General features: G+C 46.6%; 53 protein-coding genes and 1 riboswitch (2 of these 54 running past the window's edge). Of the genes, 25 read left to right on the top strand and 28 right to left on the bottom strand.

Features of this window, described 5'->3' with window-relative positions:
* Both A3IE_RS0102350 and A3IE_RS0102345 read left to right on the top strand, forming a co-directional pair.
* Positions 1 to 409: the 3' end of a 4-oxalomesaconate tautomerase gene (locus A3IE_RS0102350; RefSeq protein ID WP_020393975.1), read on the top strand. Its footprint begins 650 nt before the window's first position; only the last 409 of its 1059 coding nucleotides appear in the window; the start codon falls outside the window, past its left edge; it ends in the stop codon at positions 407 to 409.
* Between the two features lie 29 nt (positions 410 to 438).
* Positions 439 to 1311: an amidohydrolase family protein gene (locus A3IE_RS0102345; RefSeq protein ID WP_020393974.1), complete on the top strand. Its 873-nt coding sequence runs from the start codon at positions 439 to 441 to the stop codon at positions 1309 to 1311.
* 185 nt (positions 1312 to 1496) lie between these two features.
* On the opposite strand, the gene soxR is transcribed toward A3IE_RS0102345, so the two are convergent.
* Positions 1497 to 1955 carry a redox-sensitive transcriptional activator SoxR gene (gene soxR, locus A3IE_RS0102340; RefSeq protein ID WP_020393973.1) on the bottom strand — a complete coding sequence of 153 codons (459 nt, stop codon included), beginning with the start codon at positions 1953 to 1955 and terminating at the stop codon, positions 1497 to 1499.
* Between the two features lie 93 nt (positions 1956 to 2048).
* Here soxR and A3IE_RS0102335 point away from each other — a divergent pair, with 93 nt between their 5' ends.
* Complete coding sequence (locus A3IE_RS0102335; protein ID WP_033406209.1) at positions 2049 to 2480, top strand: VOC family protein; 432 nt, start codon at positions 2049 to 2051, stop codon at positions 2478 to 2480.
* Positions 2481 to 2570: 90 nt separating this feature from the next.
* Here A3IE_RS0102335 and A3IE_RS0102330 read toward each other — a convergent pair whose 3' ends face one another.
* The 6 genes from A3IE_RS0102330 to bcoG form a co-directional block, all read right to left on the bottom strand.
* Positions 2571 to 3245 carry a gamma-glutamylcyclotransferase family protein gene (locus A3IE_RS0102330; protein ID WP_020393971.1) on the bottom strand — a complete coding sequence of 225 codons (675 nt, stop codon included), beginning with the start codon at positions 3243 to 3245 and terminating at the stop codon, positions 2571 to 2573.
* Between the two features lie 99 nt (positions 3246 to 3344).
* Entirely contained in the window at positions 3345 to 4133 is a 789-nt protein-coding gene (locus tag A3IE_RS0102325; RefSeq protein ID WP_020393970.1) for a carnitinyl-CoA dehydratase, read from the bottom strand.
* Entirely contained in the window at positions 4126 to 6222 is a 2097-nt protein-coding gene (locus A3IE_RS0102320; protein ID WP_020393969.1) for an acetate--CoA ligase family protein, read from the bottom strand. Before A3IE_RS0102320 ends, A3IE_RS0102325 begins: the two co-directional genes overlap by 8 nt.
* Complete coding sequence (locus tag A3IE_RS0102315) at positions 6223 to 7383, bottom strand: acyl-CoA dehydrogenase family protein (protein WP_020393968.1); 1161 nt, start codon at positions 7381 to 7383, stop codon at positions 6223 to 6225.
* A gap of 2 nt (positions 7384 to 7385) precedes the next feature.
* Positions 7386 to 8858, bottom strand: coding sequence for a carnitine 3-dehydrogenase (locus A3IE_RS0102310; RefSeq protein WP_020393967.1), 1473 nt, complete (start codon positions 8856 to 8858; stop codon positions 7386 to 7388).
* A gap of 10 nt (positions 8859 to 8868) precedes the next feature.
* The gene (bcoG, locus tag A3IE_RS0102305) at positions 8869 to 9771 is read right to left on the bottom strand and encodes a 3-dehydrocarnitine:acetyl-CoA trimethylamine transferase BcoG (protein WP_020393966.1); all 903 of its coding nucleotides are present in this window, start codon (positions 9769 to 9771) and stop codon (positions 8869 to 8871) included.
* 90 nt (positions 9772 to 9861) lie between these two features.
* Here bcoG and A3IE_RS0102300 point away from each other — a divergent pair, with 90 nt between their 5' ends.
* Positions 9862 to 10851 carry a GlxA family transcriptional regulator gene (locus tag A3IE_RS0102300; RefSeq protein ID WP_033406277.1) on the top strand — a complete coding sequence of 330 codons (990 nt, stop codon included), beginning with the start codon at positions 9862 to 9864 and terminating at the stop codon, positions 10849 to 10851.
* Here the strand turns inward: A3IE_RS0102300 and A3IE_RS0102295 are convergent.
* Positions 10848 to 12728, bottom strand: a complete 1881-nt coding sequence (locus A3IE_RS0102295; protein ID WP_026154735.1) for a chorismate-binding protein — start codon at positions 12726 to 12728, stop codon at positions 10848 to 10850. The two genes, A3IE_RS0102300 and A3IE_RS0102295, sit on opposite strands and share 4 nt — an antisense overlap.
* Before the next feature lie 82 nt (positions 12729 to 12810).
* Between A3IE_RS0102295 and A3IE_RS0102290 the strand changes: the two genes are divergently transcribed.
* Positions 12811 to 13860, top strand: a complete 1050-nt coding sequence (locus A3IE_RS0102290; RefSeq protein WP_020393963.1) for a PLP-dependent cysteine synthase family protein — start codon at positions 12811 to 12813, stop codon at positions 13858 to 13860.
* Here A3IE_RS0102290 and A3IE_RS0102285 read toward each other — a convergent pair.
* Complete coding sequence (locus A3IE_RS0102285; RefSeq protein WP_020393962.1) at positions 13852 to 14637, bottom strand: L,D-transpeptidase family protein; 786 nt, start codon at positions 14635 to 14637, stop codon at positions 13852 to 13854. The two genes, A3IE_RS0102290 and A3IE_RS0102285, sit on opposite strands and share 9 nt — an antisense overlap.
* 195 nt (positions 14638 to 14832) lie before the next feature.
* On the opposite strand from A3IE_RS0102285, the gene A3IE_RS0102280 reads away from it, so the two are divergent.
* The 10 genes from A3IE_RS0102280 to A3IE_RS21815 all read left to right on the top strand — a co-directional run bounded on the left by A3IE_RS0102280 (position 14833) and on the right by A3IE_RS21815 (position 26932).
* Complete coding sequence (locus tag A3IE_RS0102280) at positions 14833 to 16428, top strand: ABC transporter substrate-binding protein (protein WP_020393961.1); 1596 nt, start codon at positions 14833 to 14835, stop codon at positions 16426 to 16428.
* A gap of 56 nt (positions 16429 to 16484) precedes the next feature.
* On the top strand, positions 16485 to 17498 hold the full coding sequence (locus tag A3IE_RS0102275) for an ABC transporter permease (RefSeq protein ID WP_020393960.1): 1014 nt from the start codon (positions 16485 to 16487) through the stop codon (positions 17496 to 17498).
* Positions 17495 to 18370, top strand: a complete 876-nt coding sequence (locus A3IE_RS0102270) for an ABC transporter permease subunit (protein ID WP_020393959.1) — start codon at positions 17495 to 17497, stop codon at positions 18368 to 18370. Before A3IE_RS0102275 ends, A3IE_RS0102270 begins: the two co-directional genes overlap by 4 nt.
* Positions 18367 to 19344: an ABC transporter ATP-binding protein gene (locus A3IE_RS0102265; RefSeq protein ID WP_020393958.1), complete on the top strand. Its 978-nt coding sequence runs from the start codon at positions 18367 to 18369 to the stop codon at positions 19342 to 19344. Before A3IE_RS0102270 ends, A3IE_RS0102265 begins: the two co-directional genes overlap by 4 nt.
* Positions 19341 to 20321, top strand: coding sequence for a dipeptide ABC transporter ATP-binding protein (locus A3IE_RS0102260; RefSeq protein ID WP_020393957.1), 981 nt, complete (start codon positions 19341 to 19343; stop codon positions 20319 to 20321). The genes A3IE_RS0102265 and A3IE_RS0102260 overlap by 4 nt, the downstream gene beginning before the upstream one ends.
* Positions 20322 to 20507: 186 nt before the next feature.
* Positions 20508 to 20885 carry a response regulator gene (locus A3IE_RS0102255; RefSeq protein WP_020393956.1) on the top strand — a complete coding sequence of 126 codons (378 nt, stop codon included), beginning with the start codon at positions 20508 to 20510 and terminating at the stop codon, positions 20883 to 20885.
* Between the two features lie 45 nt (positions 20886 to 20930).
* Positions 20931 to 21356: a hypothetical protein gene (locus A3IE_RS0102250; protein WP_020393955.1), complete on the top strand. Its 426-nt coding sequence runs from the start codon at positions 20931 to 20933 to the stop codon at positions 21354 to 21356.
* Between the two features lie 35 nt (positions 21357 to 21391).
* Positions 21392 to 23245 carry a methyl-accepting chemotaxis protein gene (locus tag A3IE_RS0102245; protein ID WP_020393954.1) on the top strand — a complete coding sequence of 618 codons (1854 nt, stop codon included), beginning with the start codon at positions 21392 to 21394 and terminating at the stop codon, positions 23243 to 23245.
* Positions 23246 to 23252: 7 nt separating this feature from the next.
* Complete coding sequence (locus tag A3IE_RS0102240) at positions 23253 to 26057, top strand: hybrid sensor histidine kinase/response regulator (protein ID WP_020393953.1); 2805 nt, start codon at positions 23253 to 23255, stop codon at positions 26055 to 26057.
* Between the two features lie 20 nt (positions 26058 to 26077).
* A complete protein-coding gene (locus A3IE_RS21815; protein ID WP_020393952.1) occupies positions 26078 to 26932 on the top strand; it encodes a response regulator in 855 nt (284 codons plus the stop codon).
* On the opposite strand, the gene gloA is transcribed toward A3IE_RS21815, so the two are convergent.
* Positions 26929 to 27324, bottom strand: a complete 396-nt coding sequence (gloA, locus tag A3IE_RS0102230) for a lactoylglutathione lyase (protein ID WP_020393951.1) — start codon at positions 27322 to 27324, stop codon at positions 26929 to 26931. The genes A3IE_RS21815 and gloA overlap by 4 nt on opposite strands.
* A 49-nt stretch (positions 27325 to 27373) precedes the next feature.
* Entirely contained in the window at positions 27374 to 28525 is a 1152-nt protein-coding gene (locus A3IE_RS0102225; RefSeq protein WP_020393950.1) for an App1 family protein phosphatidate phosphatase, read from the bottom strand.
* Between the two features lie 127 nt (positions 28526 to 28652).
* On the opposite strand from A3IE_RS0102225, the gene A3IE_RS0102220 reads away from it, so the two are divergent.
* The 5 genes from A3IE_RS0102220 (at position 28653) to pgsA (ending at position 33544) form a co-directional block, all read left to right on the top strand.
* Positions 28653 to 29405 carry a hypothetical protein gene (locus A3IE_RS0102220; protein WP_020393949.1) on the top strand — a complete coding sequence of 251 codons (753 nt, stop codon included), beginning with the start codon at positions 28653 to 28655 and terminating at the stop codon, positions 29403 to 29405.
* A 341-nt stretch (positions 29406 to 29746) separates the two neighbouring features.
* Positions 29747 to 30580, top strand: coding sequence for a hypothetical protein (locus A3IE_RS0102215; protein WP_020393948.1), 834 nt, complete (start codon positions 29747 to 29749; stop codon positions 30578 to 30580).
* Between the two features lie 161 nt (positions 30581 to 30741).
* On the top strand, positions 30742 to 31116 hold the full coding sequence (locus A3IE_RS0102210) for an MGMT family protein (protein WP_020393947.1): 375 nt from the start codon (positions 30742 to 30744) through the stop codon (positions 31114 to 31116).
* 31 nt (positions 31117 to 31147) lie between these two features.
* On the top strand, positions 31148 to 32983 hold the full coding sequence (gene uvrC / locus A3IE_RS0102205; protein ID WP_020393946.1) for an excinuclease ABC subunit UvrC: 1836 nt from the start codon (positions 31148 to 31150) through the stop codon (positions 32981 to 32983).
* Between the two features lie 3 nt (positions 32984 to 32986).
* The gene (gene pgsA / locus A3IE_RS0102200; protein ID WP_026154732.1) at positions 32987 to 33544 is read left to right on the top strand and encodes a CDP-diacylglycerol--glycerol-3-phosphate 3-phosphatidyltransferase; all 558 of its coding nucleotides are present in this window, start codon (positions 32987 to 32989) and stop codon (positions 33542 to 33544) included.
* Between the two features lie 47 nt (positions 33545 to 33591).
* Here pgsA and gcvP read toward each other — a convergent pair whose 3' ends face one another.
* The 8 genes from gcvP to glyA form a co-directional block, all read right to left on the bottom strand.
* Positions 33592 to 36456, bottom strand: a complete 2865-nt coding sequence (gcvP, locus tag A3IE_RS0102195) for an aminomethyl-transferring glycine dehydrogenase (protein WP_020393944.1) — start codon at positions 36454 to 36456, stop codon at positions 33592 to 33594.
* A 13-nt stretch (positions 36457 to 36469) separates the two neighbouring features.
* Entirely contained in the window at positions 36470 to 36859 is a 390-nt protein-coding gene (gene gcvH / locus A3IE_RS0102190; protein ID WP_020393943.1) for a glycine cleavage system protein GcvH, read from the bottom strand.
* Between the two features lie 18 nt (positions 36860 to 36877).
* Positions 36878 to 37966 carry a glycine cleavage system aminomethyltransferase GcvT gene (gene gcvT, locus A3IE_RS0102185; RefSeq protein ID WP_020393942.1) on the bottom strand — a complete coding sequence of 363 codons (1089 nt, stop codon included), beginning with the start codon at positions 37964 to 37966 and terminating at the stop codon, positions 36878 to 36880.
* A 141-nt stretch (positions 37967 to 38107) separates the two neighbouring features.
* Positions 38108 to 38195, bottom strand: a riboswitch (glycine riboswitch).
* Between the two features lie 50 nt (positions 38196 to 38245).
* On the bottom strand, positions 38246 to 38794 hold the full coding sequence (locus A3IE_RS19680) for a M23 family metallopeptidase (RefSeq protein WP_020393941.1): 549 nt from the start codon (positions 38792 to 38794) through the stop codon (positions 38246 to 38248).
* A gap of 78 nt (positions 38795 to 38872) precedes the next feature.
* Positions 38873 to 39532: a riboflavin synthase gene (locus A3IE_RS0102175; protein ID WP_020393940.1), complete on the bottom strand. Its 660-nt coding sequence runs from the start codon at positions 39530 to 39532 to the stop codon at positions 38873 to 38875.
* 5 nt (positions 39533 to 39537) lie between these two features.
* Complete coding sequence (ribD, locus tag A3IE_RS0102170; RefSeq protein WP_020393939.1) at positions 39538 to 40659, bottom strand: bifunctional diaminohydroxyphosphoribosylaminopyrimidine deaminase/5-amino-6-(5-phosphoribosylamino)uracil reductase RibD; 1122 nt, start codon at positions 40657 to 40659, stop codon at positions 39538 to 39540.
* On the bottom strand, positions 40649 to 41152 hold the full coding sequence (gene nrdR, locus A3IE_RS0102165; RefSeq protein WP_020393938.1) for a transcriptional regulator NrdR: 504 nt from the start codon (positions 41150 to 41152) through the stop codon (positions 40649 to 40651). The genes ribD and nrdR overlap by 11 nt, the downstream gene beginning before the upstream one ends.
* Positions 41153 to 41155: 3 nt before the next feature.
* Complete coding sequence (glyA, locus tag A3IE_RS0102160) at positions 41156 to 42409, bottom strand: serine hydroxymethyltransferase (RefSeq protein ID WP_020393937.1); 1254 nt, start codon at positions 42407 to 42409, stop codon at positions 41156 to 41158.
* A 624-nt stretch (positions 42410 to 43033) separates the two neighbouring features.
* Here glyA and A3IE_RS0102150 point away from each other — a divergent pair.
* The 3 genes from A3IE_RS0102150 to A3IE_RS0102140 all read left to right on the top strand — a co-directional run bounded on the left by A3IE_RS0102150 (position 43034) and on the right by A3IE_RS0102140 (position 45733).
* A complete protein-coding gene (locus A3IE_RS0102150) occupies positions 43034 to 43339 on the top strand; it encodes a hypothetical protein (RefSeq protein ID WP_157832822.1) in 306 nt (101 codons plus the stop codon).
* Between the two features lie 200 nt (positions 43340 to 43539).
* Positions 43540 to 44235, top strand: coding sequence for a response regulator transcription factor (locus A3IE_RS0102145; RefSeq protein WP_020393934.1), 696 nt, complete (start codon positions 43540 to 43542; stop codon positions 44233 to 44235).
* Positions 44236 to 44263: 28 nt separating this feature from the next.
* Complete coding sequence (locus A3IE_RS0102140; protein ID WP_020393933.1) at positions 44264 to 45733, top strand: ATP-binding protein; 1470 nt, start codon at positions 44264 to 44266, stop codon at positions 45731 to 45733.
* A gap of 83 nt (positions 45734 to 45816) precedes the next feature.
* Here the strand turns inward: A3IE_RS0102140 and A3IE_RS21810 are convergent, their stop codons facing one another.
* From A3IE_RS21810 to qhpG, 7 genes are read right to left on the bottom strand one after another with little or no spacing between them, the layout of a single operon-like run.
* On the bottom strand, positions 45817 to 46398 hold the full coding sequence (locus A3IE_RS21810; protein ID WP_157832821.1) for a S8/S53 family peptidase: 582 nt from the start codon (positions 46396 to 46398) through the stop codon (positions 45817 to 45819).
* On the bottom strand, positions 46395 to 48071 hold the full coding sequence (locus A3IE_RS19670) for an ABC transporter ATP-binding protein (protein ID WP_157832820.1): 1677 nt from the start codon (positions 48069 to 48071) through the stop codon (positions 46395 to 46397). Before A3IE_RS19670 ends, A3IE_RS21810 begins: the two co-directional genes overlap by 4 nt.
* A 9-nt stretch (positions 48072 to 48080) precedes the next feature.
* Positions 48081 to 49181 carry a quinohemoprotein amine dehydrogenase subunit beta gene (gene peaD, locus A3IE_RS0102125; RefSeq protein ID WP_020393930.1) on the bottom strand — a complete coding sequence of 367 codons (1101 nt, stop codon included), beginning with the start codon at positions 49179 to 49181 and terminating at the stop codon, positions 48081 to 48083.
* Positions 49182 to 49183: 2 nt separating this feature from the next.
* A complete protein-coding gene (qhpC, locus tag A3IE_RS0102120) occupies positions 49184 to 49516 on the bottom strand; it encodes a quinohemoprotein amine dehydrogenase subunit gamma (protein WP_020393929.1) in 333 nt (110 codons plus the stop codon).
* Positions 49513 to 50946 carry a quinohemoprotein amine dehydrogenase maturation protein gene (gene peaB / locus A3IE_RS0102115; RefSeq protein WP_020393928.1) on the bottom strand — a complete coding sequence of 478 codons (1434 nt, stop codon included), beginning with the start codon at positions 50944 to 50946 and terminating at the stop codon, positions 49513 to 49515. Before peaB ends, qhpC begins: the two co-directional genes overlap by 4 nt.
* 9 nt (positions 50947 to 50955) lie before the next feature.
* The gene (gene peaA / locus A3IE_RS0102110; protein WP_020393927.1) at positions 50956 to 52506 is read right to left on the bottom strand and encodes a quinohemoprotein amine dehydrogenase subunit alpha; all 1551 of its coding nucleotides are present in this window, start codon (positions 52504 to 52506) and stop codon (positions 50956 to 50958) included.
* A 24-nt stretch (positions 52507 to 52530) separates the two neighbouring features.
* The gene (gene qhpG / locus A3IE_RS0102105) at positions 52531 to 53886 is read right to left on the bottom strand and encodes a flavin-dependent monooxygenase QhpG (protein WP_020393926.1); all 1356 of its coding nucleotides are present in this window, start codon (positions 53884 to 53886) and stop codon (positions 52531 to 52533) included.
* A gap of 101 nt (positions 53887 to 53987) precedes the next feature.
* On the opposite strand from qhpG, the gene qhpR reads away from it, so the two are divergent.
* Positions 53988 to 55037, top strand: a complete 1050-nt coding sequence (qhpR, locus tag A3IE_RS0102100) for an AraC-like transcriptional regulator QhpR (RefSeq protein WP_020393925.1) — start codon at positions 53988 to 53990, stop codon at positions 55035 to 55037.
* Here the strand turns inward: qhpR and A3IE_RS0102095 are convergent.
* Together A3IE_RS0102095 and A3IE_RS0102090 are read right to left on the bottom strand one after the other, a co-directional pair.
* On the bottom strand, positions 55034 to 55891 hold the full coding sequence (locus A3IE_RS0102095; protein WP_169333046.1) for a MurR/RpiR family transcriptional regulator: 858 nt from the start codon (positions 55889 to 55891) through the stop codon (positions 55034 to 55036). The genes qhpR and A3IE_RS0102095 overlap by 4 nt on opposite strands.
* 334 nt (positions 55892 to 56225) lie before the next feature.
* Positions 56226 to 56720 (bottom strand): DUF4405 domain-containing protein, encoded by a 495-nt coding sequence (locus A3IE_RS0102090; protein ID WP_020393923.1) that lies wholly within the window; start codon positions 56718 to 56720, stop codon positions 56226 to 56228.
* A gap of 261 nt (positions 56721 to 56981) precedes the next feature.
* On the opposite strand from A3IE_RS0102090, the gene A3IE_RS0102085 reads away from it, so the two are divergent.
* Positions 56982 to 57671: the 5' portion of a 3-deoxy-7-phosphoheptulonate synthase gene (locus A3IE_RS0102085; RefSeq protein WP_020393922.1), read on the top strand. 381 nt of this gene lie beyond the right edge of the window; only the first 690 of its 1071 coding nucleotides appear in the window; the start codon lies at positions 56982 to 56984; its stop codon lies off the right edge, out of view.

The following is a 57671-nucleotide window of genomic DNA, read 5'->3' as shown; positions in this document are numbered from 1 at the left end:
AACGCAGGATCAAGTGTTTCGCAGCAAGCTTGAGGCGATACGTCTACAAGCCGGTCGGTTAATGAATTTGGGGGATGTGACTAAGAAGGTGGTGCCTAAAATGACCTTGATTGCTCCACCACAGCAGGGCGGCAATATCAGCACCCGCACCTTCATTCCGCATACTTGTCATGATGCCATTGGTGTACTAGGCGCTGTGTCAGTCGCCACGGCTTGCTTAGTACCTCATTCAGTCGCACAAGACGTCGCCATCATTCCCAGCGGCAACCCTAAACACTTATCCGTGGAGCATCCCTCCGGCGAATTTTCGGTCGCCCTAGAACAAGATGCTCACGATCATGTGATTAAAGCAGGCTTATTGCGTACCGCGCGGCTACTCAGTCGCGGCGAAGTATACGTGATCGTCTAATCAAATAAATACTTGGAGGAGAAAGAAGCATGAGCAAACCGAGTTGTCTGCCACCCGACAATAATACCCGCGCTCCCTTGTATAAAGCACCACCCAAGGCGTGTGATGCGCATTGTCATGTATTTGGGCCACATGAAGTCTTTCCCTACTCAGACAAAGCGTCGTATTGGCCGCCAGATGCGGATAAACAGGCACTCAAACGTTTGCATGACAAACTAGGGATTGCACGTGCAGTGCTCGTACAAGCGAGCTGTCACGGCACGGACAATCGCGCCATGCTGGATGCGATCAAGTCCAGCAATGGTGCTTATCGTGGCGTGTGTATCGCCAATGACAGTTTCACTGAAAACGATTTCCAAGACTTGCATGATGGCGGTGTACGTGGCGTGCGTTTCAATTTCGTCAAGCATCTAGGGGGCGCACCCAATCTGGACAGCATGAAAACGGTGTTGCAACGTGTCAAACCCTTAGGCTGGCATTTAGTGATTCATGTGAATGCAGAAGATGTAATTACTTATGCGGAGTTTTTCGATGCCATCGATATGGATATCGTGGTCGATCACATGGGACGTGTACCAACCACTGAAGGTGTCGGGCAACAAGCTTATAAAATCCTATTAGAACGCATGCAGCGCGATAATTGGTGGATGAAAGTCTGTGGCTCTGAGCGTATTTCCATGGGGCCACCGTTTTATGATGCTGTGCCATTTGCACAAGGGTTTATTGAAGTGGCACCGGATCGTATTTTGTGGGGAACCGACTATCCCCATCCCAATATCAAAAAGCACATGCCGAATGATGCCGATTTATTAGATTTAGTACCGTTAATTGCGCGTGATCCTGCGATTCAGCAGAAAATTTTGGTGGATAATCCAGCGCGTTTGTATGGCTTCCCCACTTAGTTCATGCTAATCAAAACAGCAGCCTCTTAGAGACTGGAAAGCGAGATACTTTATTCGTCCTCGCCATAGGCTGCTGTACTTTTATGAATAGCTTAGCTCTGACTCACAAAAGTGAATAATGCGCTAACTCCTTGAAATTCATTACAGCAAAGCAGTAGCAGCCTTAATAATAAGAGCAAAGCGCCTCAGGTTGTCAAAGTAATGGCGGGCTTGTCTAAAATGACTGCTCCCACGCCGTCCTTGCCCAATACATCCTCTGGATTGTAAAGCGGGCATTTCGTCATACTCAAACAGCCACAGCCAATACAACCGGTTAAGTAATCACGCAAATTCTGCAAATAAGCAATGCGGGCATCCAACATAACTTGCCAATTCTGTGATAGAACTTGCCAATCTTCAATAGTCGGCGTGCGTTTATCAGGCAATGACAAAAAGGCTTGTTTAATCTCTTCCAAGCTAATGCCCACTTTTTGAGCAGCCTTAATCACCGCAATACGTCGGAGTACATCAGGTTTGTAGCGACGTTGCTTGCCCGCATTGCGCCAACTGTTAATCAAGCCTTTTTCCTCATAAAAGTGCAAAGTACTGATCTTGATGCCACAGCGCTTAGCGACTCGCCCAACACTCCAACTTGCTTCTGCCATGATGCTCTCCCTTTTTTAGCGTTTGCAAAAAAGCCTTTACCTCAACCTAGCTTGAGGTTTTATCTTGAGTAAGATCTCAAAAGCAAGGAAATAATGATGTATTTAGAGCATGTAAATTTAGTAGTCAGCAATAGCGATGTGGATGCAATGTTGAAATTCTACCGTGCAGTATTTCCACATTGGCGCATTCGTGCTGAAGGCCAAGGCGAGTGGTATGGCAAGCCACGCAAGTGGCTACACTTTGGCGATGATTATCACTACCTAGCGCTGAGTGATCATGGTGAGGGAGAAAATCGTAAACTAGAAGGCCATAGCCTAGGCTTGGCGCACTTTGCTTATGTAACACAAAACCTAGATGCACTGATTCATCGCCTCCAACAAGCAGGTTATGCTATTGCTAAAAATGGCGCAGATGAACCTTATCGTAAAAATGTGTATTTCATCGACCCAGCAGGATTTGAGGTAGAGTTTGTGGAGTATTTGAGTGATTTACCTGCTGAGCGGAATTTAAGTCTTGCGCCTTAAATAAAGCTCCGCTTTGGTGCTCTATGCGGTCTTTCCAGTATTTCAAAGCGGAAATCAAGCGTCGCTCAACTCACCATTTCTAACCATTTATTAGGCTTTAATCAACCCTGTGAGCAAAGACATATTCCATGTCCATTTCACCAAGCGTCGACAGCTGGCCTCATATTGAATCAATAAGGGATGCAAGATTGGCGGCCAGTCAGCTAAGTTACGCACAAAATTGCCTGTGCGGTTTAAGGGTTTAAATACCCGCAAAACCGGAAGGGCTTCCATTGCCTGAATATAGTCGATGGGCACCATGTCCATTTTACGGTAGGCTTGAGTGATGTAATCCAAGTATTCTTGGGTTGGTTTTAGGTTCTCAACTACTTGCGTAGCGCGGTAATAATAGAAATAGTAGCCCTGTTGCCTAGTCATAACTTTATGATGTGCCCGCAACCATGGCACACCTTCGTAATAATCCATACGGCGTGCATCGCTTTGCCGAATTAAATACAGCTTGCCATAGACCCTTTCACCCAATGCTGGCTCAGCCGAAGCAAACCCATGGTCTTGATAAAAACCACTTTGGGTAAAACGTAAGGCGCAATCCTGTAAGGCAAAATCAAGCGTTTCAAACACCGCAATCCGCCGCTGCTTGAGAACCTCCGGACTCAGATTCGCACCAAACGCAAAATAATAAATACGCTCTGTATGCCGAGGCCATAACAAGCGCAATAGGTTCACCCACTCAAAACCTAGCTTCCAGAAAAAAATACGTAACAAACCCAGTCCTTTTTAAAACTGCCCCTAAGCCCATCAACGGGTATTCTCAAGGTTTTAAACAGCCCCAGCCTGAGTCGACTATGCCACTAGCGATAAGATTTATCTGCCCTTCCAAACTGGATTACGCTTCTCCGCGAAGGCTTTAAAACCTTCCAAATTATCCTCGCTATCATAGAGCGCATCAACCGTCGCGAACTTTCGTTTGGTGATGTAATTCATCGCATTTTGGAAGCTCATTGCTTCTGCTTCACGCGCTACTTCTTTAATCGCAGCAAAGACTAAAGGTGGCCCCGAAGCCAATAAACGCGCGATTTCCCAAACACGGTTCATTAAAGCAGCTTCATCGGCTAAAATTTCATTCACTAAGCCCCAGCGCTGCGCCTCTTGCACATCCATCCAGCGACCTGTGAACAATAAATCCATCGCGACATGATAAGGAATGCGCTTAGGGAGCTTCACAGTCGCTGCATCCGCCAAAGTACCTGCACGAATTTCAGGCAAAGCAAAGCTACTATGCGCCGTGGCGTAAATTAAATCGGCAGACAAAGCCAACTCAAAGCCACCGCCCACCGCCATACCATTCACGGCTGCAATCACGGGCTTATTCAAATCACGTAACTCTTGCAAACCCGCAAAACCACCAACCCCATAATCACCATCCACCGCATCCCCATTCGCGGCAGCCTTCAAATCCCAACCTGCTGAGAAGAATTTCTCGCCTGCAGTACGCACAATCGCGACACGCAAGTCTGGATCATCCCGAAAAGCTTTGAAGGTTTGCCCCATCAAACGGCTGGTCGCTAAATCAATCGTATTGGCTTTTGGGCGATCTAAAGTGACCTCTAAAATCGCGCCTTCACGCCGCGTTTTCACCACAGATTCAGTCATGGTTCTGCTCCTCGCTTAAAGCCATACTCAATAAAGCATCCACGGCATACGCGCCTTGCCCCGACGCACAAACCATTAAAGGATTGATATCCAATTCGTGAATGGCAGCGGCATTGTTTAAAACAAAGGCTTGAATGGACATAATCGCCGCTAGCGCTGCGTCTAGATCAGCAGGCGGTTTACCGCGATAAGCTTGCAATAAAGGCGCAGCTTTTAAGCTGAATAATGCTTGCTTAATCTCGCTTTCAGAACTCGGCAATAATAAGGTTTGGCTATCGCGAAATAATTCCACCCAAATCCCACCCAAGCCGAGTGTCATGACTAAGCCGAGGCGTGGATCGCGATGAAAGCCTACTAATAATTCAGCCACACCTGCCTTAATCATTTGCTCCAGATATAAACCTGAACCTAAATCCTTTATATCAGCAAAGGCTTGGCTCAAGGCTGCCGCATTCTGCAAATTTAAGCACACTGCTTGTTGCTCAGTTTTATGCGCAATCCCTAAGGCTTTCAACACCAGCGGATAATTTAATTGCTCAGCCACCGCGAGTGCTTCCTCTAAACTTTGCACGGTTTGCCCACGCGGTATAGACACGCCAGCTTGTGCCAAGAAAGCTTTCGCGGTGGCTTCATCTAAGGTTTGCGCTGACAAGAAGGTTTGCGCTGACAAGGTCGAAACCGCTGGATGTATTAAAGGCTGAGCTTCCGCTTGCTGCCAATAAGCCCCGATCTCCGCAGCAATCTCTGCTGCTATTATGGCTTCATCAAAACCACTTAAAGCGGCAATCCCTTGAAAAGCTAAGCGCTCGACGTACACCTCTGGCAGATTCTCCGGCAGGCTAGCCACCAGTGCGGCTTTTTGTCCCGTGGTTTGTACCGCAGCTTCGAGGGCACGCAATGCGATTAACCAGTCATCGTGCTGACAACGCTCAGGATGAGGAAAATCCAAAATCAATAGGCTCAAACCAAAGCCGATTTTTAATAAATGGGTAAAAGCTGCAGTCATCGCTGGCTCATCGCCCCAGACATAGGTTTGATAATCCAGCGGATTATTCACCGTCACTGTCGGCCCCAATACGGCTTCAATCGGTGCTTTTTGCTCAGGGGTTAGCGTTGGGAAATAAACTTTACGATTTACAGCAGCATCGGCTATTAAACTCGCTTCACCACCGGAACAACTGAGTGAAGAAAGACTATAAGTGCTCAAACTAGCATGTACATGCAACAGCTTAAGAGTTTCTAAAAAAGCTGCAATTGAGTCGACTTGCCCAAAACCTAAGCGCTTTAAAAAGGCAGTTGATGCAGCTTGAGAACCTGCTAAAGAAGCGGTATGGGTTAAGGCCGCTTGCTGGGCTTGGCTCGTTTTGCCGACTTTGAGAACCACCACGGGTTTATGTAGAAAACGTGCTTTGCGCGCTAAAGCTTCAAATCCGGCAATCGAATCAAAACCTTCAATGTGTAAACCCAAAGCCGTGACACGCGGATCATCTAATACCGCCAAAGCGAGATCAGATAAGCCGATTTGCATCTGATTACCCGCTGTCAAAACATAAGCGACGGGTAAGCCGCGTTGCTGCATGGTGAGATTAATCGCCAAATTCGAGGATTGTGCTAATAATGCCACGCCGGTTTGCTGTGCTGCTAAGCGCTTTCCACCGTGTTGATCCGGCCACAGTGCTACACCGTCGATATAATTAATCAAACCATAGCAATTAGGGCCAAGCACCGGAATCGTAGCAACAGCTTGTAACTCAGCTTCTAAGCGTTCACCTTCCGCATCCGCTTCGCGGAAACCAGAGGCATAACAAATCGCCCCACCCGCATCTTTGGCCGCAAGCGCTGCAATAATCTGCGCCGTAAGTTGGCGATTCACACCCACAAAACAAGCATCAGGGGCAGTTGGTAAATCAGCGATACTGCGATAAACGCTTAAACCCGCCATTTCGGTACGGGTGGGATGAATCGGCCATAATTGACCCTCATAGCCCATGCGCTGGCATTGCAGTAAGACATTCAACGCCGAATTACCACCAACCACAGCTATCGAGCGTGGACGTAATAGGCGCTTTAAATCAAAGGGGCGCTGCATTTAGCACCCCAGAGGGCGCAGCAGATGGCGCGAAATAATATGGCGTTGAATCTCGGAAGTACCATCCCAAATACGCTCCACCCGTGCATCCCGCCAAAAACGTTCTAGGGGCAAATCGCTCATCAAACCCATACCACCAAAGATTTGCAAAGCTTGATCCGTCACCCGCGCGAGCATTTCGGTCGCATATAATTTTGCGCTAGCAATTTCCCGATCCGCATCCAAGCCTTGATCCATTTTCCAAGCCGCCGCAAGGGTTAAATAATCGGCGGCATCAATCTCGGTAATCATATCGGCAAGCTTAAAAGACACGCCTTGGAAACGACCAATCGCTTGCCCAAATTGCTTGCGTTCGGCTGCATAAGGTAGCGCTAATTCAAAGACGCGCCGTGCGCGCCCGACACAAAAGGCTGCAACGGTTAAGCGTGTGCCATAGAGCCATTTATTGGCCATATCGAAACCTTGGTGTACTTCGCCTAAGATTTGTGCAGCAGGAACGCGGCAATTATCGAAATTCAAAATGCAATTGTGATAACCGCGATGACTGACAGATTGATAACCTTTGCGGATTTCAAAGCCTGCGGTATCACGATCAACCAGAAAGCAAGTAATGAGCTTTTTCTTGCCCTGCGCGGTTTGCTCTTCGCCGGTCGCGACAAACACAATCACAAAATCAGCAATATCGGCATGGCTAATGAAATGCTTCGAGCCATTGATGATCCAATCGCCGCCATCCTGTTTGGCATAGCATTTCATACCACGCACATCCGAACCCGCATCTGGTTCAGTCATGGCTAAAGCATCAAAGCGTTCGCCACGCACCGCCGGTAATAAATAACGTTCGCGCTGCTCGCCTTCACAAGCTAATAAAATTCCTGAAGGTCGACCAAAGAACACTGACAAAGCCATTGAAGGACGGCCTAATTCACGCTCCAAGAGCGTAAAATCTAAATGATTTAAACCACCGCCGCCCACTGCTTCGGGCATATTCGCGGCATAAAAACCCAAGTCGCGGCATTTATCGCGGATTTCTAAACCTAATTCCAAAGGCACTTGCCCCGTGCGTTCGATTTCAGCTTCGTGGGGATACATTTCGTTTTCCACGAAGCTGCGCACCGTATCGACAATCAGTTGTTGCTCAGTGCTTAATCCAAACTCCATTGCTAGCCTCCAATGGCGCGTCCGGCTCCGTCTGGCTTGGCTAAATGCGCTTGTGCTTGCGCGATTTCAGCCAGCTTCTGCGCTACTGCTTCACTTGGCAAACTGGCGCTACGTGTCTTTAAACTTACATGAATTAACATATGCTCCGCCGTGGCTAATAAGCGCCCATCCGCGTGCTGGATGCGATTAAAGAGATGCAGCTTTTTCCCACTACCCTGCAACACTTGCGTGGTGACCACAATCGGCTCTAAAGCGCGTACTTCGTCCAAATGTCGAATATGCGTTTCCACCGTAAAGTAAGAGCCACCCGCTTCCACATAAGCCGCATCCACCCCAATCAAACGCATAAACGCATCGGTCGCATCGCTCGACACTTGCAGATAACGACTTTCATTCATGTGATTATTGTAATCGGTCCAATCTGTCGGCACGCTGCGCTCTACGGTTTTGATGGGCTGGCTGTAATCGACCTGCGTTTGCGCTGGAGTTGCTGCCGCATCGTATTGCGCCTTTTCATAAGCCGCTAAAGCTTTGCCCGCGCCCCAATCATGGGCTTTCAATGCTTGTAGGATCGCGATTAGATTATTATCGCGAATCCGCTCCAGTTCACGAATGCTGTGGTGACCGGATTGCGCATCCGATTGACCTGCAATCAAATCGACTAATTGATCGTTGAATTCAGGCACATCGGTCAACTTCGTCCAAGGCCAAGTCAAACAAGGGCCAAATTGCTCCATGAAATGGCGCATCCCTGCTTCGCCACCCGCAATGCGATAAGTTTCAAATAAACCCATCTGCGCCCAACGCAAACCAAAGCCATAACGAATCGCATCGTCCACATCTTCGGTACTAGCAATACCATCGCTAACTAGCCATAAAGACTCACGCCAAACCGCTTCCAATAAACGATCCGCAATGAAAGCTTCGATTTCCTTTTTGATATGCAAAGGATGCATACCCATGCTGCGATAAAACGCTTGTGCACGCTCAATGGTGGCAGCAGTCGTTTGCTGACCACCGACCAATTCCACCAAAGGCAAGAGGTAAACTGGATTAAACGGATGGGCAACTAACAATCGTTCAGGGTGCTGTAAGCCAGCTTGCAAATCAGTCGGTAAAATCCCGGAGGTGGAGGAGGCAATAATCGTAGCTTGAGGAGCAGCCGCCTCAATCTCACGGTAAATCTTTTGCTTTAAATCCAGCCGCTCTGGTACAGCTTCGACAATCCAATCCGCGTTTTTAACCGCGCTAGCAATATCACTAGCGAAGGTAAACTTTCCTTCGGCGCGGCGTGGTGCCATGGTCAATTTGCTATAGGCGTGGCGGCTATTATTGAGTACCGCATCGACTTTTTGCGGAGCAGTCGGATCAGGATCATAAATACGCACGCTAATGCCATTTTCAATCAAACGTGCCACCCAACCCGCACCAATCACACCACCGCCAATCACTGCTGCTTGTTTAATTTGCTGCATCATTAACTCCTTACCAGCGCTTCTGCAATTGCATTTTTTGACGAACTTCATTCGGCATCATAATCTTGCAGCCCATGCCTTCCGCAATGGTCACCGCACGCTTGACTAAATCGCCATTGCTCGCCAATACGCCTTTATCCAGCCAAATATTATCTTCTAAACCAACGCGAATATTGCCACCCGCTAGAATCGCCATCGCCGCATACGGCAATTGATTTCGTCCAATCGAAAACGCCGAGAAAGTCCACTCTTTCGGCACCGCATTCACCATCGCCATAAAGGTAGAAAAATCATCCGGCGCACCCCACGGAATGCCCATGCACAATTGAATCATGCCCGGATCTTCAATCAAGCCCTGCTCTTTTAGCCATTTAGCGAGCAGAATATGGCCGGTATCAAAAGCCTCAATTTCAGGACGCACCCCTAGTTCTTTGATTTGGCGCGCCATTTCTTTCAACGTGGCTGGTGTATTGGTCATTACATAATCGCCTTCGCCGAAATTCATGGTGCCGCAATCCAGCGTACAAATTTCAGGTAAGAGTTCACGTACATGCGCTAAACGTTCGGTTGCTCCAGCCATATCCGTGCCTAGGGTAGCGGGTGGCAAGGGTTGCTCTACACTACCTAAGGTTAAATCCCCGCCCATGCCCGCCGTCAGGTTTAGCACCATATCCACGCCGGACTCACGAATATAATCCACTACTTCACGGTATAAAGCAGGATCGCGCGCAGGGCCGCCGGTTTGCGGATTACGTACATGAATATGCACCACCGCAGCACCGGCTTGGGCAGCTTCAATGCAACTATCGGCAATTTGACGCGGGGTTACGGGAACTTTATTGGAACGGCTGGTGGTATCGCCTGCACCCGTCACGGCACAAGTGATAAAGACATGGCGATTTGGCTTAAGCATGATGAACTCCTCAATCTCACTCTGTGCATCATGGCATGAGGTTTTGCGCTATGATTGACTTTATTCGCAATTTATTTTGCTAAAAACGCAATGAACCTATTCACGCGCTCCACTGAACCCTTAAAAATTGCCTTGATCATTGGTTCAGAATCGTCGCTCATGTCGTTGGCCTGTGTCTTGGATGTGATGCGGGGTGCGAATCGTTTGGCACAAACTAAACTCTTCGACTGGCAGATTTATACGCCCAATAATCAAGCAGCCGTGCTCACCTGTGGGATTAGCATTCAACCCGATGCGATCTTGAATACGCAAATCCAAGGCGATCTCTTACTAATCCTTGCGGGCTTTAATAATGAGCAACATTACGACAAAACCTTGCTACGCCAATTGCATAAACTCATTCCGCGCTTTCGCTTCATTGGCGGAATTGAAGCAGGAAGCTGGGTATTAGCGCGTATGGGATTACTAACGAATAAAAAGGCCACCACCCATTGGGAAGACTTGGAGGACTTCGCACTGCGTTATCCGAATGTGCAAGTGATGCCTGATCGTTACGTGTTGGATGGCAATATTTTCACTACCGGTGGCGCTTCACCCAGTTTCGATTTCATGCTGCATTTGATTAGCAGCCGCTACGGTCAGCAACTCGCTCTGGAAGTCGCCAGTATTTTTATCTACGACACGGTACACACTGGCACTGATGCTCAGCCTTTGGTGTCTTTAGGTTTGCTAAGTCAGCAAGAGCCGCGTATTGCCGCTGCGATTCGTCTAATGAGTGAGCGTTTGGACGATCCGCTTAGCATAAAGCAATTAGCGGCACAGCTTCAGCTCTCGATCCGCCTCTTAGAATACCTATTTCGTGAACATCTGCACTGCTCACCCACGCAGTATTATCTGCATTTACGGCTACAAAGTGCGCGCCGCTTAGTGACTGATACCCATTTGTCCATGCAAGAAATTGCCCTACGTACCGGTTTTAGCTCACTGGCGACTTTATCCCGCGCCTTTCGTGAAGCGTATCAGTTGAGCCCAGCCCCTTATCGCCGTCGATTTAAACAAAATGCCGCAAAAAGCTTTTAAGGTATAAAGCTTGCTACTAAACCGCCATAAAGTGCATTACAAAGCTTAATTTGCTCAGCTTGTCGCACATCAGCCGGATATAAAATGCGCTCTTGAGCAGCAAGCGCTTTCATTAAGACTGAACGCTGCACACCGGCTAATAAGCCACAGCGCAAGGGTGGTGTATACCACTGACCGTTTAGCCTAACGAATACATTACTGCGCGCCCCTTCCGTGAGCTCGCCACGTTCATTGATAAATAAATAATCAAATAAATGTGCCGCCTTTGCCTCCGCCAGTGCTTGATTATACAAGGCACGTGCAGTGGTTTTATGCTGCAAAAAAGGATTGTTGGAAGCGACCGGTATCTTATACAACGCAAGGTTGACGGGTTGCTGCACAGGCTCTAACGCCATGGTACTTGCTTGCAATTGACCTGCTGCATTGAGGGTCAAACGCAGACGAATGGGATTGATTGTAGAGTCTGTTGAACTAATAGCTTTAGCCATACAAGCTTGCACCGCCGCTTGACTTGGAATCGGCCACCCAAAGGCTTGAGCACTGTTTTGTAAGCGTGCTAAATGCTGCTCGAATAAGCTAACCTCTCCACCCTCAACACGCATGGTTTCGATCAACTCAAAGGCTTGGGTATGACGCGTCAAGAAACTTGCTTTGAGCAAAGACTCTTCCCATTCGGATGGTGCATCTGAACCATAAGTAATGCCTGCACCCACCGAGAGCTGCAAAGGCCAATGGGCTATATTCACGGCATCCACTTGCGGTTTATCCTTGGTTTGTAGGGTGCGAATCGGCACATTCAGTACCACGTGCATTTGCTCATTCGCCAATGGCTCAATAAAGCCAATCGCACCACAATAAGCGCCACGCGCATAAGGCTCTAATTCATCAATAATTTGCACAGTACGACGTTTGGGTGCACCGGTGATCGAGCCACAGGGAAATAAAGCATTCAATAAGGTCAATAAACTTGGTTGCTTGCGTAAGGCGGCTTTCACCGTACTTGTCATTTGCAGCACATGACCGTAGCGCTTCACTTCAAATAAAGTTGGCACACTAACTTGCTCTACTTCTGGTAAACGCGATAAATCATTGCGCATTAAATCAACAATCATCACATTTTCAGCGCGATTCTTGGTGTCTTGACTTAAGAGCTCGGCACGACGTTGGGTTTCGGCCGCATCATCAGCCACTGCCGCCGTACCTTTCATAGGTCTACAAAGCATTTCATTCGCGGTCATTTCGACAAATAATTCGGGCGAAAAGGACAAAATACTGGTGTGTGGCAACGTGAGGAATGCACCATAAGCAATATTGAGATCGCTGACTAGCTGCGCATACAGTGCTGCTAAACCTGCATCCTTATAGGTGCTGGCTAATAATTCGCTGTGGAGCGGAAAAGTGTAATTCACTTGATAAGTATCGCCGGCGGCAATTAGCGCACGAATCGCGTCAATATGCTCAATAAACGCTGCTTGTGCTAAAGCAGGCTGTACTGGCGTCAGATGTGTTGTCACCCCCTGACCTTGAGTGTGTAACCACGCTAAGGCTTGCTGGCGATTTAATAGTTGCGGCTCAGAAAAGCCCAGCGCTTGTAGCCAAGGTGACGAGTCTGTTTTTTGCGTTAATACCACACCCTCCGCCACACTGAAAGCTGCTGTCGCCTCATAGGATAAGGCTAGCACCACCTGCCCTTTGCCTGCTTTTACCCAAGCATCGATTTCATTTAAGGTGTTGTGTAAACGCTCACGCGCATCGGATTCGCCGTGACCATATACTAACCATCGCTTTTGAGCCTGAGTGTATAAACGGCTCTGCGCTTGTGCGTGGCTACCATCGAATAAAAGAGCGGTACAGTACTGTAAGGAACGCATAGACATTTTAGATTATTATTGAGCAGGCCGAATCTTAGCAGAGCTGGCCAATTAGCATAAAACAACTGCATTTAGCAGGGACAACGCCATGAGCAATAATCGACACTGGACTCACGAAGCGATTCGAAAAATTGAAGCCGATATTCAACGTTCGGCGGATACGCATTTGATCAAGCTAGCAATTAATAGCTTGCAAGGCATTGATATTTATTTGAAAGATGAAAGCACGCATCCTACCGGTTCATTAAAACACCGCTTGGCACGCTCGCTCTTTTTATTTGCATTGTGTAATGGTTGGGTTAAACAAGATACGCCCATTATTGAATCTTCTTCAGGTAGCACTGCCGTTTCTGAAGCGTATTTTGCACGTTTATTAGGCTTGCCTTTTATTGCCGTGATGCCGAAAACCACGGCACGCAAAAAGATTGAGCAGATCGAATTTTTCGGGGGTAAAGCGCATTTAGTCGAGCGCAGCGATCAAATTTATGCCGAATCGCATCGTTTGGCGCAGGCGCTAAACGGGCATTATATGGATCAGTTCACCTATGCGGAGCGCGCCACGGATTGGCGTGGGAATAATAATATTGCCGATAGTATTTTCAGCCAAATGGCGCTGGAAGATCACCCGATTCCGGAGTGGATTGTGATGAGCGCGGGCACAGGTGGCACTTCTTCGACCATTGGGCGCTTTATTCGTTATCAAAAATACCCGACCCGTTTATGCGTGGTTGATCCTGAGAACTCGGTGTTTTTCGATTATTACCATTGCCTTGATAAAAACCTCAAACATGACTGCGGTAGTAAAATTGAAGGGATTGGCCGCCCGCGTGTTGAGCCAAGTTTTGTTCCCAGTGTCATTGATGAAATGCGCCACATTCCTGATGCTGCGAGCATTGCGACCATGTATTGGTTGGAACAACGCTTGGGACGTAAAGTTGGACCTTCGACCGGAACCAATTTGTATGGCGTGCTGCAATTAGCGCGTGAAATGCGTGAGAGCGGCAAACAAGGTTCTATCGTGACCTTGCTCTGCGACAGTGGTGAGCGCTATTTAGAAACTTATTATAATCCTGCTTGGATACAACAACAGTTTGGTGATTACAGTCGTTATGCGCAGGAATTAGCTACTTTAGTTTAAATGACGGGTGCTCACTTGCGGCAAGCCTTGAAGAGGGGCAGCTACTGGCGGATATTGTGTGAGCTCCACATTTAAGGATTGATAAAGACTTTCTGTCCACACGGGCAAGTTAGCACTTAAGCTCGCTGGCTTGATCCGAAAATCAGTGGGTGCAATCACCACCTTAACCTGTTCTGTTCCTACCCAAGCGGCTAGGGCAAATAGTTCCTCAGCCGCCTCGTCACCCATCGCTAAACAGCCAATTGATACATTTTTGCCATGAATCATAATGTCGGAACCTAATTGCGTGCGACCGTCCCTGACGGCCATTTGCTGGTCGAAGGTATTCGGGTAGTTCAGGCGTAATGACACATGGTACAAGCTATTAGGATTAAGAAGCTCAATCTGATAAATCCCTTCTGGTACTTGCTTGTCTCCCTCACGTAGCTTCGGCCCTAATACCCCACTAGCTGCTTGAATCGTATAGGAGCGAATAAAATGCCAGCTTCCTTGTGCATCGCTTGCATATAGTTCTAGGCGTTTCGTATCTTTAAAAGCCAATAAACTAAGTGCTAAAGGCGGAAAATCTAGCTTAGCTTGTTGGAAATACGGTCTTAGACGTTCGGCTGCTACATCGCCAAACTGATTTAACCGATCCGCAACGTTGTAGTGAGGACGCTGATCGAGTAGCTTTGTTTTAATCACCTTAAGTCCCGCTTGAATAGTCATTGGAAAGAACCAATAGCTCAGCCCAGCCACTAGAGCCAGCACTAATAAACCCATAAATACTTTTTTCATCGAAGTCACCAGCGCTTTTATGGCTATCTTAGCTTAGCAAGCTAGTGGGTTGAAAATTTTGAACTTAAGTTTTGACTTAGGACTATAAAGGTTTGCTAGCTAGGCTTGACGAACCAAACCCCAAAGGAGCATATTCTGGCTATAAACGAGGATAAGATTTGCTGGTCAGATCAAATTTATAACGAGGAGTTAGCTATGCAAAAGCGATTAATCGCAATATCAGTGTTAAGTGCTGTTTGTTTCTTACCCCAAGCCTATGCAGCCCCGAAAACTTTTGTGTACTGTTCGGAAGGCGCTCCTTCTGGTTTTAACCCCCAATTTTATACGGATGGCACGACCTTCGATGCAGCCGGTCAAGCGATGTATGACCGCCTCGTTCAATTCAATCCGGGTGAAACCAGCATTTCCCCAGCCTTAGCGGAGTCATGGGAAGTCAGTCCCGATGGTTTAACTTATACCTTCAAATTACGCAAAGGCGTCAAATTCCACACTACGAAAGACTTCACCCCTACGCGTGATTTTAATGCCGATGATGTGCTGTTCTCTTTTAATCGTCAGTGGAAAGCCGACCATCCTTATCACAAAGTCTCTAATGGCAATTATGAGTACTTCACGGGCATGTCCATGCCTGATGTCTTGAAGTCGATTGATAAAGTGGATGACTATACCGTCAAATTCACCTTAAATCGCCCCGAAGCGCCCATGTTGGCTAACTTGGCGATGGACTTTGCCTCGATTCTATCGTCGGAATATGCGGATGCCATGATGAAGGCAAAAACGCCGGAAAAAATTGATACCGATCCGGTGGGCACTGGTCCCTTCCAATTAGTGGCTTATCAAAAAGATGCAATGATCCGCTACAAAGCGCATGAAACTTATTGGGAAGGCAAACCCAAAATCGATAACTTGGTATTTGCCATTACCAAGGATAATGCGGTGCGCTGGCAAAAGTTACAGGCAGGCGAATGCCATTTAATGCCTTTCCCCAATACCGCTGATCTCAAGGCCATGCAGGAAAACAAAGATGTTACGCTGTTAAGCCAAGAGGGTTTGAACATCGGGTATTTTGCTTATAACACTACCAAAAAACCCTTCGATGATGTACGCGTGCGCAAAGCACTGAATATGGCAATCAATAAGCCAGCAATCTTGGATGCGGTGTATCAAGGTGCAGGTAAAGTTGCGAAAAACCCTATTCCACCGACCATGTGGAGCTATAACGATAAAGTTGTGGATGATTCTTATGATGTGGAAGGCGCAAAAAAATTATTGGCCGAAGCAGGTGTGAAAGACCTTAAAACTAATATTTGGGCCATGCCGGTACAGCGTCCTTACAACCCAAATGCTAAGCGTATGGCGGAAATGATTCAGGCTGACTGGAAAGCTGTCGGCGTAGATGCACAAATCGTTAGTTATGAATGGGCAGAATATTTAGAACGCTCCAAAAAAGGTGAACACGACACCTTATTGATGGGTTGGACAGGTGACAACGGTGATCCAGACAATTTCTTGGCCGTATTACTGGGTTGCGATGCGGTAAAAGATGGCTCAAACCGTGCATTCTGGTGCAATCAAGAATTCAACGATTTAGTACAAAAAGCCAAATCCTTAAGTGATCAAGGCGAACGTGCTAAGTTGTATGAGCAAGCGCAAGAAGTGTTTAAGAAAGAAGCGCCTTGGGCGACTATTGCGCACTCGGTCGTCTATGAGGTCGCACGTAAAAATGTGACTGGCTACAAACAATCACCCTTTGGTTTACACCAATTCAAAGCCGTCGATTTAGCTGAATAATCACTTGAACGAGAGCTGCACACTAGCAGCTCTCGTTTCACACAAGGAGTCCCAGCTTGTTCAAGTTTATTCTTAGCAAAATCACGCTACTCATTCCGACTTTTTTAGGAATTACCCTAGCGGCTTTTTTATTTGTGCGCCTCTTACCCGGCGATCCTGTCACGATCTTATCGGGTGAACGTGGCATCTCAGATGAGCGTCGCGCTGAGATGATCGCGCAATTTGGTTTAGACAAACCCGTCCTTGTGCAGTATTTGAACTATCTCAAAAACCTTGTACAAGGCGATTTTGGTCAATCGATTTCGACGCATCGACCTGTTGTTGAAGAATTTTTTGAGCGTTTACCAGCGACGATGGAACTCGCTTTTTTTGCGATTTTGATTGCGGTACTCGTCGGTGTTCCTGCAGGCATTATTGCTGCGGTGAAACGTGGGCGTTGGCCTGATCATGTCTTAATGGGTAGCGCACTAACGGGCTATTCGATGCCGATTTTCTGGTGGGGCTTACTGCTTATTATGCTGTTCTCCACTACCTTGGGTTGGACACCTGTCTCAGGGCGCTTAGATATTATTAATTACTATTTTGAGCCAGTGACTGGATTCATGACCGTGGATGCGTGGCTTTCTGGGCAAGAAGGCGCGGTCACATCAGCTTTACATCATCTGATCCTGCCAAGTGTGGTGCTTTCAACCATTCCCATGGCGGTGATCGCTCGCCAGACCCGCTCGGCGATGCTAGAAGTGTTGGGTGAGGATTATATTCGTACTGCCTATGCAAAAGGTCTACCCACTTGGCGGGTGATTGGGATTCATGCGTTGCGCAATGCCATGATTATCGTAGTCACAGTCATTGGATTAGAGGTGGGCACTTTACTTGCCGGTGCGGTATTAACTGAAAGCATTTTCTCTTGGCCGGGAGTGGGCAAATGGATGATTGATGCGATTTCACATCGCGACTACCCAGCCGTGCAAGGTGGCTTATTATTTATTTCTATGCTGGTGATGTTGGTCAATTTGATCGTGGATCTAATGTATGGCTGGATTAATCCGCGCGTGAGGGACGGCAAATGAAACTGTTCGCGGATGATGCTTGGCGTACCACTTGGAATTATTTCAAAGAAAGCAAAGGCGGTTTATGGGGTTTAGGCTTTTTAGGCTTAGTGTTGGTGTGCGTTATTTTCGCAGACCTCATTGCCCCCTTCGATCCTAGCTTGCAAAACCGTGATGCTCTATTACTACCACCGATTTGGACAGAAGCTGGTCATTGGCCTTATATCTTAGGTACGGATGCGGTGGGGCGTGATGTGTTATCGCGACTCATTTATGGCGCACGTTATTCGATGTTTATTGGCTTTGTCGTTGTCTCGTTGGCTGTCATGGCGGGCACACTCTTAGGCTTATTAGCAGGCTATTATCAAGGCTGGGTTGACACCATTATTATGCGCTTGATGGATGTGATTTTAGCCTTCCCTAGTTTACTGCTCGCCTTAGGTTTAGTCGCAGTTCTAGGCCCTGGTTTGGTCAATGCCATGTATGCCATCGCTTTGGTCATGTTACCGCATTTTGTACGTTTAACCCGCGCTAATGTTTTAAGCGAAAAGAATCGCGATTATGTCGTGGCTAGCCGCATTGTTGGCGCGAGTAATTGGCGCTTGATGTTCAATACCATTCTGCCAAACTGTATGGCACCGCTGATCGTTCAGGCCACTTTATCCTTCTCCAATGCGATTTTGGATGCAGCCGCCTTAGGCTTCCTCGGTATGGGCGCACAACCACCGATTCCCGAATGGGGTGCGATGCTGGCGGAAGCTCGTGAGTTTATTAGCCGCGCTTGGTGGGTTGTCACTTTTCCGGGGCTTGCCATTCTATTGACTGTGCTTTCGATTAATTTAGTGGGTGATGCGTTGCGCGATGCCCTTGACCCAAGGATGCGCCGCTCATGAGTCTATTAAGCGTTCGCAATTTATCAGTGGCCTTTCCGACACAAAATGGTTGGTTCCAAGCCGTTGAAGGCATTCATTTAGCAGTGAATGCGGGCGATATCTTAGCTATTGTCGGTGAGTCGGGTTCTGGCAAATCGGTAGCGATGATGGCGGTGATGAATCTCTTGCCACCCACCGCGCGCATTACTTGCGATGAACTAAAAATTGATGGACAGGACTTACTGGCTATGCCTGCCAAACAGCGTCGCAAACTCAATGGCGGCACCATAGCGATGATTTTCCAAGAGCCTATGTCTAGCCTCAACCCTTGTTTTACGGTGGGTTATCAAATTGATGAGGCTATTCGAATTCACTTAGGCGGATCGAAAAAAGAAAGGCTGGAGCGCGCTTTACACCTACTAGAAATCGTGGGTATTCCCGATCCACAACGTCGTTATAAAGCGTATCCGCATCAAATGTCGGGCGGCATGAGCCAACGTGCGATGATAGCGATGGCCTTAGCCGCCAATCCTAAATTACTCATTGCTGATGAGCCAACCACGGCACTCGATGTCACGGTACAAGCGCAGATTTTGGAATTGCTGCTGAAGCTACAACAAACGCAAGGAATGGGCTTAATTCTGATTACCCATGACATGGGAGTAGTGGCAGAAACGGCACAGCAAGTCGTGGTGCAATACGCGGGACAGCAAGTCGAAAAGCAGCCCGTCTTTGGTTTATTTAATCACCCACATCATCCTTATACTGCCGCTCTCTTAGATGCCTTACCGGAACGTGCACCGGCTGGTGATTTCTTGCCAACCATTCAAGGCATAGTACCGGGGCAAAAAGATCGCCCTACAGGCTGTTTATTTTCACCCCGTTGTACTCATGCCCAAGTCTTATGCCATGAACAGCAACCGGCTTTAGTGCGCCAGCCTGAGCAATGGCTCCGTTGTCATTATCCGTTAAATCCAGTCGAGGTAGCGCAATGAGCGAAGTATTGCGTGCAGTCAATTTGCGGCAAGAATACGTGGCACGCCAAGGCCTGTTCCAAAAACCGCTCAGCGTGCGTGCTTTAAATGGGGTCAGTTTTAGCTTAAATGCAGGGGAAACTTTAGCCGTAGTCGGTGAATCCGGCTGCGGTAAATCGACGTTGGCGCGCTCCTTAACCCTGATTGAAACACCATCAGCCGGTGAATTATGGTTAGCAGGTCAGCCTGTCGATACCGCACATAAGCCTGATGCAGCATTACGCCAGCGCGTGCAAATGGTATTTCAAAATCCCTATGGTTCACTCAATCCGCGCAAAACAATCCAACAAATGCTGGAAGAGCCATTGCTGCTTAATACGAAACTGTCGCGTGACGAGCGTCGTGCGGCGGTTGCAGATATGATGTCACGGGTCGGTTTACGCCCTGAATTTGTCGAGCGTTATCCGCATATGTTTTCCGGTGGACAGCGTCAACGCATTGCCATTGCCCGCGCATTAATGCTCAAACCAAAAGTGGTGGTATTAGATGAGCCTGTGTCCGCCCTCGATTTATCTGTCCGTGCACAAATCCTTAATCTGCTTACCGAACTACAACACGATTTGGGTTTAGCTTATGTCTTTATTTCACATGATCTATCGGTAGTGCAGCGTATTGCTGATTATGTAATGGTGATGTATTTCGGGCGTGCCGTAGAATATGCGGATGCGCAAACTATTTTCAGCACACCACAACACCCTTATACCAAAGCTTTATTCTCTGCGACACCCGTGGCAGAAGTAGGCGAGAAACGTGAACGTATTCACTTACAAGGCGAGCCACCTTCCCCCTTGCGCCCGCCGCAAGGTTGCCCCTTTGGCCCACGTTGTGCCTACGTGCAGGAGGCTTGTCGTCAGGAAATACCCCTGTTGCGTGAATTGAATAAAGCGCAGGTGGCTTGCATACAAGCAGAAGCCATAAATAAAAACCAAACTATTTAAAAAATTACCCCTAGCTAAAGTCTGCTAATAGGCTTGCTTTTGCGACAAATTTAGCTATGCTCGATAAAGTGTCAATACTAATACTTTGATCTTCCACCCTTTCAAAGTAAGTCAGTAAAAATACCCAATAGCTTTATAGATGTGTTTTGCGTTCACATCTAAACCCCAATCAAGAGATGGAACTTAATGTCTCAATACGCTAAAACAGCCCTTGTCGTGGACGACTCTCAAACAGAACGCTTAAATCTCGCTACGATTTTGCAAAACGCAGGGTGTATGGTGTTACAGGCTGCCTCAGGCAATGATGCTTATGAAGCAGCCCAAGAGCATCAACCCGGTGTGATTTTTTTAGATATTCTGATGGAAAACGGTGATGGTTACCAAACGTGCCGCCAACTCAAACGTAATCCAGTAACCGCCGCCATTCCGGTCATTATGGTATCTACCAAAGCAAATCCCGTAGATATTCAATGGGCTAGCCGCTTGGGTGCTTGTGACTACATTGTCAAACCCTATACCGAACAGGCTATTTTAGCAAGTCTAGCCAAAGCCAGCGCAAGCTAAGGTTTTAATTAAGCACTACCCACAAACCTATGACAAAGAGTAAACGTGACTGAATCTATTTTTTGCTATCCGCTTGGAGCTTATCGCATTCTAATAGAAAGTGGCATTCGTTCCGAACTGATTACGACTACACAGGTTTATCCGATCCCGTTTACACCGACGTGGTGTGCAGGCTTAACCAGTGTGCGAGGGGATTTATGCATTGTACTAGATATGCACCGCATTTTATTAAATGGCTCATTGCCGCCTAAAACGTATTTCTTATGGTTTAAGCCTGAGCATTATAAAGAGGTCGTCATTGGCTGCGATGGTCTACCCACCACTATCGACTACCCCAGTGATGATCTAGCCATCGATACACCAAGCACTTTGCCAAGTTGGGTACAACACGTTTGGCAGGATGAAGTAGGACTCATTCTCCAAGTCAACCATGTGCGCTTATTTAGCTTACTTTGTAACCAAAAGCGTTAATCCAAACAGCTATAAAAATGAAGAGAGTATAGCCTATGAGTAACGATGCCAGTCGACCGAAAGCGAGGTTCTTTGACAATATTTCTGTAGCGCAGCGCATTAATTTGCTGGTTTTGATTCCTATTATCTTGTTAATTGGCATAAGCGGCATGGTGGTTTACGCACTCAATAAAAGCCAAAGTGTATTAACCGGTTTGAGTGATCATGTTGAATTAGTAGGATTAGGCAATGAAATTTCACGTTATTTACAACAAGATTATTTAAACTTACTGGATCAAGTAGCTTTAGGGAATGAATCTTGGTATAGCGCTCAAGTGCGACTAGAACGCACTGAGAGAACATTAAGAGACAATATTATTCCGAAATATCAAGCGCTTGACCAAAAAATAAAAAATGAAACTAGCTCGCCCTCTATGGTGCTGAATACGGTAGATACCGTGCAGGAGTTAAATAAGCTTGCTGATTCGATGAAAAAGAATTTAGTACTATTAGCAAACAAAGATACCGTTGCTTTAACCAATTACTTAAAGCATACCATTCACACTGAAATTACACCTTTAAATAAAGCCTTAAATCAACAGGTCGAAAAAGAATTACAGATTGCCTATAATAATTTTGAGAAATCAAGCTCTGAGTCGAGGCGTTTATTATTAATTTCTATTGCCGTCATGATATTAGGAATGGGGCTGGCGGCAATTTTAGGGTATTTAATTTATCGCTCGATTGCCACCCAAATGAATAAGCTCATTAATACCATGCGTGACATTTCAGCAGGGGATTTGAATGCGCGGGTGAATCTGGTCGGTCATAATGAAATGGCCGAGTTGGCTGAAGCCTTTGATGGGATGGTCGAGCAACGTATTGCCACCCAACAACGTATTGCCGCTGACCATCATCAGTTAAATGATTCGGTATTTGCGTTATTAGGTGCGGTAGCTGATTTGAGTGACCGCAATCTAACGGTGCGTGCACGGGTTACGGAGGATGCAACAGGGCCTTTAGCGGATGCGATTAATCAATTAGCTGAGGACACCAGTGCTGTTTTGCAAAAAGTACGTAGCATTGCTCAGCAAGTGGAGCAGGCGACTTTGGATGTTAATCAGCACGCGCTTTCAGTGAGTCAATTATCCCATATTGAGCGCGAGGAAGCCGAAGAGACTGCAGAGCAATTAGCAGTGATTTTGAAGCGCTTCGAGGCCATTGCGGAAGTAGCCCAACATGCCAATCTGGTAGCCAGTAATACTTCACAAGCCACACGTGAGGCGCGTGAGTCGGTCTCTAGCACCTTAAGCAGCATGGCTGGGATTCGCGAAACCGTGCAAGAGACCGGTAAACGTTTAAAACGTTTGGGGGAACGTTCGCAAGAAATTTCACGGATTGTCGATATCATTGGCACGATTGCTGAGCGGACTACCGTTTTGGCTTTAAATGCCAGTATGCAAGCAAGTGCAGCCGGTGAAGCCGGACGTGGATTCTCGGTGATTGCCGAAGAAATCCAACAACTCGCCCAAAGCTCACGTGAATCGACTGAACAAATTAACCTCTTGGTGCGCAATATTCAGCAAGAAGCCAATACCACTATTACCACCATGGATCATACGATTTCTGAGGTGGTGAGTGGCTCTAAACTTGCAGAGCAGGCTGCTGAACAAATGCAAGTCAGTTTAGCGTCGACTTTGGATTTAGTGGGCTCGGTAGAGGACATTGCCAGTCAATCCTCAGAGCAAGTGTCAGTCAGTCAGAATCTGCGCCAACGCGCTGAACGCATTTTACAATCCACCCAAGCGACTGGCAAAAACCTGCTCTCACTCACCAGCTTAACGCGCCAAATGGTTGACCATGCTAAGCAATTAGTGGCTTCAGTCAATGTGTTCAAATTAGAGGATTGATGGATTCATGAACGCTAGTTTAAACCATCCATCACAGCCTAGTTTATTAGCAGCGGAACTTGAGGATTTAGCCTTACAAATCGCGATGCTTGATCCGAACGAGCCATGGCCAGTCGCCCAGCAAGCTATTCAACAGATTTATCAAAACCTGACCCTAACGGCCCAACATTTTGACTTGGCAGCACTGCAGCAAGTGATTGAGTGGGTACAACAGGCTTTAGTGAGTGAAACTGCGCCCGATTTATTTCAGCAAGCGAGCTTTGCAACGTGGCTGGAAGTAGCAGCACTGCTACTCCGCGAACCTGATGAATCAGCCCATTTGTCTTTATTGATGAATGAGTTGACTGATGATAATTGGCCACAGCCGCTGGATCCTAATAGCTTGCAACAGCTTTTAGTCGAATTACGTTCTTTAGCCCTAGCCACCGCGTTAGAGTCTGAGCCAGAAACAGCTACGCCTGTCGAACCCACTCTAGTAGCACCCGCTTTAAGTTTCGCACCGGATGTACACCCCGATATTATTGCAGCCTATCGCGAAGAGGCCCCGAATCAGGTCACCGAAGCAGCTCGCCTGATTCGTCTATTAGCTATCGGTGCTGGTACACGCGAGCAGCAGCGCCACGCCGCGCGCTTAGTACATACGTTAAAAGGTTCTAGTGGTGTCGTTGGGGTAACGCCCATCGTCAGTTTTACCCACGATTTAGAGAATCTTTTAGATTTGCCACTGCAACAATTACCAGAAGGTTTAGGAACAACCTTAGAAGCAGCAGCAGATTGTTTGGAAAGCTTATTCGATCATTTATTCCGTCAAGAGAGTTTGCCCAGTGAATACGCCACTATTCACGCCCAAATAGCGGCGTGGTCACAACGTTTGGCGGAGTCTGGAGAAGAAACAGAATTAGCCAGCAATAAGCAACTAGCTGCTGAAGCCTTGGCTCAGTTGATGGCTAATCCGCCTGAGCCGCCTAGTGAGCCAAATGAGCGTTTGAATGCGCCAGCTTTAGTATTAAGCGAAGAGCGTATTCAAGGTTTATTAAACTTGGCGGCTGAATTAATTACCTCGCAGAGCCAAATGGCAGAGGCACTAGACACTACCAATACGCTGCTACGCCAATTACAGCGTCAAGAAGATTTTCTGCGCGAGCGCTTGGAAGAACTGGATGAGCTTATTCAACATCAAGCCCATAAAGCACCGCACACACCCAACACGGCTGGCAGTCCCTTTGATGCCTTAGAGCTAGAAGCTTATGGTGAATTACACAGTACTAGCAATTTATTAGCCGAAAGTGCCGCAGATAATCGTGAACTCGTGCTCAATGTACAGCAAAGTCTGCGCCAATTAACCGAGTTACAACAACAGCAGCAACGTATTCAAGGTCAATTAAACGATGCCATCTTAGCAACGCGCTTGATGCCTGTTTCCAGCCTGACGCCACGTTTAGAACGTATTGTACGCGAAACCTGCCGCCAGACCGGCAAAAAGGCAGAGCTGGAAATCATGGGTCAAAACTTATGGGTCGATAATGACCTATTAAAAGGACTCACTGAACCCTTACTGCATCTGTTACGCAATGCCGTTGATCATGGCATTGAAACACCTGAACAACGTCGTGCTTTGGGTAAACCAGAGCTTGGTAAAATTCGTTTAAGTATTAGTCAGCAAACGAATTATGTGAGCCTAGTGCTGGAAGACGATGGTGCAGGTATGGATTTGGCGCGTATTCGTGAACGCGCTTTAGAACGTGGATTACTACGCTCTGATGAAGCAGTCAGCGATGAAAAGCTATTACGTTTAATTCTCCAGCCAAGATTCAGTACCCGTGATACCGTGAGTGAAGTATCAGGGCGTGGGGTCGGAATGGATGTGGTGCAAGCGCATATTCAACGTTTGCGAGGCCATTTGCATCTGCAAACTCAATTAGGGCAAGGCAGCCAAATCCGTATTGAGTTACCGCAGCAGCTCATTTCTACTCATGCGTTGGTAGTGCGAGCAGGTGGGCATTTGGTGGCAATTCCGGCGGATACGATTGAGCAGATTATTTATGTTCCTGCACCGGAAAATATTCAGGATGAAAATGGTTGGCGTATTGAAAACGCCCGTTATCAACGGCCAGTGACTCAACTAGCGGCCTTATTGCATTGGCCTGCGGCGAAAAATCCTGACCTAGAACAAGCGCAAACCCTGATGGTCGTACGTAGCCCAAACCAGCAGCATATTTTGTATGCGGAAGAAATTTTACCGTCGCGGGATATGGCCGTGAAAACCCTAGATCCTTGGCTACACCATGTTCCTTATATTCAAGGAGCTTCCATCTTAGCGAATGGCATAGCCGTGCCCGTGATCGATATGTTGCGTTTATTGCAAGATTACGAAGCCGGCTTAGTAAGTTTGGACTATGCTTCTGAGGAGCAAATTGCGCGGCGCGAAGCCAATCGTACTGCTGTGTTGGTTGTCGATGACTCTTTGAGTAATCGTCAGGCTTTACGCTTAATGCTGGAATCGATGAATCATGAAGTCTATACAGCTATGGATGGGTTTGAGGCTTTGCAGCAGCTCAATACGCAAGCGATTGATGTAGTGCTGACCGATTTGGAAATGCCGCGCATGAATGGTCTTGAATTAGCTGAGGCCATTCGGTTGTGGCCAGAGCAAAAACATTTACCCATCGTCATGTTGACATCACGCAGCACACGCAAACACCGTGATCAAGCCGCTAAAGCTGGAGTCGATGCTTATTTAACCAAGCCAGTACAAGCCGCACAATTGCAGGAGCAACTCGCACAATGGCTTAGCACTACCGCAAGCCTGTGATATTAGTAGGAGTGTAGAACATGTCCGAAATGGAGCAAGCCGTTGGGGTTTGTTTATATCAGTTAAATGCCAAAGAACAGGCGGTTGTGCAGCGTGTACTCAGTTTTAGCGGCACACAAGCGCAACACTTTAAAACTGCCGAACTAAATCAGGCGAATATCGTAGTCGTGGCCGATCAAAGCGAACTGGCTTTGGAGCAATTAGCTGAGCAAGATTGTTTTCTTATCCGCATTATGGATGCCGGCAACACGCTGCCTTGTGACGTAGAATTGCATCGTCCTTTATTAGTAACCCGCGTCATGCGTACATTGGAAGAGGCGCGTAAATTATGGTTAGCAGGTAAAACACCAGATGAACTGACTCTGGATGGTGTTAAACCCGCCTCGCCTACGCCTCTAGAGACTATTGAAAACACGCCAACCCAAGTTTTAGCGCCGCCAAGTGAAATATCATTAGCGACTGAGCCACCGCATCATGAGCCTACTTATCATCATCATGCTTTAGTCGTGGATGATAGTGCTGCGATTCGCAAGCAATTAGAATTAGAACTAGCGCAGGCAGGCATTGGGGCAGACTTTGCCGAAGACGGCGAGCAGGCGCTAGTGAAAATAGCCGAACGTCGTTATGACTTGGTATTTCTCGATATTATTATGCCCGGCATGGACGGCTTTGAAACCTGCCGTCAAATGCGCTTGCGTAAAGAAATGAAGAAAACACCGATCATTATGCTCAGCGCTAAAACCTCACCACTCGACGAGGTTCAAGGGGTAATAGCAGGCGCATCGACTTATTTAACCAAGCCTGTTAAAACCGAGCAATTACAAAAAACGCTCAAACGCGTTTCCGCTTGGCTGGATAATTATCAGTCGCATTAAGCGGCCTTGGGTTTTTCGCCAATCAATTCAATTTGATAACCATCAGGGTCTTGCAAGAAAGCAATAATGGTGGTGCCTGCATTCATAGGGCCTGCCTCACGAATAATTTTACCGCCTGCGGCGCGCATTTTCTCGCAAGCCTCATACACATTCGGCACTTCTAACGCGAGGTGCCCATAAGCATTACCTAATTCATAACGCTCAACACCCCAATTATAAGTCAGCTCTAACACAGCTTGGTCGCTTTCTGAACCATAGCCCAAAAAAGCCAACGTAAATTTACCTTCTGGATAATCGTTGCGACGTAATAAGCGCATACCGAGCACTTTAGTATAAAACTCAATCGAACGTTCCAAATCACCAACACGAAGCATAGTATGTAAAATGCGCATGGCTAATTCCTAATAAAAACGAATAAGTACTTAATGAAATCTAAGCTATTTATGGCCGGATCGCCTGCTCAATCTGCTCTAACTGAGGATCGTGTTTCAACAGTGCATTCCGCACTGCGTTCACCGCTTCAGCACTAATATAGCCTTTTGATGCCGCATGTTCGGCTGCCATTAAACTGTCAGCTACTAAAAGCATATCAACCTGTTGCTGTTGGGCTTTAGCCGCGAGCGCTTCAACTTGCTCATCGCGCGCCTCCTCTGAGCTAACGTCACGAATATAGATAGCTTTAATGCGAGTAGGCTTTTCGGCTAGTATCGTGCTAAAAGCCTCTGGATCTTTTTGCCCACTGTCGCCAATCAAAATAAAATTCAAGTTAGGATACATATCCATTAAGCTGAGAATGCTACTGGTTTTGTGTTCTTTATGATCTTTCATACCGTCAGCGTGTAAGCCCCAATCACGCAGGAATAAGGGGCCGAGTGGAATCTGATTAATGCGCATAAAATCGACCAGAAAATCGTACAAATTCCATGGACTACTGGAGACATAGAAAATGGGGCGTTGTACCTTACCACCTTGTGTCAACGCTTGATAAAGCTCACCCACACCCGCAAAGGGCAAACGTGAAGCTGGACTTTCCAAGAAAGTCAGGCGTGCCATAGTTAGTAAATTATTAGCATCTGTAACGACAATTGTATCATCGATATCACTCACAATGGCTATATCGCACTCAGGGTGTGGTATACAGACTTGCCCCTTGACCGGTTCTGGCAACTTCTCCAACATGTCTTGCGGTGGAGCGCTAATGTCAAAATCATGCCAGAAAGTCTGCACATCACTGGAAGCAGGGGTTGGTACACTAACTTTGAAATAGCCCTCTTCATCTGTGACTGCCACGACCTGCTGTCCACCCACTTGAATGTTCAAGTTAAGATGCGGGATCTCATCACTGGCAAAACGCTGATAGGCATCCACGAGATTATTCCACGTTGACTCTTCATCTTTATTGTCTAAATCGTCCTTTTGCTCTAGGACACGCCCACGCAAGATCAAGGTTTCTTGATTGCCATAACTCAGGTAAGGCACGATTTGTAATGGCTGGTCATAGCCCAATTTGTTTTTCAATCGATAACGTAAATGATCAAAATGTGTTTCAACAGAGTGCCCAATGCGGGTAATTGTTTCTTTCCAAGTGGCCATCGTGCTTCGTCCTTTCTCAGTGGATAAAACTACATTACAACAAATTTGCGTTTAATGCAGTTTACCGGCGTTTAAGCCAGCATTAACAATCGCTATACTAGCGCTCCCTAATATTGCTGAGTTTCCGATGGCTTCTTTATATCCGCAAAGTACCCAAACCTTGTTAGACAAAGCCAGTGCATTAAGTGGTGCAGGGTTTGATATTATCTATGATCAGAACTTACCAATAGCTTCTAGCGTGCGCTTGGCGGGACGAGAAGGACGTGAACGCCATGAAATTATTCTGCGCTTACCTAGCGATGAAAATAATTATTTAATTGCTTGGCAGGCTGCGTTTGTATTGCATCAATACCAAATGCCTGAGACTGAACGCGCTAATTTGCGCCCTGAACCTAGTGTATTGGCGGGTGTGAAAAGTGATTTATTGGCTTTACATCCCTCAATTCCCATCGCACAGCGCGAGGCTTTTACTGAGCATGTATTAGGGGGAATTTTAACGCAATTACGCTCTGTACCGATTGGAATGCTCATTGATATTGCCTTGCACCGCGACTATCCCGAATTGCACGCAACCCAACAACAATCCTTAACACATCAAGTGGTAGAACATATTGCCTGTCTGCAAATGACCACCGATCTCTTCCCTAAGACCCTGCTGCGCGCTAATCAGGTCATGAATGCAGCGCAAGCCTTAATGGTGGCAGAGTTATTTGAGATGCCGGGCATTTTTGAACCCTATAAAACCGTAGGGATGGAAGCGGCTGCCACTTTGTTATTGGAAGCTTGCTTACACCAAGTATTTGACGAAACCTTAGATCGCGAATTGATTGATACATGGGCGCGTTATTTGGGAATTGAGGACTGGTATCGCTGGGCTTAAAGCCCAGTCCTTATCCTGCTAACAACTAAATAATGTGTTCAGAGTCTAAGTGATACCTACCGTTAGTATCGAGCCAGTGGCAAAGGCAATTAATTAAACAGATTCATTATTTATATTGATGACTTAAGTGCCGACGAAGTCGCAATTTTTCCGTTCAGAGCATGTTAATGACCATTCATGCTTCTTAAACTAACTCAAATCATTAGTAAAAATTATTATAGCCCCATCAGCCAGACACAAGCACTACACTGGCAGAAACCCAAAAAATAACGACTGAAGACTTAGCGACACTCCTTCAGCACAATCGATACGTGACGCAATAAATAACAATAGAGGTCAACATGTATAACTTATTTGGCAATGTTTGCAACAACACTTCTACCTCTGGTACTTATGCCAATCGCAGTGCAGGCAGTTTGTCACCGACTTATAGCAATACTAATTTTTCTAGCTTATTTGGCACTCTCAGCAATCCCTATAATCTGTCTTATGGCTCAGGCACCCACACTAATTTTTTCGGTTTCGATCAAAGTTCCATTACTAATCTAGTGCAACAAAATTTACGCAACTGGTGTGGCTCTGGCTCAACTGGAACCACTAGCTTAAGTGGTAATCGCTCTACGGTTATTGGCAACAACAACCCATCCACTGGTAGTCGTGTTGGAACTGGCACGCCTAGTGTGAATTGGAGTGGTTTTTCGGGCAATCAATGCGCTATCAATATTCCGCCAGAGACCGCTGACAATAATGTGGTGCAATACAAAAATGCCAATGGCGAATGGAGTCGTTTAGTGCCTGGCATTAGTGTAAGTGGCTTAAGCCCAGACAATATTCGCTTATTTAACCAGACCCAAGGCTCTTATATTATGGGTAATTCTTCGGGTGCAGTGGTAGCGCGTAATAGTGATGGTAGTTTAAGTATTTCGTTTGAAGATCGTCATGGTTCACGCGCTGAAAACGACGGTGATTATAACGATGTGGTCGTAACCTTAGGCATGTCTAGTTCAACAGGTTCGCGTGACCTAGGACAAACCGTGGTAAACCCTGATAGTGATTTAGTCATGGAAGGTAGCAACCCAAGCAGCACCACGGTAGTAACAGGTAATTCAAACCCAAGCTACTCCGGTCATTCTACTACTGTAGTTTCCGGTAACTCTAATCCTAAATATTCTTAATTAGCTTTCTAAAGCTAGGACTGCATTTAACTAAAAACAGTAAAATTTCAACGGCATCAACGCTGATGCCGTTATGCTTTTTTCGATCACACTCACCTACACTAAAGTATTAGGATTGATAGAGCTAGCACTACTGGTGTAATCCACCAAGACTGGCTAAGATGGTGCGCATTGCTCTATTCAAAGAAGCCATGACCCACTCCCACTATCAATGTATTTATCAGGTCGTCCATCAAATTCCTGCTGGAACAGTTGCGACTTATGGTGATGTCGCACGCTGGGCGGGTTTGGCGCGTCATGCACGCCTAGTTGGGTATGCCTTACATCATTTGCCTGCTTATTCTGATGTGCCTTGGCAACGGGTAGTCAATGCACAAGGTGGTATTAGCTTAGGAAAAATCAATGCGTTTGGCGCTATGGAACAACGTGAGTTATTGGAGCAAGAAGGTGTTTCCTTTAAAACAAATGGCCGCATTGATTTAAAACGCTTTCGCTGGCAACCTGATCCACGCCAGTTTCCTCATGACATCTTGTAATTACGTCCCATTCATGTCACACAGCAGCGCTATGCAAGAATCGCCATTCGACCCCCAAGATTTTCTTAAAACCGTCCCGCATAAACCCGGTGTTTATCGCATGATCGGCAAAAATGACGAAATTTTGTATGTGGGCAAGGCTAAAGACCTACGCAATCGTGTGAGTAGTTATTTTCGTGGCACCGCCGCCAATTCGCGTATTGATGCGATGGTTAAGCAAATATCCCGTGTGGACATCACCGTCACGAATACCGAAGCCGAAGCGCTCTTATTAGAAAATAATCTGATTAAACAGCATTTGCCACGTTATAACATCCGCTTAAAAGATGGCAAAGGCTACCCCTATATTTACATCTCTACCCAGCAAGCCTACCCTCGCATCCAGTTTTATCGCGGTTCGCGCAAACAGCCTGGACAGTATTTTGGCCCTTATCCCAGTGGGGGCGCAGTAAGCCAAACGCTGTATGTGATGAAAAAAATCTTCAAAGCGCGTCAATGCGAAGACAGCTATTTTGCAAATCGCTCACGCCCTTGCTTGGAATATCAAATCAAACGCTGTAGCGGGCCTTGTGTGGGTCTCATCAGTCAAGAGGATTACGCGCAAACTATTAAGTACGCTATCCAATTTCTCCGCGGCGAAACGCAAACGGTCATCACTGAATTAGTCGCCAAAATGGAGAAAATGGCCGAACAGCTCCATTTTGAAAAAGCTGCGGAATATCGCGATCAAATTGAAGGTTTGCGTCATATCTCCCAACAACAATATGTGACAGGCGACGATGGTAGCTTAGTCAATCTGGATTTGGTTGCCTTACACCTCGACTCCGGCCTAGCGAGCGTGCAGGTTTTTACCATACGCAATGGAAACAATTTAGGAAATCGAAACTTTTTCCCCGACTTACCCGACGAAGCGGCTGACCCTGCGGAAATTATGGCCTATTTCCTAGCACAATATTACTTAGGACATGATATCCCCCATGAAATTCTGCTCTCAGTGATGCCTACTGAACCCGATTTATTAGAGGAAATGCTAACGCTTAAACAACAACGCAAAGTTAGCCTACGCCAACCGCAACGGGGTGAACGTAGCAAATGGATGGAGTTGGCGCAAAAAAATGCCGAACAAGCCTTGACTATGCGCTTATTGTCCAAAACAGGTATGCAGGAGCGTTTACACGCCTTAAAAGAGTCTCTGCACTTAGACCAGTTACCAACACGCATGGAATGTTTTGATATTAGCCATACCCAAGGTGAAGCAACTGTCGCCTCTTGTGTAGTTTTTGATGCGAATGGACCACTGAAATCCGACTATCGTCGCTACAATATCGAAGGCATTCAGGCTGGTGATGATTATGCCGCGATGCACCAAGCCTTGATGCGACGCTTCCGTCGGGCGAATACGCCTGATGCCAAATTGCCTGATATTCTATTCATTGACGGCGGTAAAGGACAGGTAACACAAGCCTTGGATGTGTTAAAAAACCTCGAAATTCAAGGAATTGAAGTGATTGGCATTGCAAAAGGTGAAGGACGCAAACCGGGTTTAGAAACTTTATTGATTGAACAAAACACCACAAGTTTAAACCTGCCCGAGCATTCTAAAGCGCTACACCTGATTCAACAGATTCGGGATGAGGCGCATCGTTTTGCGATTACAGGACATCGTGCACGCCGTCAAAAAGCGCGCCTACAATCCCCATTAGAAGCGATAGAGGGTTTAGGCGCCAAACGGCGTCAGTTATTATTGAAACAATTTGGCGGACTGCGCGCTATTGAGCGAGCCAGTGTCGAAGAGCTGGCTAAAGTAAGCGGCATCAGTCGTTCTTTAGCGCAAAAGATTTACGATACTTTTAATGGAGACAGTTAATTCATGCCCCAAAACCTGCCTCTCTTGCTTACGTGGCTAAGAATACTGTTAATTCCATTAATGATTCTGTTTTTTTATATCGAAAAGCCGTGGGCACCTTTTATGACGGCTCTGATCTTTGGTCTAGCTGGCCTAACCGATTGGGCTGACGGCTATTTAGCGCGTAAATGGCAACAAGAATCACGCTTTGGTGCTTTTCTTGATCCGGTGGCTGATAAATTAATTGTAGCAGTTGCGATGTTATTAATTGTGGAACGCGAAGCGAGCTTTTGGTTTACCATGGCCGCTGTGATTATTATCGGTCGTGAGATTGTTATTTCAGCATTGCGTGAATGGATGGCGCAAATGGGCGAACATGGCAAAGTTGCCGTAGCTTATATTGGTAAAGTTAAAACTACCGCACAGATTATTGCACTTATTTTTTTACTCTATAATCAATATTTATTAGGTTTGCCACTGCGCGCACTTGGCATTATTGCCCTGATTATTGCATGCGTATTAACGCTTTTATCCATGCTGCAATATTTAAAAGCAGCTTATACAAGCTTTAGATTGGCTTAAATGCCTCAATAAAGGGGCTATAGCCCCTTTATTCAAAAACATGAAGCTTATCGATAACTGTCCATCGGTGGACAAGAACAAACCAAATTCCGATCCCCATACACGTTATCAATGCGATTCACAGTCGGCCAATATTTCGCAGTCGGCATAACCCCTCTTGGAAAAACCGCTTCCACGGGAGAATATGGTCTGTTCCAGCCTTGCGTTAAATCATCGAGTGTATGTGGCGCATTGACCAAAGGATTATTATCGGCAGGCCAGACACCTTCTTGCACTTTGCGAATTTCGTCACGAATCGCAATCATCGCATCGCAGAAACGATCTAACTCCGCTTTGGGTTCCGATTCGGTCGGCTCAATCATCAATGTTCCAGCGACTGGGAAAGACATCGTGGGCGCGTGGAAACCATAGTCCATCAAGCGCTTCGCAATATCTTCTTCAGTAATGCCGGATGCAGCTTTAAGGGGGCGAATATCGATAATACATTCATGCGCCACCCGCCCATTGGCACCACGGAAGAGTACCGGATAATGTTCCGACAAGCGCTGCATCATATAATTGGCATTCAGAATCGCCATTTGCGTGGCTTGTTTCAGGCCATTCGCGCCCATGAGCTTAATGTAAGTCCATGAAATCGGCAGAATCGAGCCACTACCATAAGGTGCTGCCGAAATTGCACTATTGCCCACGGGTGCATCAAACGGCGGATTGACCACATTGCTCGATAAAAATGGTGCCAGATGCGCTTTCACACCAATCGGCCCCATGCCAGGTCCACCACCACCGTGTGGAATCGCGAAGGTTTTATGCAGATTGAGATGCGATACGTCAGAGCCAAATTTACCCGGTTTCGACAAACCGACCTGCGCGTTCATATTCGCGCCATCCATATAAACCTGCCCGCCGTACTGATGCACGATCTGGCAAATTTCCACGATGCCCTGCTCAAACACACCGTGCGTAGAAGGATAAGTAACCATCAAGCAAGATAAATTCGCCGCATGTTGCTCCGCTTTAGCACGTAAATCGGCTACATCGACATTGCCATTCGCGTCACATTCAACCACTACAACTTTCAGATTCACCATTGCGGCTGAAGCTGGATTCGTACCATGTGCCGAACTAGGAATGAGGCACACATCGCGATGGCCTTGCCCTTGACTTGCTTGATAGCGACGAATCGCTACTAAACCCGCATATTCACCTTGCGCGCCCGAATTCGGCTGCATAGAAATCGCATCATAGCCAGTAATTTCCACTAGCCACTCTTCCAATTCCTTAATCATGGCGCGATAGCCAACGGTCTGCTCATTGGGCGCAAACGGATGGATATTGGAAAATTCAGGCCAAGTCACCGGAATCATTTCCGCCGTGGCATTCAATTTCATGGTGCATGAGCCGAGTGGAATCATGCCATGTGCCAACGAAAAATCTTTATTTTCCAAGCGTTTCAGATAACGCAGCATTTCCGATTCAGAATGGTGCGAATTGAACACAGGATGGGTCAGGAACGCGGAGCTGCGCTGATAGCCAGACGGAATACCACTGAAGTTTTCTGTAAGGACTACTTGATCTAAAGCAGCAATCGTTAGGCCGTGCCCAGCACCAAGTAGCACATCGAATAACTCAGCAATATCTGCACGGGTTTTAGTTTCATCCACACTAATCCCAACTTGGGACTCAGAAACTTTGTGCAGATTAATTCCTGCGGCTAAAGCACGCTCATACGCCTCTGCGCTCTCCACTACGATTGTATCGAACCAAGTATCATGCAATAGCTTTGCGCCTTTTTGCTGTAATCCTTTGGCTAAAATCGAAGTTAAACGATGAATGCGACCGGCAATTTTCTTTAAGCCTGCAGGACCATGATACACCGCATAAAAGCCTGCCATATTCGCCAATAAGGCTTGTGCCGTACAAATATTCGAGGTCGCTTTCTCGCGGCGAATATGCTGCTCGCGGGTTTGCATCGCCATGCGCAATGCCTGCTTACCGTGGCTATCAATCGACACGCCAATCACGCGCCCCGGCATAGTCCGCTTATACGCATCTTTGGTCGCAAAATAAGCTGCATGTGGCCCACCAAAACCCATAGGCACACCAAAACGTTGGGTATTGCCAATCACCACATCGGCACCCATTTCACCCGGCGGCTTGAGTATGACTAATGCCATTAAATCTGCTGCGACACAGACTAACGCTTTTTGTGCATGCGCTTGTTTAATGGTGGCCTCTACATCAACCACTTCACCACTGGCCGATGGATATTGCAGCAATACGCCAAACACTTCATGCTGCGCAAGCGCCGAAATCTTGTCAATAATCAGCTCAAAACCAAAATATTCGGCACGCGTTTTCAGAACATCAATAGTCTGTGGAAACACGTCATCGCTGATAAAAAACTTATTGGATTTCAACTTATTGGAGCGTTTACATAAGGTCATCGCCTCAGCAGCAGCTGTAGCCTCATCCAGCAAGGAGGCATTAGCAATGTCCATGCCCGTTAAATCAGTCACCATTTGCTGATAATTCAGCAGACCTTCCAAACGACCTTGTGAAATCTCTGGCTGATACGGCGTATAGGCAGTATACCAACCCGGATTTTCCATCACATTGCGCAAGATGACGGGCGGCACAAGCGTATCGTAATAGCCAAGGCCAATATAAGACTTGTTGACCTTATTCTGCTTGGCCAAAGCTTTTAAGTAAGCCAAAGCCTCCGCTTCGGTTTGGCTATCGCCCATGGCTAAGGGTAAGTGGGTAAGGATATTCTCAGGAACAGTGCTTTGAATCAGCGCCTCTAGAGAACCTGCACCAACCGCTGCTAACATCGCTTGGGTGTCGTCTTCGGTCGGGCCAATATGGCGCGTGATAAAATCCTCACGCTGTTCTAAATTGTACAAACTTGCCATCTAAGCTACCCTATTATGCTTCATCAACACTAGATGCGTAGGTTTCAGCATCTAATAAGCTATCCAATACATCCATGTCTTCTACCCGCAAGGTAAACAACCAGCCATCACCATAGGGATCACTATTGACTAGCTCAGGATTGTCCAAAACTGCATCATTAATATCCACGACCACCCCTGCTACTGGTGCATAAATATCGGAGGCTGCTTTGACGGACTCAGCCACCGCAAGCGCATCTTCCGCACCAAATTCAGCCTCGACTTCAGGTAGTTCAATATGCACCAAATCACCTAATAACTCTTGCGCATGATCAGTAATACCCACGGTAATCGTGCCATCACCGTTATCACGTACCCATTCGTGAGAAGTGGTGTATTTCAATTCAGATGGAATTTTGCTCATGATAGATTTCCTTGATAATTAAGCTAAAACGGATTTGCCGTGACGCACAAAGTTGGGCTTTACCACTTTGGCACGATGTAATTTACCGCGAATATCAACCTGACAATGTTCGCCGCAACTGGCAGGAACACGCGCCATTGCAATCGCTAAACCTAAAGTGGGTGAGAAGGTGCCGCTGGTGATTTCACCCTCCCCCCCCTCGCAGTGCACCTTCATGTGAGAGCGCAATACACCCTTATCTTCTAGCACTAAACCAACAAACTTGTGTTGCACCCCTGCTGCTTTTTCAGCTTCCAGTGCTTTACGCCCGATGAAATCACGACTGTTAGGCTCCCAAGCGATGGTCCAACCTAAACCTGAAACCAGCGGAGAAGTGGTTTCATCCATATCGGTGCCATATAAGTTCATCCCCGCCTCTAAACGTAAGGTATCACGTGCACCCAAGCCAATCGGTGCAATACCTGCTGCTAAAATCGCATCCCAAACCTTTTCCGCCTGAGTCGCCGGAAACATCAATTCGAAGCCATCCTCGCCGGTATAACCAGTACGCGCAATAAACCAATCCCCTATGAATGCGCCTGTAAATGGCTTCAAGGGTTCTGCAATAGCAAGCTCATGAGCAGGCATTAAACTAAATACTTTGGTACGGGCGTTCGGCCCTTGCACGGCCAGCATCGCTAAATCAGAGCGCTCAGTGAGTGTAGCCTGATAGCCTTGGAGCTGTTGCTGCATCCACGCAATATCTTTCTCGCGCGTTCCAGCGTTCACCACAATGCGATAAAACATTTCATCGATGTAATACACAATAAGATCATCAACAATCCCTGCACTGTTATTCAACATACAACTATACAAAGCCTTGCCTGAGCTAGTGAGCTTGGCAACATCATTCGCTAAAAGATGCTGTAAATAAGCCTTACTGTCAGTACCTTTTAAATCCAGAATGGTCATGTGGGATACATCAAAAACCCCCGCGTCACTACGCACTTGCTTATGCTCTTGTAATTGAGAGCCATAATGAATCGGCATTTCCCAGCCTGCAAAATCAACCATTTTGCCGCCAGCGGTGAGGTGTTTTTGGTAAAAGGGGGTACGTTTTGTGCTCATAATCCTTCTCAGTACAAAGCCAATAAAAAAGGGCGCTGAATAGCATCCTATTCAGCGCCCCTCTGTCCTTGTACCTGAGAGATTCCTGCGATTTAGGCAGTTAGTACCCTTCGGTGAGCAATGTGCTTCTCTCCAGAGTCAACCGTAGTGACAGTCCTTTTGCCTGAGCGTTTATGGGCTAAATGCGCCTTCGGCGGCCTCTAAAGAGGCTCTCTTCTGCAGCTACCATTGTTGAGGCCACATTGTATACTAGCTCAAAGTATCTTCGAAAGCTTTTCTTCAATACTTCACCCATTGCAAACGTTGTGGGGTATATGCTAATTCATTAGGGCCAATAAATTGGAAAGGAATCGAAGCTAACTCACCATTCGCTTGTCTACGTAAAATTGCAAAATGAAGATGAGGGCCACTAGAAGAACCTGTATTTCCTACTTGCGCAAAGCAGTCACCCCGCTCTATATAATCACCCACACGCACGCGAATACTGCTAGGTTTTAAATGCTCATAATCTTGGATATTTCCTAGCTGATCCAAAATATAAACATAATTTGAATTATGCGTATCGTTACCAAACCAACCTGCACCATCGTATAAAGCAACGACTTTTCCCTCACGCGCGGCACAAACCAGTTCACCCTCCTCCATTACTAAATCAACCGCATAATAATTATAAGTGCCCTGATGGGTTTGTGAGCCACCAAAGCCTTGAGAAACCAGTACTTTTTTGTTGCTCTCGAAAGGTGGGTAATAAGCGGGGCCGATAAGTTGTCCGGCATTGACAATTTGACTGATCAGTATAAGGCTAAATAAGCCAATTAATATTCTCACTGTGAAGCTCCCTCAAGCTTTGAGTGGGAATTAGCATAACAAAACTACGATAATCTTGTCTTGCTACACTTCAAAAAACTAAATGAAACCGCTTTTACTCAGTAATTCAAGACTTATACCTTGCTCAGTCGTATTTTTTGCCGCTTGCTCGCCTAATACTAAGCGTTCTAAATAACGCGCAATTAAATCCACTTCCAAATTTACTTGAGTGCCTGCCTGATAGTAGCTCATGATAGTTTCTTGCAAAGTATGTGGAATAATATTCAATTCAAACACAGCACCCTCAACTTGATTTACGGTCAAGCTAGTGCCATCGACACAAATCGACCCTTTCATAGCAATATATTTAGCAAGATGATCGGGAGCACGCAATTTGAAGCGCACTGATCGCGCATCATCATGGCGACTGATAACCTCACCCAAACCATCTACATGACCACTGACTAAATGCCCGCCTAAACGCGTTGCTAAGGTCAATGCCTTTTCTAAATTCACCTTGGAGCCACGCGTCAATTGACCTAGGCTAGTCAAAGATAAAGTTTCGCGTGATACATCCGCAGCAATACTACGTTCTGATCGCTCAATCGCAGTAAGACAAACCCCATTCACAGCAATACTATCGCCCAAGGCCACATCGCTTAAATCTAATTTGCCGGTATGAATGGTTAAGCGCAAATCACCACCGCGCGCTTGCAAATCCTGTAATGTACCCAGCGCTTGAATAATCCCAGTAAACATTCTTCTTAATCCTTATAATGCACCTGTGCTTGAATACGCCAATCTTTGCCAACAGCACGTAGATCTTTAATCTCTAAATTAACCCGATCTTGCATCTGTGTAAGAGGTAAATTGAATAAAGCATGTGCATCAGAACCCATAATATGCGGAGCCATATAAATCAGTAACTCATCCACTAGACCCTGCTTCAATAAAGCTCCAGCTAAGCTTGCACCACACTCCACGTGAATTTCATGTAAACCTTCTTTCGCTAAGTGGTTTAGCACCTGCGGTAAATCTAAACTGCCACCCTGCAACACAATAACGTTTGCCCCTGCTTGCTCCAAGCTTTGCTTCTGTTCAGCATTCGCATTCAAGGTATAAATACGTGTTTCACCTTCAATTTTTAGAATCTTAGCTTGCGGAGGAGTGCGTAATTGCGAATCCAAAATCACTCGTACAGGCTGGCGCACCTCGCCTTGAATCTGTAAGTCTTTTGCACTTAAACGTACGTTTAAAGCAGGGTCATCATATAAAATAGTACCAATACCCGTGAGTATTGCACTCGCCTGTGCACGCCAAAACTGTACATCACGCCGTGCAACCTCAGCAGTAATCCACGTGCTTTCACCGGATGCCATCGCGGTACGACCATCTAAACTCATTGCCATTTTCAAACGCACGAATGGCTTTTGCTGCTCCATGCGTTTAATAAAGCCTATATTTAAAGCACGTGCTTCATTAGCTAATAAACCTGCTTGGGTTTGAATACCCGCTTGTTGCAAGCGTGCCAAGCCACGCCCAGCGACTAAAGGATTAGGATCTAAGCAAGCGGCGATAACGCGCTTCACACCTACTTGAATTAAGGCATCGGCGCAAGGTGGGGTAAGTCCAAAATGCGAACAAGGTTCTAAGGTGACATACACGTCGGCATCACGTGCTTCCGCACCCGCTTGGCGCAGCGCATACACTTCAGCATGTGGCTGCCCTGCCCGCTCATGCCAACCCTCACCAATAATCTTGCCATCTTTTAGAATGACGCAACCAACACGCGGATTTGGATGCGTCGTATAGAGGCCACGCTGCGCCAACTGCAAGGCTCGTGCCATGAAACCATAATCAGCCGGTGAAAAAATTTCAGTACTCATCTGAATCTAAATCAGCCAGTGAATGCGTTGACTTTTTCAAGGGATGATTTTCCATCTGGTCAATCATGCGCCGAAACTCAGCCACTCCATTAAAGCGCTGATAGACTGAGGCAAAGCGAATATACGCAACTTCATCTAAATTGCGTAATTCATCTAAGACCAATTCACCAATCTGGGCAGAGGAAATTTCACGCTCCCCGCCCACTAAGACCTTTTTGCGGATGCGGCTAATCGCTGCTTCGGCTTGATCAATCGTAATCGGGCGCTTTTCCAAAGCACGCATAATACCAGCCCGCAACTTTTCATCGTGAAACGGCTCACGCGCTGCATTCGATTTAATCACGCGCGGCATCGTCAATTCCGCTAGTTCATGCGTCGTGAAGCGTTCATTACAAGCGCTACAACGTCTACGCCGCCGCACTTGATCCCCTTCATTCGCCAGCCGCGAATCGACGACGCGCGTATCATCCGCACCGCAAAAAGGACAACGCATCGCTTAAGCTTGGTACACAGGGAAACGTTGGCAAATAGCAAGGACTTTCTGCTTCACTGCCGCGATGACCGACTCATCATCCATATGATCTAACACATCCGCAATCCACCCACCCAATTCGCGACATTCCGCTTCTTTAAAGCCACGGGTCGTAATCGCTGGTGTACCCACGCGAATACCACTGGTCACAAAAGGAGATTGCGGGTCATTCGGCACACTGTTTTTATTCACCGTAATATTGGCTTTTCCTAAGGCCGCATCGGCTGCTTTGCCCGTCAAACCTTTGGCAATCAAATCTACCAACATTAAATGGTTATCGGTACCGCCTGAAACTATGTTATAGCCACGTGCCATCAGTGTTTCAGCCAACACCTTGGCATTGCGTACGACTTGCTGTTGGTAGGCGGTAAAATCAGGCTCCAAAGCTTCTTTAAATGCCACCGCTTTGGCAGCAATAACATGCATTAAAGGGCCCCCTTGGATACCGGGAAAAACCAAAGAATTGAATTTCTTTTCCAAATCAGGATTAGACTTCGCTAGAATCAAACCGCCTCGTGGGCCGCGTAAGGTTTTGTGCGTCGTTGAAGTAGTCACATCCGCAATATTCACAGGGCTCGGATAAACACCTGCCGCTACCAAGCCGGCCACATGTGCCATATCCACCATAAAATAAGCGCCAACTTTATCCGCGATGTCACGGAATTTCTGCCAATCAATCTGACGTGAATAGGCTGAAAAACCAGCCACGATCATTTTAGGCTTGTGCTCTAGTGCTAAACGCTCAACTTCATCGTATTCAATATAGCCTTCACTATTGATGCCGTATTGCACAGCGTTATAGATTTTGCCCGAGAAATTGACTTTTGCCCCATGTGTCAAATGACCACCATGCGCCAAGCTCATACCCAACACGGTGTCACCCGGATTCAATAGCGCCATATAAACGGCCGCATTCGCCTGTGAGCCTGAGTGAGGCTGGACATTGGCATAAGCGGCACCGAATAAAGCCTTGGCACGGTCAATCGCTAGTTGTTCTGCCACATCCACATATTCGCAACCGCCGTAATAGCGCTTCTCAGGATAACCTTCCGCATATTTATTGGTAAGCCCTGAACCTTGTGCCTCCAGCACCCGTGGGCTGGCATAGTTTTCCGATGCAATTAGCTCAATGTGCTCTTCTTGGCGACGTTCTTCCGCCACCATGGCCTGCCACAATTGATCATCATAGCCTTGAATCGTCATTGTTTTTGCGAACATGCTGCTTAGCGCTCCTGACAAGTCGAATATATTTAAACGCGTATCATAACAATAAACCCATAGACCGCTAGGCACAAAAATTGGCAAGTTTTGCCATACAGACAGATAAAATAAGCGAGAGGATGATAAAGCACTCCCCAAATCCCACCAGCAGTTAGTCAGATCCTGCGTCAAGCAGTCTGTCCAGCTCGTAAAATGCTTTAAGTATACGTCTTAGGTCTTTAAAAGTAGGTAAAGTTACTAAGGTTACATTTATCAACTATAAAAATTATTTAGCGAAATTAAGATTTTTATTTATTGAGATAAGGCATTTCTTAATCCTAACTCATTCATAAAATTTATGGAACTTTTTCTCACTAGACTGCCACAGATCGCGCCCTAGCTAAGGCTGGCCTGTATAGCCTTGCTGATCTTAAACCTCATCCTAGTGAACTTTCTAGTAACGAAATTCATATAAATGTCAGATTAACTAGCACAAGCTCATACAGCAAGCCTTCAGCATTCATTAATTTTTTATTCATAAAAAGCAATTTATAATTCCCGCCAGCCACCTGTATGGGCATGCAGGTAGCTCATTTATTTCATCACACAGCAAAAGTTCTTTTCAAATTAGGGGGAAAAAATATGGCTACAACACACACCGTAGGGCGTTTTGCTATACTAGTCGTAAGTGCCGTTTTTAGTGTAAGCACTAGCCAAGCATTGGCTGCAGGTGATGGGTCTTCGGTACCGTACAAAGTCAGTATGACACGGGAAAATCCGAGTAGCCCATTACGCAAATCGACTATTATGGCGCACGTCAAGCAACTCTATCCGGGGCGGATTTTATCTATCATGGAGGATAAAACGCGTGGCGATGACTGTCATATTGTAAAACTTATGGGTAAGGATGGGGAATTCCGTATTATTCACGTCGCTTGTACTAGCTGAGGCAGCTAATACTAAAGTTGGCTGCGAAAAACAATACCCAGAACACTAAGCTGGGTATTTTTTTGTACAAATTATTCAGATAACTGGTGTCATCTTGTTAAGGTTCGCGGTATGATGCTTATTAGATAAGCAGATTCAGGGCGTAAAGCTTATCGCTAACACTCTAGACTTTTAATAATTAACACTAATGATGGACTTCTATGCGTGTACTTGTTGTTGAAGACAAAGCACCCATTCGCGAACAATTGGCTAGCGATTTGAAAAAAAGCGGTTTTACCGTAGATGTAGCCAGCGATGGGGCACAAGGGCTTTATATTGCCACTGAATATCCTATTGACATTGCTGTCATCGATTTGGGTTTACCCCATGTCACAGGATTAGAAATCATAAGGAATGTGCGCGCTAAGGGTTTGGAATACCCGATTGTCACTCTCACCGTGCGTGATCGTTGGGAAACCAAGGTCAAAGTATTAGAGGCTGGGGCTGACGATTATTTAGTTAAACCTATCCATGCTGAAGAATTAGCGACACGTTTGCGTGCGTTGTTACGCCGCACAAAAGGTTGGACACAAGCGGAACTAAATTGTCCGCCTATCCGTCTGAACTTGTCAGAACAGCGTGTTTATATCCATGAAAACGAAATTACGCTGACTGCGTATGAATATCGCGTCTTAGAGCACTTGATGCTTCATGCCGGACAAGTAATCTCCAAAACACACTTAACCAATAGTTTGTATGAGGAAGATGCGGATCGCGATAGCAATGTTATTGAGGTGTTTATCCGTCGTCTACGCCAAAAGCTTGACCCAGATGAAACCATCAATCCCATTGAAACACTACGTGGGCGGGGTTATCGCTTTACCTTAGATTGCCAACGCGCTAATAACAGTGCTTAATTGATAAAATTTTAACTGGCTTTCACTCATGATGGGTTCTCTGCGTAGCCGCCAATTGGTTAGCGGCTTTACGATTATTGTTATTGGTATTCTGATACTGGGTATTTTACTCAGTATCAGTATTTATCAACGTAAAACGGATGCGATTAAAGAAGAACTCGAACGCACAGCCACCGATTTATTAGGTTTTATCGAGTTTGATCATGGCCGCTTTTTAATTCCAGAGCGAACGCTGGATGCAGCCAAGAACTTTATCAGCATCAATAAACTTGAAGAGGATGAAAAACGGCGCTTTGCCTATATTTGGAATAGCGAAACTAATAGCGTCGTTTGGAGCTCTTTGGACAATGATGGCGTTGACCAAAAGCAAGTATCTACCTTCTTCGCCTATTTTAATTTCCCTAAACTATTTACTGATCCTGATATCGGTAATGTAAGCCCTGCGGCGAAAAAACTGTACTCCGTTCCCGAATTTGGCGTCATTGACCCCACTTTTAAGCCGGAACAATATATGGTGGCAGCACAAAAGTTTATGTTTAGGGAAAATGCTGATTCGCAAACGAGCCAAGCGCGTCATTATTTATTTATCGTCGCGGAATCCATGTCAAATGTGGATAAAGAAATCGACGATTTAGTCATGATCTTCTCTATTTTATTTTTTGCTTCGGTGATCTTGATCTTAATCGCTCAATTGGCATCCAGTTTCTGGGTTGTTGCACCGATTCGCGAATTTGAAGAGGAAGTGCGTAGTATCGAGCTAGGTGAAAAAGAAGCGATTCAACAGGAATATCCTGAAGAATTAGTTCCAATCAAAAACACAATTAATGCGCTGATTGGTTATGAAAAAGGCCAAAAGCAACGTTATAAAGATTCTTTAGACGATTTAGCGCATAGTCTGAAAACACCTTTAGCTGCTATTCAATCACACTTAGAAGGCGATAGCTTCAAAGATTTAGCGCCAGACCATCCGGGCTTAGCGGGCATTGCGACTGAAATGGAACACATGCATGAAATCATTTCACGTCAATTACGTAAAGCCATGGTCACTAGCGAAAATGCTATTATTATGGCGCAACCCATTCGCCCAATTTTAACGCGTTTAGCGACCACAATGCGCAAAGTTCATCGTGATAAAGATTTTGAAATTCGTATCAATGTGGATGAGTACGCGAAGTGTCGCTTAGATTCGGAAGATTTAATGGAGCTATTTGGTAATTTGATCAACAATGCTTGCCGTTTTTGCGATCGCTTGGTGGAGGTTTCCTCACATCGCGATAATGACATGGTCGTGATTGATATTGACGACGATGGCATGGGTTTCCCCAGCGAAAATCCGGCCAAACTGCTAAAACGTGGTATCCGCGAGGACAGTAAAACCGAGGGTCAAGGGATTGGCTTAGCCGTCAGTACTGAAATTGTGGCCGCTGTAGGTGGAAAAATTGAACTCTTGGTTTCACCTTATGTAGGTGCACGCGTCCGTTTATACCTGCCTGCTTAAAAAAGCATTGAGCCTGCGCCACAACTGGCGTGGGCTTTTGCATCTGTTTAGTCAAAGCTTGAATATAGCGCTCACTGACTAGGTTAACTCTTATTTTCTATTCCCCAATAATTCGCGCGCGCTATTAATTGCTCTCGGCTAGCGTTTCCCTCCAAACAAGCACGTGCCAATACTCCCGTCACGCGCCCTGCTGCAATACTAGCACCACCATTACCGCCACCGACCGGCCAAGGTGAGGCCGCAAAATCGACCATTTCTGTACCCAGCCATGAATATTCGCCCTCGGCACAGCGCGCATCACCAGATGCCTTGATAACGCCTTTATAACCAGCCGGATAAACGGCCTTACCACGTGCTGGCGCTGAGGCAACCACGAAGCGAAACTGCTGACAAGCTAAAGCAAAAACCTGCTCCGTTGCAGCATCAGGTGTAGGAAAACCGAAACTACAATGCAGTATCGTCCCATCAACGAGCAAGGCTACCTCAAGCTGCTCTATAACACGTTGACGATTAGTGCTTAGTGACCCACTAAAGACAGGAAAAGGGAGAATGTCGGCTTGAGGACAAAAGACATGAATGGCAGCAGCGACCGCTCTCGCATGCTGTGCCGCTGGTGTCGTTAAACTGGGTTCTAAAGGGCCATCCAACAGAACAATCCTTATCATACTCCCCCTAACTCAATGCGTTGATCATAAGGACTAAAAATTGCTTCGTCACCATGTGCTACAAAAATACGGGTCGTGTGCGGAAAATGCTGGTCTATATTGGCGACTACTTGCTGCGCGGTGATACTGTCTACTTCCGAGAGTGACTCATCCAGAATAATGACCTGAAACGGTAATAATAAGGCGCGTGCAATCGCTAAACGCTGACGCTGCCCACCGGAAATATTTAAGCCACGCTCACCTAAAGACGCATCTAATCCACCTAACTCAAGCACCCAATCTGCTAAACGCACATAGCTCAATACCTGCCAAATCGCTTCGTCGCTTACTGAAGGGTTAACCAAGCTAAAATTCTCACGCACGCTACCATGAAATAAAAAAGCATTTTGGGGTAACCAGACAATAGCACGGCGTAAATCTACTAAGCGTACTTGATGAATATCGCTACCCTGATAATAAATATGCCCTGACTCAGGTTTTAAAAAGCCTGCCCATAAGGCACATAAAGTGGATTTACCTGTACCTGATGCACCTCGCACCAAGACTTTGCTAGCCGCTGCAAGCCTCACACTGTATTGACTTAATACGGGCTTTTGTTGAATGTGAACACTCACCTGCTCTGCAACTAAATCCCCTACTGTATGCTGCAAGCTTAAGCCATCTGCTCGGTCTGGAATATCGGATTTAGTTAACATCAGGCCATCGAGGCGCGCTACCGCCGCTTTTACACGGGCTTGCGCGTGATAAATACCCAATAGAGTACGCATAGGCCCTAGCAGAAACCCAAGATAGGATAAAAAAGCAATCAGGCTCCCGAGAGGCATAGTGCCCTGAATCACCCAATAACCACCGACCAATAAAATCGCTAGACGCCCGAAAGCACTGGCTAAAGCAGGAAAGAGATTGACGGTTTCATTCCATAATTGCTGGGCTAGCAAAGCTTTGGCAACCTGCTCTTGCACTCCTAGCATCTGTTGGGTACGCACCTTTTGGGCGGATAAAGCCTGTAGCCAAGGCACAGCGGCAACGGATTCATTTAAGAAAGCCGCTAAGCGCCCGCGTTGCTCACGTACTTCGGTAGCTCGGGCTTGTGTACCCGCACGCACCTTCACTAAAAAGAATAATTCGGCAGGAGCGAGTGCAATGACTAATAATGTTAGTTGCCAATTCAGCCAAAGCATAAACGCAATACTGCCAACTAGCCTCACGATAGCACTACCGCCCGCTAACAGTGTATCAAAAGCAAATTTTTGCAATTCTGCCGCATCGCCATCTAAACGGCTCATCACTTCACCTGTGCGGAGCTTGGCATGTTGACGGGGTGATAATTGTAAAACGGACTGAAACAATGCCGCACGCACGCCATTTAACATGCGTAATGAGAAGCGCAAATGCTGATAGTTATTAAAAATACCGCTCATTAAAGCGATGAGGCCGATAATAAATAAGGCGATGCTATACTGCACGAGCGCTGAAAAATCTTGCTTTAGCAGCGCCTGATCAATCACCAGCTTGGTTAAATAAGGTGCTAATAATCCGCTGATGGAGGATAGTAGGGTGAAGGCGGCCAGTGCTAAGACTGGCCGGTAATAAGGTTGCAATAGGGGCGTAATCCATTCGGCTGATTGAGCGCCAAATAAGACCCGCCCCGTGCCATCTAAGAGTGAACGCAAGATCAAGATTTAGCTAGGACGCGAAAAGACATGCAAAGTTGAGACGCCCATATCGCCACCGGATGGTAGGCGAATCTCCCCCACACGCTCCAGTGATTCTGCATCATAGATGCCAATATCGTCAGCCGTGCCGCCCACATAGATAAACTTGCCGTCCGTGGAAACATTAATGCAGTAATAGGTATGCGGTAATTCGACGCGTTTGATCAATTTATCAGTCGCCAAATCATGCTTCGATAATTGGGTATAAACCCCGAACAATTTATCGGGATGTTGGGGGCTACGTACCCCACTAAACATAATGACTTCCAAAGGCGCAAAATCATCAATCGCGGTTTCACCTGTTTTCAGATTGACTGTTTCATAGCCCCAGACTGCCTTACTGACTTCTTTCTTGCTGGTATCTTTAAACTCCATGGCAGTATAAAGCAGCATAAACTCATTATTCTGTGAACCAATCGGCCAGAACGCTAACACATCAGGGCGCGAATAAGTGGGGCGATCCCAAGAGGCATTGGCAATTTTCACACTAAACTTGCCGGTTTGTGGATCCACTTCAAATAACTCATGTCCCGAGGCATAGACTTTTCCATTTTCACCCGTTGCCATTACAGTAATGCGGCGGGGGGCGGGAAAGGTACGCAATGGCTTGGCCTTTAGACCAGCCGCTGTGTCATAGACCGTAAGTTGCGGCTCCAACACTTCAAAATGGTCACGATGCAATTTAGTACGATTCTGGATGGTGTAAAGTTCCTTGCCATCTTTGGAAACCGCCAGCGAGCCAATGGTTTTAGCACGAACTCCATCACCCGATTGAATGGCGGAGAACACTATATTGCAGGTGTCGACCTCCACCCCATACACATTTTCCCAATAGCCACTGAGGATATAGACGATTTTATTATCCGGTGACATGACCAAAATCCCCGGATTCATAATGCCTTCTAACTTACACTCCTTCACGATAGCCTTAGTATCGGCATCAATTAAATACAGATTATTAGGCTTACTCATCGTGACAATAAAGTCTTTTGCTAAGACTGATTGTTGCACTCCGAGTAGTAATAAAAGACCCAAGCCAAGCCGACTCATCCAATAGTTGATGCTCATAGTTATAAGTCCTCATTGTCTGGAAAAATCGTACCGAGCGAGCGCCAATCCTTAGTAGCATTGGGAGCTTTATCACCCCATTGATTATGGCTGGTCATGGTGTCAGGCACTTGGGCTGGCCACCAGCAAGGATCGGAACATCCATATAAATCAGCCTCCATCGGTTGGCAGAGTGCTGCCACACCACCGAATGGATCAACTTCCCAGCCCGGATCAAATGTAGCCGTACAACCCGCTACCCCTGCTTGCATGGCAACAACATCATCCACTTGCCCTGCTTCTTGAGCTTTCAATAATAAATCGGCTTTTTGGTTTAAAGGTTTCATGTGTTTCATTTTCCAAAGCTCCTGCGTGGCGCAATATGTTCATGGAAAAAACGGGGGTTGTGTTTCAGAATACGCGCATACGCACCAATACCGAAGTCAATCCAGTCCCGCATTAATTCACAATAGTGATAGGTCGGCATCATAGGGTCAGAGAAATGCACATAAGACTCGTGATAACAGCCACCCGCGCAAAGATTACGGATGCGACAGGTTTCACAACCCTTCCCAGAACGCTCTGCACGCGTCTCAATAAACTGGCTCAGGGCTTGTTTCTTGATACCCGTTTCGACCGTGCCGAAGGTTTCCATATCCGAACCGGTAAAACGGTGACAGAGATTTAAACCGCCCTGATAATCCACGGCCAACATACCCAAACCCGCGCCACAAGGCAGCGCCTTCGAACGGCCTTCCCATAAATCCGTCATCATCTGATGCATATTGGAGAAGCCATTGTTTCGGCCCGCGATGGCCTCTGTGACATAGTGCTCCCCTAAGTGCTTCATATTGGCGAACACCTGCTGCATTTCCTCTGAGCCAATATTGTGTTGCTCAATAGCGCCAGAGGTTACTGGCGAAAAGCCAACTTCTTGAAAACCTAAATCATTTTTCAAATGATCCCAGATAGTCATCACATCCGTGACGCCTGCCGTCAAGGTCACCCGCCCACCCACTGGACGCGAACGATAGCGACTCAACAATAAACGTACTTTAGCGACAACGGTTTCATAACTCCCTTTGCCGCCTACGGTAAGACGATTCTTGTCATGCAGTGCTTGTGGCCCATCCATAGATACGGTTAGACCAAAACGATGCGCGTCAAACCAGCTAATCAAGTCTTCAGTCAGTAAAGTAGCATTAGTAGTCAAACTAAAATCAGCTACCGCATTGACTTCTGCTAGACGTTTTTGCGCATAATCGACCACTTGCCGAATTAAAGGCATATTCGATAAAGGTTCACCGCCGAAAAACACAATGTTGTATTGTTTACGGTCAGGGCTTTCGCGCAGCAATAATTCCAAGGCATTAACCGCCGTCTCAAACGCCATCTTATTGCCTTTAGAAGGCGTCGTCAGGTCTTCCTTATAGCAGTACTTACAAGCAAGGTTGCAGCCCGTGTTCACATTCAAAACAATGGTTGTCAGGGGGAACTGCTTGATTTCTATGGGCTGTTTGCGCTCGGGTAAGCGTTGTAAGCTATCCAAAATCTCCAAATCACGATAGCCTTGTAAGCGTTCCAGCATAGCGTCAGGGGTAATGCGTGTACTAAACTCTGCCTCCAAATCGGCAGCACGCACTTGGCGTTTTTGTTGCAAAAAGCCTAGCACTTCATGATCTATTGCATCGATTTCAAATAAGGAAGTGGTTGGCACATGAAATAAAAGATGCCTGCCATCCTGTTCGAGCTGATGCAAATTTTGCGCTTGATAATACAAAGTCATGGCCTACTCCTAACGTAAAGGTGGATCAATCCAACGTTGCACCGTGACAATCATCTGCGCTTCACCGGTCGCACCCTCGTAATCGGCAAGCACCTTCATATTGCCTGCATTATTGGTGGAGTAAACCCGCTCTGGGTTAGGTCCGGCCTCTGCTGTCGCGAACAAGCCCATTTTCTCATCCATTTTACCGACAAACTCAGCATCCTTAAGCTTTTCCGCCTCCTCATTAAACGGTTTGAGCTGCCAAGTCGGATTAACTTTGCCAATGCGTATATCATCCTCGGTATTCGGCTTACCATCAGCCCCATTCAACCAAGCCACTGCCTGAAACCAAACATTTGCAGGGGGCGTTGAGCTACCATTTCCACCGACCCGTGCCACCGCATAAGGTGGCTCAATGCTTAAGCGATCGACTTTGTCATACACAGGTAACTTAGCAACAGACTCCCCCACTGTTAAATCCACTGAGGCGCCGACTGCTTGGCTAGCCACCTTCACTTTTGCACCAAACTCCATTTTGCTGAGTGGCTCAATCGCCTTAGCAGATGAGGTGGTAATTTGATCAATGCCCGCACCAATCACCACGACCTCCTGCTCCTTACCTGCTTTTAGATTTTCAGGATAAACCGCTAAGATTTGTGTTCCCGTCCCTTGCTTAGCGGCCTTAAAGACGGTGCTTAAATTATCCTGCCCTTTAGCAAAATGACGCCCTTCAAGGTTTTTACCATCTTCTGATAGCGCCAGAATTTGCCGATAAGCTTGCTCACCCAAACTCACCGAAGCGCGCCATTCATAACCGGTATAAATATTTACCGTACCTTTAAGAGGATAGGTTTTGCCATCTAGGCTTTGTAGATTACCCTCTAAGTGCAACACCCCCTCTTTTGGACTCGCTGTCATTACGCCAAATACAGGTCCAACCCCTGCAATACTGCTCGAAACCACCCATGAACCGACTGGATCAGGTTTATTCGCTGCTTTCCATTGAGTCCAAGCCTCAGTTTCTAAAGGATATTGTTCAGCCAACAACGGCACCATGGTTTCAACCGCGATTTTGTACCAATCCCGATCGCGGCCTAGCGACTGATATTCAATGGTAGGAAATTGTCCAACATGGAAATCAATATGGGTGCGCCACTCATCTTTAGTACGGCGTTGTAAAGCGACTCGGGCGGCGGTATGACACCGACCACACATTTCCACAAATTGATTATTAAACTTAACCTCTTGCGCCGCTGGATCACGATCGAGGGCATAACGTAAATCCTTGGTTTCAGAGGGTGCAAGACCTTGAGTATCTGATAAATATTGAACAATCAGGCGTTGCGTATTGGCATCAAGCTCTAAGCCATTTTGCCTACGCATGCGTTGAATGGTCATTTGCCAAGCTTCGGGCGTTTTGCGCTGCCCCGAGATACGCGAATAAGTACCATCAGGCTGCTTATGACACGCTGCACAATTATTTTCTATCAGCTTAGCACCATCCGGTGCTGCCGCTATTGCAAGATGGCTTGACGTTAGCAATAAGCCTAACGCTACCCAGCTATATCGTAGTTTCATTCTCTCCTCCACTTTTTTACTGACTTATGCGTGAATCGGTCGATCCAGCAAATGATGCCGATGTAGCCATTGCCAACATCGCATCAATACAGCTTGACTCACTTGTGGCTTACACAAGCGTTCAAAGCTTTCAAAATCTAAAACCTGCCCCTGCTTTTTCCAATTCCAACAAGCTTCTAAGGTATCTACCAAACGTAACTCACCAAACCAAGCTACTGGGCTTACTTCATCAGGTACTTGTAGTAAACGGGTTGCTTCAATCTGATTAGCGCGAATGGCAGGGCCGGTAAAAATAATGGGCTTACTGACCGAAGTGAAATCTATTGGCTGTTGATCCGGCCAGCTAGCACGTTGTTGCCAAAACTTATGCTGCTGTCCTGAAGCCTGATAAAAATCACGCCCTACACGTGCTTGCCGCCAAAACGTCTCGGTTTGACGCTGACGATAAAATTGCGCGCATAAGGCTGTTCGCTCTAAGCTAGGATCGTGTAATACCGTATTCACCACAGCGACGGCACTCAAAGCTGAAGAAAATGCCCAAAACATGCCATGTCCAGACAAAGGATCAAAAGCACAAGCAGCATCCCCAATCGGCAAAATGTGCTCAGCCAAATGCCAAGTTTGATGCAAACGAAAATCTGCACCTCGCACTACCGGTTTGCTAAGCACTTGGGCTTTCATACCAAAAGCCTGCTGCCACGCTGTTTCAATAGTTTTTGCAAGCTGGTCTTGAGCAGGCAACGTATGTGCATCCACCAATAACTGCACCCAAACATCACGCTTAGATGCTGCTTTGGCACTCCACAACCATCCCTGCTCTAAAGCAATAATCTGAGTACCCACGGGCCATTCAGCGACTTGCAGCCACGCGGCAAGCGCTACATTCTTCGGCGCACGTTTAGCATGTTCCATGCGATTCGCACGGCGCCCGCGAGCATCTACGACAAACCGTGCTAATAAAGGCTCACCCTGCGCTACATGAACGTGTACGTGTTGATCATTTGGTTGGAATCTGACTATCCGTTGCTTAATCCCTATAATGCCACGCTGTTCAGCGCTACGGCGTAATAAGGCATCAAACTGAGGCCGATCGACTAAATGCTCACCATTAGCAGAATCCCTTAAGCTGCCCCAGCTCACTTGCCTTGCTTGATAATCACTCACGGCTTGTAAAGCGGATTCTAAACCTTTGCGCTGCAACAATTGTACCGCACGCGGCGCTAAGCCTTCTAAACGCGCTGACACTTCTCCCGCATCAACAAGACCTACCCGATAACCTAATGCATACAATTCACAGGCGCATAACACTCCAGCAGGCCCGCCACCCGCAATAATCACATCGAATTGCTTAGGTTTCTTTGCAGTAAGTACCGTCTTCATACCTCGCAGTTTCCAATAAGCTTTATGAGAGTGATTGACAAATCCGGTCAAATTCAGGAACTTAATAGGCGGAGAGCTTATATCAAGCTAGGAGAGAACTTATGCCATCCGCGAGAGTTACCAGTCTTGCCTTACGAGGTATGGAGCAACATTTTGGCCGCGATGGGATTGATGTCTTGCAAGTAGCCCAGCATTACGGTTTGCCAGACGATTTATGGGTTAGTCATGAACAAACCATTTCTTTAAAACAATTTGTACGCTTATTGGAAGGGTTAGGCGATTTGGCGCTGTTACCGGATCGTACTTGGCAAGCGGGCTTACATTACAATATTGCCGAATTAGGCGAGACAGGCAAACTGATTTGTAGTTGTAAGACCTTAGGGGATGCCTTATTAGCCTTGCGCGACTTCTTTAACCTACTACAAAGTGATGCTTATCTCTCCGTCCAGATTAATGAGCAACATACTACCGTAGGCTATAAAATACTCAATACCGAAATTTGGCCGAGGCGGCGTGATGCTGAATTTACCTTAGGCTTAGTCCAAGGCATTGTGCAGCGCTTTGTCGCCCCTCAATCCTATCCTTGTAGCGTTATCTTGGAAGACTACTCGGATGCCAGTCGTCTGCTGAGTCAAACCCTACACTTTCCCTGTCACGCAGGCGGCGATACTAATCAATTTCGCTTTCCTACTGCGTTACTGAATACTAAACAGCCCATTTCCCTCGCTCCCGCCGAACATCCCACGCAATCCTTACGCCAACGCTTACAACAACAATTAGCTCAAAAACACCGTACAACGCCGCTCACTGATCGAGTACGTTGTTGCATTTTACGTCACTTGGGAAATTCAGACATCGATCAGGCGCATATAGCGCAAGCGTTGGGAATGTCAGAACGTACTTTGCGCCGCAAACTGGCCGAAGAAGGCCATGCTTTCCAAGAAATCTTGGATGCTTGTCGGATGCAAAGCGCTGCGTTAAACCTAGAACATAGCCAGCTCACTCAAACGGAAATCGCATTAAAAACCGGCTTTTCCGAACAAAGCTCTTTTATTCGTGCCTTTAATAAATGGTTTGGCGAGACACCCACGCAATATCAACGCCGCATTCGCTCGACAATGCCCTCTATCCACACTACACCTAGCGATTAACCCTGATATCCCAAGGCCACACACAGAGTTTGTACGAGACACAGTGTCGAATTGAGCGATCTAAAGCCACGCACATCTGCCTCACGTACAATCAACACCGCATCCGCGTGTTGGGTATGAGGGCAAAGCTCACTATCGGTAATCAATACCACTTTCGCCCCCTTTTCCCGCGCAAATTGCACCGCTTCCGTGGTGGTTTGCCCATAAGGATTAAAAGTAATCGCCACGAGTACCGACTCCGCAGTAATCCACTTCATTTGCTCAGGAGCCATAGCGCCTTGGCCATCAATTAAATGACAACGCACATCCATTTGGCTCAGCGCATAATTCATATAAACCGCCGCCGGAAACATACGCCGCACACCACAAATAAACACTTCATTCGCTTGTGTAAGTAGTTGTACCGCGCTATTCAGCACCTCAGGCTTAATCTGCTGTTGTAATAGCCCTAAGGCCAGAATATTGCCTTCAGCAAAATCATGCAGTAGCAAAGCAGGACTCACCTCACCATTGCCACCTGCCGCTTTTTTTAATTGACTAATACGTTCACGGTAATTACTGGGATGATCAATAATTTGATTTTTATACAGGCGTTGTAACTCCGAAAAACCATCGAAACCGAAGTAATTGGCAAATCGCACCAAAGTAGAAGCGTGTACACCGGCCTTTTCAGCAATTTCGGCTAAAGTATTAAAGGCAATTTGCTGGGGATGCTCCACTAAATAGATGGCCACTAATTTGAGGCGGGCGCTAAGATTGGGCTGTTCCGCAACGATTAAGGTATGTAATTCCTCAACCGTCCGCGGCAAGCGCGCTCTGACTCCGGTAGAGGTATGGGGCATAGCTGAACTCATGAGTTTATCCTTAATCAATCCCATCGTTTTTCCTCTCATGTCTAGCACATGAAGGCAGGAAAGCGAACTAGACTTTTGCACGCATTATAAAGGAAGGCCGGTATTGGTTAATCATGCGCTTAAAGCACCCAATGCCACCCTACTAATTACGCGACCGCATTATCCCTATCCATATCTGCTAAGACAATAGCGTGACTTTTCGTGCCGCAACCTAAGTAGCTGATAAAGCCAATCAAGCACGAGGTGGCTCAGAAAACGGATAGGATAAGCGTATATAAAAAACATTCAACGCCCACATTCCTGAAGGCGTTGAGTGCTTTACTAGATTCAGAAATTACTTGGCTAGAGCGGTGTTAAGGACAGCCATGGGGGAAGTCTGATTCGCTTTTGCGATAGCGTCCAAAGTCGTGGCTGTAGGATCAAGCTTCCAGCCTTTAGCACTTAATTGCGCTTGCAAATCTTCTAACGATTTGCCGGTCAAGCCTGCAACTTTATCCAGTGGCGCATTTAATACCGTGCCAATGACTTGCTTGGGGCCGCCGCCTTCACCACCGGCTGGCGTGATCAGCATAGCGGCAACTAACACCACCACAAAAGCACCAATGACGGCCCAAGCGGATTTTTGGGAGAAATAGCGGCTAAAAAGCTTCCAATTACCAATCAGATGCATAATAACACCCGTCACCATGATCCAGCTCGCCCACTCATGTACCACTTTGGTGATGCCAATATCGATGTGGAAAAACATCATGATACCGGTCACCGCCATTAGAATAAAACCACCTATCGTCACAGGCGTTGCCCAACGACGAATGATTGCTAAGTCCATTTTTTACACTCCAAAATTTTTTTAAATTGCTGAAAGATTGCGTCTTCAGGCGCTATATTCCTTGATGCATCGCACCATTTGAAGCAGCTTTACCAATCTTTACAAGCCATTCACTTTTCTTAACAATAGACTTGATAAAGCTCAAGTTTGACAGCACATAAGGTGGTTTTGACCCTATCTGTCTCGGCGGAATAGCAAGAAGCCCAGATAACAGAGTAAACTAGTCGCACTTTATGTTTTGTTAGGTTTTAAACACATATCATGCTCCAAGATACTTTAAATAATACCAATCTCGCTTCCGAACATGTTTTGACGCCACCTGAAGCCTTCAAAGTACAATGGCCTTTATCTGCGCAAGGTGAGGACTTTGTACGTAGTAGCCGTGATACCATTGCACGTATTCTGTCACGCGCGGATCACCGCTTATTGGTAGTGACAGGGCCTTGCTCTATTCATGATGTTGATGCCGCCAAAGAATACGCTTTGCGTTTAAAGAAATTGCGCGAACAAGTGGGCGATACTTTATATCTGGTGATGCGTATTTATTTTGAAAAACCACGGACTACTGTGGGTTGGAAAGGTTTAATTAATGACCCTGATATGGATGATTCTTTCCATATTGAAAAAGGTTTGGGCATGGCGCGTGAATTATTGTTATGGCTAGCCGAACAAGGTATTCCAACCGCTACTGAAGCGCTCGACCCCATTACACCTCAGTATTTATCAGACCTATTTGCGTGGGCTGCGATTGGTGCACGTACCACAGAATCGCAAACCCATCGTGAAATGGCGAGTGGTTTATCGACACCCGTAGGCTTCAAGAATGGAACCGACGGTAATTTAGATGTCGCCATTAATGCCTTGTTATCAGTGGCTCATCCGCACAGTTTTCTGGGCATTAATCAAGCTGGCCAAGTCACAGTGATTAAAACACGCGGCAATAAATACGGT

It is taken from the genome of Thiolinea disciformis DSM 14473 (assembly GCF_000371925.1).
Taxonomy (GTDB): domain Bacteria; phylum Pseudomonadota; class Gammaproteobacteria; order Thiotrichales; family Thiotrichaceae; genus Thiolinea; species Thiolinea disciformis.
Note: the sequence above shows the minus strand (reverse complement) of the source record. Positions and strands in the feature narration are given on the sequence as shown.

Bases quoted from the DNA above. Each gene is read 5' to 3' on its own strand.
- A3IE_RS0102345 (WP_020393974.1), top strand. From the start codon at position 439: ATGAGCAAACCGAGTTGTCTGCCACCCGACAATAATACCCGCGCTCCC.
- soxR (WP_020393973.1), bottom strand. From the start codon at position 1,955: ATGGCAGAAGCAAGTTGGAGTGTTGGGCGAGTCGCTAAGCGCTGTGGC.
- A3IE_RS0102335 (WP_033406209.1), top strand. From the start codon at position 2,049: ATGATGTATTTAGAGCATGTAAATTTAGTAGTCAGCAATAGCGATGTG.
- A3IE_RS0102325 (WP_020393970.1), bottom strand. From the start codon at position 4,133: ATGACTGAATCTGTGGTGAAAACGCGGCGTGAAGGCGCGATTTTAGAG.
- A3IE_RS0102320 (WP_020393969.1), bottom strand. From the start codon at position 6,222: ATGCAGCGCCCCTTTGATTTAAAGCGCCTATTACGTCCACGCTCGATA.
- A3IE_RS0102315 (WP_020393968.1), bottom strand. From the start codon at position 7,383: ATGGAGTTTGGATTAAGCACTGAGCAACAACTGATTGTCGATACGGTG.
- A3IE_RS0102310 (WP_020393967.1), bottom strand. From the start codon at position 8,858: ATGCAGCAAATTAAACAAGCAGCAGTGATTGGCGGTGGTGTGATTGGT.
- bcoG (WP_020393966.1), bottom strand. From the start codon at position 9,771: ATGCTTAAGCCAAATCGCCATGTCTTTATCACTTGTGCCGTGACGGGT.
- A3IE_RS0102300 (WP_033406277.1), top strand. From the start codon at position 9,862: ATGAACCTATTCACGCGCTCCACTGAACCCTTAAAAATTGCCTTGATC.
- A3IE_RS0102295 (WP_026154735.1), bottom strand. From the start codon at position 12,728: ATGTCTATGCGTTCCTTACAGTACTGTACCGCTCTTTTATTCGATGGT.
- A3IE_RS0102290 (WP_020393963.1), top strand. From the start codon at position 12,811: ATGAGCAATAATCGACACTGGACTCACGAAGCGATTCGAAAAATTGAA.
- A3IE_RS0102285 (WP_020393962.1), bottom strand. From the start codon at position 14,637: ATGAAAAAAGTATTTATGGGTTTATTAGTGCTGGCTCTAGTGGCTGGG.
- A3IE_RS0102280 (WP_020393961.1), top strand. From the start codon at position 14,833: ATGCAAAAGCGATTAATCGCAATATCAGTGTTAAGTGCTGTTTGTTTC.
- A3IE_RS0102270 (WP_020393959.1), top strand. From the start codon at position 17,495: ATGAAACTGTTCGCGGATGATGCTTGGCGTACCACTTGGAATTATTTC.
- A3IE_RS0102265 (WP_020393958.1), top strand. From the start codon at position 18,367: ATGAGTCTATTAAGCGTTCGCAATTTATCAGTGGCCTTTCCGACACAA.
- A3IE_RS0102260 (WP_020393957.1), top strand. From the start codon at position 19,341: ATGAGCGAAGTATTGCGTGCAGTCAATTTGCGGCAAGAATACGTGGCA.
- A3IE_RS0102255 (WP_020393956.1), top strand. From the start codon at position 20,508: ATGTCTCAATACGCTAAAACAGCCCTTGTCGTGGACGACTCTCAAACA.
- A3IE_RS0102245 (WP_020393954.1), top strand. From the start codon at position 21,392: ATGAGTAACGATGCCAGTCGACCGAAAGCGAGGTTCTTTGACAATATT.
- A3IE_RS0102240 (WP_020393953.1), top strand. From the start codon at position 23,253: ATGAACGCTAGTTTAAACCATCCATCACAGCCTAGTTTATTAGCAGCG.
- A3IE_RS21815 (WP_020393952.1), top strand. From the start codon at position 26,078: ATGTCCGAAATGGAGCAAGCCGTTGGGGTTTGTTTATATCAGTTAAAT.
- gloA (WP_020393951.1), bottom strand. From the start codon at position 27,324: ATGCGCATTTTACATACTATGCTTCGTGTTGGTGATTTGGAACGTTCG.
- A3IE_RS0102225 (WP_020393950.1), bottom strand. From the start codon at position 28,525: ATGGCCACTTGGAAAGAAACAATTACCCGCATTGGGCACTCTGTTGAA.
- A3IE_RS0102220 (WP_020393949.1), top strand. From the start codon at position 28,653: ATGGCTTCTTTATATCCGCAAAGTACCCAAACCTTGTTAGACAAAGCC.
- A3IE_RS0102215 (WP_020393948.1), top strand. From the start codon at position 29,747: ATGTATAACTTATTTGGCAATGTTTGCAACAACACTTCTACCTCTGGT.
- A3IE_RS0102210 (WP_020393947.1), top strand. From the start codon at position 30,742: ATGGTGCGCATTGCTCTATTCAAAGAAGCCATGACCCACTCCCACTAT.
- uvrC (WP_020393946.1), top strand. From the start codon at position 31,148: ATGCAAGAATCGCCATTCGACCCCCAAGATTTTCTTAAAACCGTCCCG.
- pgsA (WP_026154732.1), top strand. From the start codon at position 32,987: ATGCCCCAAAACCTGCCTCTCTTGCTTACGTGGCTAAGAATACTGTTA.
- gcvP (WP_020393944.1), bottom strand. From the start codon at position 36,456: ATGGCAAGTTTGTACAATTTAGAACAGCGTGAGGATTTTATCACGCGC.
- gcvH (WP_020393943.1), bottom strand. From the start codon at position 36,859: ATGAGCAAAATTCCATCTGAATTGAAATACACCACTTCTCACGAATGG.
- gcvT (WP_020393942.1), bottom strand. From the start codon at position 37,966: ATGAGCACAAAACGTACCCCCTTTTACCAAAAACACCTCACCGCTGGC.
- A3IE_RS0102175 (WP_020393940.1), bottom strand. From the start codon at position 39,532: ATGTTTACTGGGATTATTCAAGCGCTGGGTACATTACAGGATTTGCAA.
- ribD (WP_020393939.1), bottom strand. From the start codon at position 40,659: ATGAGTACTGAAATTTTTTCACCGGCTGATTATGGTTTCATGGCACGA.
- nrdR (WP_020393938.1), bottom strand. From the start codon at position 41,152: ATGCGTTGTCCTTTTTGCGGTGCGGATGATACGCGCGTCGTCGATTCG.
- glyA (WP_020393937.1), bottom strand. From the start codon at position 42,409: ATGTTCGCAAAAACAATGACGATTCAAGGCTATGATGATCAATTGTGG.
- A3IE_RS0102150 (WP_157832822.1), top strand. From the start codon at position 43,034: ATGGCTACAACACACACCGTAGGGCGTTTTGCTATACTAGTCGTAAGT.
- A3IE_RS0102145 (WP_020393934.1), top strand. From the start codon at position 43,540: ATGCGTGTACTTGTTGTTGAAGACAAAGCACCCATTCGCGAACAATTG.
- A3IE_RS0102140 (WP_020393933.1), top strand. From the start codon at position 44,264: ATGATGGGTTCTCTGCGTAGCCGCCAATTGGTTAGCGGCTTTACGATT.
- A3IE_RS21810 (WP_157832821.1), bottom strand. From the start codon at position 46,398: ATGATAAGGATTGTTCTGTTGGATGGCCCTTTAGAACCCAGTTTAACG.
- peaD (WP_020393930.1), bottom strand. From the start codon at position 49,181: ATGAGCATCAACTATTGGATGAGTCGGCTTGGCTTGGGTCTTTTATTA.
- qhpC (WP_020393929.1), bottom strand. From the start codon at position 49,516: ATGAAACACATGAAACCTTTAAACCAAAAAGCCGATTTATTATTGAAA.
- peaB (WP_020393928.1), bottom strand. From the start codon at position 50,946: ATGACTTTGTATTATCAAGCGCAAAATTTGCATCAGCTCGAACAGGAT.
- peaA (WP_020393927.1), bottom strand. From the start codon at position 52,506: ATGAAACTACGATATAGCTGGGTAGCGTTAGGCTTATTGCTAACGTCA.
- qhpG (WP_020393926.1), bottom strand. From the start codon at position 53,886: ATGAAGACGGTACTTACTGCAAAGAAACCTAAGCAATTCGATGTGATT.
- qhpR (WP_020393925.1), top strand. From the start codon at position 53,988: ATGCCATCCGCGAGAGTTACCAGTCTTGCCTTACGAGGTATGGAGCAA.
- A3IE_RS0102095 (WP_169333046.1), bottom strand. From the start codon at position 55,891: ATGAGTTCAGCTATGCCCCATACCTCTACCGGAGTCAGAGCGCGCTTG.
- A3IE_RS0102090 (WP_020393923.1), bottom strand. From the start codon at position 56,720: ATGGACTTAGCAATCATTCGTCGTTGGGCAACGCCTGTGACGATAGGT.